Annotated in this window: 48 protein-coding genes, 1 pseudogene and 1 riboswitch (2 of these 50 cut by a window edge); of the genes and pseudogenes, 23 read left to right on the forward strand and 26 right to left on the reverse strand. The window is 38.8% G+C overall.

All coding sequences use genetic code 11. The annotated features are described in order from the left end of the window. The 11 genes from dnaN to FKZ43_RS02015 all read left to right on the forward strand — a co-directional run. A protein-coding gene (gene dnaN, locus FKZ43_RS01965; protein ID WP_140944198.1) for a DNA polymerase III subunit beta crosses the window boundary here: on the forward strand, positions 1-496 show its end. Its footprint begins 644 nt before the window's first position; only the last 496 of its 1,140 coding nucleotides appear in the window; its start codon lies off the left edge, out of view; its stop codon occupies positions 494-496. A 5-nt stretch (positions 497-501) separates the two neighbouring features. After that, on the forward strand, positions 502-1,632 hold the full coding sequence (recF, locus tag FKZ43_RS01970; RefSeq protein WP_140944199.1) for a DNA replication/repair protein RecF: 1,131 nt from the start codon (positions 502-504) through the stop codon (positions 1,630-1,632). Then, positions 1,625-1,945, forward strand: coding sequence for a DciA family protein (locus FKZ43_RS01975; RefSeq protein WP_140944200.1), 321 nt, complete (start codon positions 1,625-1,627; stop codon positions 1,943-1,945). Before recF ends, FKZ43_RS01975 begins: the two co-directional genes overlap by 8 nt. A gap of 68 nt (positions 1,946-2,013) precedes the next feature. Next, on the forward strand, positions 2,014-3,960 hold the full coding sequence (gyrB, locus tag FKZ43_RS01980; RefSeq protein WP_140944247.1) for a DNA topoisomerase (ATP-hydrolyzing) subunit B: 1,947 nt from the start codon (positions 2,014-2,016) through the stop codon (positions 3,958-3,960). A gap of 20 nt (positions 3,961-3,980) precedes the next feature. Continuing rightward, positions 3,981-6,416 carry a DNA gyrase subunit A gene (gyrA, locus tag FKZ43_RS01985; RefSeq protein WP_140944201.1) on the forward strand — a complete coding sequence of 812 codons (2,436 nt, stop codon included), beginning with the start codon at positions 3,981-3,983 and terminating at the stop codon, positions 6,414-6,416. A 66-nt stretch (positions 6,417-6,482) separates the two neighbouring features. After that, entirely contained in the window at positions 6,483-8,351 is a 1,869-nt protein-coding gene (gene secD, locus FKZ43_RS01990; protein WP_140944202.1) for a protein translocase subunit SecD, read from the forward strand. A gap of 30 nt (positions 8,352-8,381) precedes the next feature. Then, positions 8,382-9,335: a protein translocase subunit SecF gene (gene secF / locus FKZ43_RS01995; protein WP_140944203.1), complete on the forward strand. Its 954-nt coding sequence runs from the start codon at positions 8,382-8,384 to the stop codon at positions 9,333-9,335. A 13-nt stretch (positions 9,336-9,348) separates the two neighbouring features. Then, positions 9,349-9,705, forward strand: coding sequence for an STAS domain-containing protein (locus FKZ43_RS02000; RefSeq protein WP_140944204.1), 357 nt, complete (start codon positions 9,349-9,351; stop codon positions 9,703-9,705). Between the two features lie 10 nt (positions 9,706-9,715). Next, complete coding sequence (locus tag FKZ43_RS02005) at positions 9,716-11,005, forward strand: adenylosuccinate synthase (RefSeq protein WP_140944205.1); 1,290 nt, start codon at positions 9,716-9,718, stop codon at positions 11,003-11,005. Continuing rightward, positions 11,002-12,180 (forward strand): sensor histidine kinase, encoded by a 1,179-nt coding sequence (locus FKZ43_RS02010; RefSeq protein ID WP_140944206.1) that lies wholly within the window; start codon positions 11,002-11,004, stop codon positions 12,178-12,180. The genes FKZ43_RS02005 and FKZ43_RS02010 overlap by 4 nt, the downstream gene beginning before the upstream one ends. Then, positions 12,177-12,983 carry a class I SAM-dependent methyltransferase gene (locus FKZ43_RS02015; RefSeq protein WP_140944207.1) on the forward strand — a complete coding sequence of 269 codons (807 nt, stop codon included), beginning with the start codon at positions 12,177-12,179 and terminating at the stop codon, positions 12,981-12,983. Before FKZ43_RS02010 ends, FKZ43_RS02015 begins: the two co-directional genes overlap by 4 nt. A gap of 1 nt (position 12,984) precedes the next feature. Here FKZ43_RS02015 and mutL read toward each other — a convergent pair whose 3' ends face one another. The 17 genes from mutL to FKZ43_RS02100 all read right to left on the reverse strand — a co-directional run bounded on the left by mutL (position 12,985) and on the right by FKZ43_RS02100 (position 33,881). Beyond that, on the reverse strand, positions 12,985-14,814 hold the full coding sequence (gene mutL, locus FKZ43_RS02020) for a DNA mismatch repair endonuclease MutL (protein WP_140944208.1): 1,830 nt from the start codon (positions 14,812-14,814) through the stop codon (positions 12,985-12,987). Positions 14,815-14,830: 16 nt separating this feature from the next. Further along, positions 14,831-15,049 carry a hypothetical protein gene (locus tag FKZ43_RS02025; RefSeq protein WP_140944209.1) on the reverse strand — a complete coding sequence of 73 codons (219 nt, stop codon included), beginning with the start codon at positions 15,047-15,049 and terminating at the stop codon, positions 14,831-14,833. A gap of 8 nt (positions 15,050-15,057) precedes the next feature. Beyond that, positions 15,058-16,074 (reverse strand): dipeptide epimerase, encoded by a 1,017-nt coding sequence (locus tag FKZ43_RS02030; RefSeq protein WP_140944210.1) that lies wholly within the window; start codon positions 16,072-16,074, stop codon positions 15,058-15,060. Positions 16,075-16,089: 15 nt separating this feature from the next. Further along, complete coding sequence (locus FKZ43_RS11580; protein ID WP_140944211.1) at positions 16,090-16,917, reverse strand: sulfite exporter TauE/SafE family protein; 828 nt, start codon at positions 16,915-16,917, stop codon at positions 16,090-16,092. Next, the gene (locus FKZ43_RS02040) at positions 16,914-18,560 is read right to left on the reverse strand and encodes a S41 family peptidase (RefSeq protein WP_140944212.1); all 1,647 of its coding nucleotides are present in this window, start codon (positions 18,558-18,560) and stop codon (positions 16,914-16,916) included. The genes FKZ43_RS11580 and FKZ43_RS02040 overlap by 4 nt, the downstream gene beginning before the upstream one ends. Then, the gene (tmk, locus tag FKZ43_RS02045) at positions 18,557-19,180 is read right to left on the reverse strand and encodes a dTMP kinase (RefSeq protein ID WP_140944213.1); all 624 of its coding nucleotides are present in this window, start codon (positions 19,178-19,180) and stop codon (positions 18,557-18,559) included. Before tmk ends, FKZ43_RS02040 begins: the two co-directional genes overlap by 4 nt. After that, on the reverse strand, positions 19,180-20,184 hold the full coding sequence (locus tag FKZ43_RS02050; RefSeq protein ID WP_140944214.1) for a Gfo/Idh/MocA family protein: 1,005 nt from the start codon (positions 20,182-20,184) through the stop codon (positions 19,180-19,182). Before FKZ43_RS02050 ends, tmk begins: the two co-directional genes overlap by 1 nt. Continuing rightward, positions 20,171-22,108 (reverse strand): 1-deoxy-D-xylulose-5-phosphate synthase, encoded by a 1,938-nt coding sequence (dxs, locus tag FKZ43_RS02055; protein WP_140944215.1) that lies wholly within the window; start codon positions 22,106-22,108, stop codon positions 20,171-20,173. Before dxs ends, FKZ43_RS02050 begins: the two co-directional genes overlap by 14 nt. A gap of 7 nt (positions 22,109-22,115) precedes the next feature. After that, the gene (xseB, locus tag FKZ43_RS02060) at positions 22,116-22,379 is read right to left on the reverse strand and encodes an exodeoxyribonuclease VII small subunit (protein WP_140944216.1); all 264 of its coding nucleotides are present in this window, start codon (positions 22,377-22,379) and stop codon (positions 22,116-22,118) included. Continuing rightward, entirely contained in the window at positions 22,363-23,598 is a 1,236-nt protein-coding gene (gene xseA / locus FKZ43_RS02065; RefSeq protein WP_140944217.1) for an exodeoxyribonuclease VII large subunit, read from the reverse strand. The genes xseB and xseA overlap by 17 nt, the downstream gene beginning before the upstream one ends. Positions 23,599-23,709: 111 nt before the next feature. Beyond that, on the reverse strand, positions 23,710-24,630 hold the full coding sequence (locus FKZ43_RS02070; RefSeq protein WP_140944218.1) for a thiamine pyrophosphate-dependent enzyme: 921 nt from the start codon (positions 24,628-24,630) through the stop codon (positions 23,710-23,712). A gap of 13 nt (positions 24,631-24,643) precedes the next feature. After that, positions 24,644-25,879, reverse strand: a complete 1,236-nt coding sequence (gene porA, locus FKZ43_RS02075) for a pyruvate ferredoxin oxidoreductase (RefSeq protein WP_419951024.1) — start codon at positions 25,877-25,879, stop codon at positions 24,644-24,646. A 16-nt stretch (positions 25,880-25,895) separates the two neighbouring features. Further along, the gene (gene porD / locus FKZ43_RS02080; RefSeq protein WP_140944219.1) at positions 25,896-26,186 is read right to left on the reverse strand and encodes a pyruvate synthase subunit PorD; all 291 of its coding nucleotides are present in this window, start codon (positions 26,184-26,186) and stop codon (positions 25,896-25,898) included. Further along, positions 26,183-26,746, reverse strand: coding sequence for a 2-oxoacid:acceptor oxidoreductase subunit gamma family protein (locus FKZ43_RS02085; RefSeq protein WP_140944220.1), 564 nt, complete (start codon positions 26,744-26,746; stop codon positions 26,183-26,185). Before FKZ43_RS02085 ends, porD begins: the two co-directional genes overlap by 4 nt. 150 nt (positions 26,747-26,896) lie before the next feature. Beyond that, positions 26,897-30,274, reverse strand: a complete 3,378-nt coding sequence (locus tag FKZ43_RS02090; RefSeq protein ID WP_140944221.1) for a DUF4175 family protein — start codon at positions 30,272-30,274, stop codon at positions 26,897-26,899. A 13-nt stretch (positions 30,275-30,287) separates the two neighbouring features. Next, positions 30,288-30,989 carry a DUF4159 domain-containing protein gene (locus tag FKZ43_RS02095; protein WP_140944222.1) on the reverse strand — a complete coding sequence of 234 codons (702 nt, stop codon included), beginning with the start codon at positions 30,987-30,989 and terminating at the stop codon, positions 30,288-30,290. A 114-nt stretch (positions 30,990-31,103) separates the two neighbouring features. Further along, positions 31,104-33,881, reverse strand: coding sequence for a T9SS type A sorting domain-containing protein (locus FKZ43_RS02100; RefSeq protein ID WP_140944223.1), 2,778 nt, complete (start codon positions 33,879-33,881; stop codon positions 31,104-31,106). Positions 33,882-34,023: 142 nt separating this feature from the next. Between FKZ43_RS02100 and FKZ43_RS02105 the strand changes: the two genes are divergently transcribed. Next, a complete protein-coding gene (locus FKZ43_RS02105; protein WP_140944224.1) occupies positions 34,024-36,081 on the forward strand; it encodes a thioredoxin domain-containing protein in 2,058 nt (685 codons plus the stop codon). On the opposite strand, the gene FKZ43_RS02110 is transcribed toward FKZ43_RS02105, so the two are convergent. Genes FKZ43_RS02110 through FKZ43_RS02125 form a run of 4 tightly spaced genes read right to left on the reverse strand, consistent with a single transcriptional unit; the run spans position 36,071 to position 41,030 of the window. Next, positions 36,071-37,195, reverse strand: a complete 1,125-nt coding sequence (locus tag FKZ43_RS02110) for an acyltransferase family protein (RefSeq protein ID WP_140944225.1) — start codon at positions 37,193-37,195, stop codon at positions 36,071-36,073. The genes FKZ43_RS02105 and FKZ43_RS02110 overlap by 11 nt on opposite strands. A gap of 16 nt (positions 37,196-37,211) precedes the next feature. Next, a complete protein-coding gene (locus FKZ43_RS02115) occupies positions 37,212-38,126 on the reverse strand; it encodes a hypothetical protein (RefSeq protein ID WP_140944226.1) in 915 nt (304 codons plus the stop codon). After that, a complete protein-coding gene (locus tag FKZ43_RS02120; RefSeq protein ID WP_140944227.1) occupies positions 38,116-38,541 on the reverse strand; it encodes a hypothetical protein in 426 nt (141 codons plus the stop codon). Before FKZ43_RS02120 ends, FKZ43_RS02115 begins: the two co-directional genes overlap by 11 nt. Beyond that, entirely contained in the window at positions 38,538-41,030 is a 2,493-nt protein-coding gene (locus FKZ43_RS02125; RefSeq protein WP_140944228.1) for a phosphodiester glycosidase family protein, read from the reverse strand. The genes FKZ43_RS02120 and FKZ43_RS02125 overlap by 4 nt, the downstream gene beginning before the upstream one ends. 126 nt (positions 41,031-41,156) lie before the next feature. Here FKZ43_RS02125 and FKZ43_RS02130 point away from each other — a divergent pair, with 126 nt between their 5' ends. The 4 genes from FKZ43_RS02130 to FKZ43_RS02145 are packed head-to-tail and all read left to right on the forward strand — an operon-like array spanning position 41,157 to position 45,251. Then, positions 41,157-41,804, forward strand: coding sequence for a class I SAM-dependent methyltransferase (locus tag FKZ43_RS02130; protein ID WP_140944229.1), 648 nt, complete (start codon positions 41,157-41,159; stop codon positions 41,802-41,804). A 9-nt stretch (positions 41,805-41,813) separates the two neighbouring features. After that, positions 41,814-42,359, forward strand: coding sequence for a shikimate kinase (locus FKZ43_RS02135; protein WP_140944230.1), 546 nt, complete (start codon positions 41,814-41,816; stop codon positions 42,357-42,359). After that, the gene (gene aroB, locus FKZ43_RS02140) at positions 42,352-43,464 is read left to right on the forward strand and encodes a 3-dehydroquinate synthase (protein ID WP_181180211.1); all 1,113 of its coding nucleotides are present in this window, start codon (positions 42,352-42,354) and stop codon (positions 43,462-43,464) included. Before FKZ43_RS02135 ends, aroB begins: the two co-directional genes overlap by 8 nt. Then, positions 43,461-45,251 (forward strand): family 10 glycosylhydrolase, encoded by a 1,791-nt coding sequence (locus FKZ43_RS02145; RefSeq protein ID WP_140944232.1) that lies wholly within the window; start codon positions 43,461-43,463, stop codon positions 45,249-45,251. The genes aroB and FKZ43_RS02145 overlap by 4 nt, the downstream gene beginning before the upstream one ends. A 3-nt stretch (positions 45,252-45,254) precedes the next feature. Here FKZ43_RS02145 and FKZ43_RS02150 read toward each other — a convergent pair whose 3' ends face one another. From FKZ43_RS02150 to aspS, 3 genes and pseudogenes are all read right to left on the reverse strand, one after another. After that, positions 45,255-45,710: a TdeIII family type II restriction endonuclease gene (locus FKZ43_RS02150; protein WP_320415041.1), complete on the reverse strand. Its 456-nt coding sequence runs from the start codon at positions 45,708-45,710 to the stop codon at positions 45,255-45,257. Positions 45,711-45,789: 79 nt separating this feature from the next. Beyond that, positions 45,790-46,218: pseudogene (locus FKZ43_RS02155) on the reverse strand (DNA methyltransferase); the annotation flags it as partial. Positions 46,219-46,228: 10 nt separating this feature from the next. Continuing rightward, a complete protein-coding gene (aspS, locus tag FKZ43_RS02160; protein WP_140944234.1) occupies positions 46,229-47,995 on the reverse strand; it encodes an aspartate--tRNA ligase in 1,767 nt (588 codons plus the stop codon). Positions 47,996-48,071: 76 nt separating this feature from the next. Here aspS and FKZ43_RS02165 point away from each other — a divergent pair, with 76 nt between their 5' ends. From FKZ43_RS02165 to FKZ43_RS02175, 3 genes are read left to right on the forward strand one after another with little or no spacing between them, the layout of a single operon-like run. Then, complete coding sequence (locus tag FKZ43_RS02165; protein WP_140944235.1) at positions 48,072-48,776, forward strand: (Fe-S)-binding protein; 705 nt, start codon at positions 48,072-48,074, stop codon at positions 48,774-48,776. A gap of 19 nt (positions 48,777-48,795) precedes the next feature. Then, positions 48,796-50,184, forward strand: a complete 1,389-nt coding sequence (locus tag FKZ43_RS02170; RefSeq protein ID WP_140944236.1) for a LutB/LldF family L-lactate oxidation iron-sulfur protein — start codon at positions 48,796-48,798, stop codon at positions 50,182-50,184. Then, on the forward strand, positions 50,160-50,687 hold the full coding sequence (locus FKZ43_RS02175; RefSeq protein ID WP_140944237.1) for a LutC/YkgG family protein: 528 nt from the start codon (positions 50,160-50,162) through the stop codon (positions 50,685-50,687). The genes FKZ43_RS02170 and FKZ43_RS02175 overlap by 25 nt, the downstream gene beginning before the upstream one ends. Here FKZ43_RS02175 and FKZ43_RS02180 read toward each other — a convergent pair. Together FKZ43_RS02180 and menA are read right to left on the reverse strand one after the other, a co-directional pair. After that, the gene (locus FKZ43_RS02180) at positions 50,674-51,213 is read right to left on the reverse strand and encodes a CDP-alcohol phosphatidyltransferase family protein (RefSeq protein WP_140944238.1); all 540 of its coding nucleotides are present in this window, start codon (positions 51,211-51,213) and stop codon (positions 50,674-50,676) included. The genes FKZ43_RS02175 and FKZ43_RS02180 overlap by 14 nt on opposite strands. 7 nt (positions 51,214-51,220) lie before the next feature. Next, positions 51,221-52,576, reverse strand: coding sequence for a 1,4-dihydroxy-2-naphthoate octaprenyltransferase (gene menA / locus FKZ43_RS02185; RefSeq protein ID WP_140944239.1), 1,356 nt, complete (start codon positions 52,574-52,576; stop codon positions 51,221-51,223). Between the two features lie 74 nt (positions 52,577-52,650). On the opposite strand from menA, the gene FKZ43_RS02190 reads away from it, so the two are divergent. The 4 genes from FKZ43_RS02190 to FKZ43_RS02205 all read left to right on the forward strand — a co-directional run. Beyond that, entirely contained in the window at positions 52,651-53,718 is a 1,068-nt protein-coding gene (locus tag FKZ43_RS02190) for an MBL fold metallo-hydrolase (RefSeq protein ID WP_140944240.1), read from the forward strand. 62 nt (positions 53,719-53,780) lie between these two features. Then, a riboswitch (TPP riboswitch) is annotated at positions 53,781-53,884 on the forward strand. A 132-nt stretch (positions 53,885-54,016) separates the two neighbouring features. Further along, positions 54,017-56,479: a TonB-dependent receptor gene (locus FKZ43_RS02195; protein ID WP_140944241.1), complete on the forward strand. Its 2,463-nt coding sequence runs from the start codon at positions 54,017-54,019 to the stop codon at positions 56,477-56,479. 54 nt (positions 56,480-56,533) lie between these two features. Continuing rightward, complete coding sequence (locus FKZ43_RS02200; RefSeq protein WP_181180212.1) at positions 56,534-57,160, forward strand: thiamine diphosphokinase; 627 nt, start codon at positions 56,534-56,536, stop codon at positions 57,158-57,160. Positions 57,161-57,169: 9 nt separating this feature from the next. Then, positions 57,170-57,671 carry part of the coding region annotated (locus tag FKZ43_RS02205) for a sodium:solute symporter family protein (RefSeq protein WP_419951025.1) on the forward strand (this coding region is incomplete at its 3' end). Its footprint extends 288 nt past the window's final position, so 502 of the 790 annotated nt are shown.

Here is a 57,671-nt window from a genome sequence, read left to right on the forward strand (position 1 = left end):
AGATGAAGAAAACATAAACATCGCTATCAACGAAAAACATATCCAATTCTCAACTGAAAATATCTCAATCGTCTCACGCTTGATTGACGAAAAATATCCAAACTATGAAAGTGTAATCCCGTATGAAAACAACAAAGAATTGGTAGTTGAGCGTGATATCTTCCTTTCAACTGTGAAGAGGGTCTCAATTTTCGCAAACTCAACGACAAATCAAATAAGATTTGCCCTTGACCCTGCTGGGTATCTGGAAATTTCAGCGGAGGATATTGACTTTGGTGGTTCAGCCAAAGAGGTCTTAAACTGCACTTATAACGGCGAGCCGATGGAAATTGCTTTCAATGCGAAATTTATAATAGATATCTTAAGCCATCTTGACTCTGAAAATGTGCTTTTTAAATTTGGCAGTCCCACCAAAGCTGCAATAGTTCAACCACATGAGCAAAGCGCCGATAAAGAAATCTTGATGTTAGTTATGCCGATGAGATTAAACGCTTGAAAATTATGATTTTGAGGACAATAGAGATTAAAAACTTTAGAAATCACATTCACACAAAAATTGAGTTCTCTGAAAACCTGAACCTATTCGTTGGCGGTAATGCCCAGGGGAAAACAAGCATACTTGAGGCAATATCATACTTGTGTTTGACAAGAAGTTTCAATGCGAATTCCGATTCGTATGTTTTGAATTTTAATTCAAATTTTTTTGAAGTGACGGGTTTGTTTGAACTTCAAGGTGGGCACGAAACAATCATAAGGGTATTTTTTGAACCCGGGCGAGGCAAAAAAGTTTTCCTAAATAAAGAGAACATTGAAAAATTTTCAATCATAATAAATAAATTTCCAGTTGTAATACTTGCACCGAAAAGCAAAGAAATAGTTCTTGGCTCCCCGGATGATAGAAGAAAGTTTTTTGACCTGACCATTGCCCAGTCAAATCCCGCATATATTGACGAACTCCTTGAGCATAAAAAAATTCTGAAGCAGAGGAATAAAATTTTAAACGCTATTTCAGCAGGAGAAATTAAATTTGAACAGGGGATTGACTTGCTTGAGGTGTGGGACGAAAGCTTTATTAATCAGTGCGCAAAGATAACTTTCAGGCGATTGAAATTTTTGAAAGAGTTTATTTCTTTTTTCAAAGAGGCATATTCTAAATTTGAGACGAACGAAAATCCTGAGATTGAATACACAAGCAAAGTAGAAGCAAATTTTGATGATAATTTTGATATGATAAGAGAGTTCTTCAAAGATATGCTTCTCAAATTGAGGCAAGAAGAGATAAAGCGAGGGATGACGCTCGTTGGTCCGCAAAGGGATGAGTTTATTTTTAAAATAAACGGGCATGAGCTAAGACGTTTCGCCTCACAAGGACAAGCGAAGTCGTTTCTTGTCTCGCTTGCAGTAGCTAAATTTTTTTATTTGAAGGAAAAGAAATCCGAAACGCCGATTTTACTTCTTGATGATGTCTTTGGTGAGTTTGACATTGTAAGGGCACAAAAGTTAATTTCAATTGTTGGAAATGTCGGACAATCGTTTTTAACATCAACAGATTTAAATTTTGTGCCGATGTTTACAGAAAGGATTAAATTTAAAAAATTCATAGTAAGTTCGGGAACAGTTCAAGATGCGTAAAAAAGGACCGACATTGCTTGGTGAAGTGCTGATTGAGCTTTTAAAAGAGCTTGGAATTGAGCACAAGGTTAAGGAGGAGATGGCGTTAAGCTGTTGGGGCGAAGTTGTAGGTCCTTACATTGCGCGCGTATCATTTGCGGAAAGAGTTGAAAATGGTGTTCTATATGTTAAGGTTGAAAATCCATCCTGGAAACATCACCTTTTTATGCTCAGAAGAGAAATTATCAAAAAGATCAACGATCATCTCAAATCCAATGCGATAAAAGAAATTGTTTTCATTGATGTCGGTCAAAATTTTAAAAACAAAGTTTGAAAGTGAAAGAAATGCCAAAGACGAAGGCAAAGGACAAAAAGGAAAAAATAAAACCAAAGGATAATTCAATGAAATTGAAGTATGAGAGCAAGAAACCTTCAAATGGAGATGGCAGTGAATATACAGCTGAAGCGATCCATGTTTTAAAAGGTCTTGAAGCAGTAAGAAAAAGACCAGCGATGTATATAGGAGATGTTGGCGTGAGAGGATTGCATCACCTTGTTTATGAGGTCGTTGACAACAGCATTGACGAAGCACTTGCTGGTTTCTGTAAAAACATTGAAGTTGTTATAAATAAAGATGGCTCGGTTAGCGTAACCGACGATGGGCGCGGAATACCCGTTGATATTCACCCTGAGGAAAAGAAGTCAGCACTTGAAATTGTGATGACGGTTTTACACGCCGGTGGAAAATTTGATAAAAGAGTTTATAAGGTCTCTGGCGGATTGCACGGCGTTGGTGTGTCAGTTGTAAATGCCCTTTCGGAATGGCTTGTCGCTGAGGTATATAGAGATGGGAAAATTTATAGACAAAAATATGAGCGTGGTGTCCCAGTTACTCCCGTTGAGGTTGTCGGGACAACGGATAAAAGAGGAACAAAGGTAACTTTCTTGCCAGATAAATTGATTTTTAAGAATACGAAATTTGATTTTGAGCGTCTTTCTGAAAGGATGAGAGAGCTTGCATTTCTAAATCCTGATGTTACGATAACCCTTGAAGATAAAAGAACCGGGCAAAAGGAAGTTTTCCATTATACAGGTGGAATTGTTGAATTTGTCAAGTATGTTAATTCAACGAAGAAGCCACTTCACTCGGATGTGATTTATATAACTGGTGAAAGGGAAGGCGTTTATGTTGATGTCGGCATTCAATACACAGACGAGTATATGGACACAATTTTATCCTATGTGAATGATATAAACACAATTGAAGGCGGAACCCATGTCAGCGGTTTCAAGGCAGCATTGACAAGGACATTAAACACATACGCTCAAAAGAATAATCTTTTGAAGTCAAAGGTTGAGCTTATAGGTGATGACTTCAGAGAAGGATTGACCGCTATTATAAGCGTTAAAGTTCCCGAACCACAATTTGAGGGTCAGACGAAAACAAAACTTGGAAATAGCGAAGTAAAAAGTATAGTTGAGTCAATAGTAGCTGATGGTTTGATGGAATATCTTGAACATAATCCGACAACGGCGAGGAAAATCCTTGAAAAATGTATAAGGGCAGCTGAGGCAAGGGAAGCAGCTCGTAAGGCGAGGGAACTTGTTAGACGAAAAAACGCTCTTGACTCAAGCGGTTTGCCCGGAAAACTTGCCGATTGCTCAATAAATGACCCTGAATTGACAGAAATTTTCATCGTTGAGGGCGACTCAGCTGGTGGTAGTGCAAAGCAAGCGAGAGATAGACAATTCCAAGCGATTTTACCGATAAAAGGTAAAATTTTAAATGTTGAGAAAGCACGACTTCACAAGATACTTGAAAACCAGGAGATAAGAGCGATTGTCCAAGCTCTTGGCACCGGAATAGGCGAAGACGATTTTGACCCGAATAAAGTAAGATATGGGAAGATAATTTTAATGTGCGATGCTGATGTTGATGGAAGCCATATAAGGACGCTTCTTTTGACATTCTTTTATCGTTATATGAGGGGATTGATTGAAGCTGGCAGAGTTTACATAGCTCAGCCTCCCCTTTACAAGGTAAAGAAAGGTAAACTTGAGTTTTATGCGTATAGTGATGAGGAGAGGGAGCAAATAATTGAACGATTGAAACAGGAGAAAGAGCAAGGTGAAATAACTGTAACAAGATTCAAAGGTCTTGGTGAGATGAACCCCGAACAGCTTTGGGAGACAACGATGGACCCAGAGAAAAGGACATTGCTTCAGGTTACAATTGAAAACGCAGCCGAAGCGGATAGAATATTCTCAATCCTTATGGGAAGCGATGTTGAACCGAGGAAAAAGTTTATTGAGAAGAACGCGAAGTTTGTCAGAAACCTTGACATTTAAAACAAAAATTTTAGAAGCTGATGGCGACGATTCAAGAGAAAATCCAGCCAGTTGAGATTGAGGAGGAGATAAAGTATTCATATCTTGATTATGCTATGTCGGTTATCGTATCGCGGGCTTTACCCGATGTCCGCGATGGTTTAAAGCCCGTTCAAAGGCGAGTTCTTTACACTATGTATGAGCTCGGTCTTTTACACAATAGACCTTACAAAAAGTGCGCAAGGATAGTTGGAGAAACACTTGGTAAATATCACCCACATGGTGATGCAGCTGTATATGACACGCTTGTTCGTCTTGCACAGGATTTCACAATGCGTTATCCCCTTGTTGATGGTCAAGGAAACTTTGGCTCAGTTGATGGTGATTCACCAGCTGCTATGAGATACACCGAGGCGAGATTATCAGCCATAGCCGAAGAGATGCTTCAAGATATTGAGAAAAATACGGTTGATTTCAGACCAAATTTTGATGAAACTCTGAAAGAACCCGAAGTCCTCCCGACAATTTTACCAAATCTCCTTGTCAATGGCTCAAGTGGAATAGCTGTTGGAATGGCAACGAATATACCTCCTCATAACTTAAACGAAATAGTTGATGGGCTTATAGCACTTTTGAAAAATCCTGACCTTCCAGTTGAGAAACTGATGAGATATATCAAAGGACCGGATTTCCCAACAGGTGGTATAATAGTTGGCTTGTCAGGTATAAAAGAGGCTTACACAACCGGGAAAGGTAGGATAATTGTCCGTGCGAAGGCGAGCATTGAAAATTACAAGGGACGTTCAAGGATTGTAATAACCGAGATCCCGTATCAAGTAAATAAAGCGTCTTTGATTGAGAAGATAGCCGAGCTTGTTCAAGAAAGGAAAATAGAGGACATATCAGACATAAGGGATGAATCAGATAAAGACGGGATGAGAATTGTGATTGAACTGAGAAGGGATGCTCAACCGGAAGTCGTCCTTAACAATCTTTACAAGCATACTAATTTGCAAACGACCTTTGGAGTCATAATGCTTGCGCTTGTCAATGGTGTGCCTAAGATTTTAAACTTGAAGGAGATGATGAATGAGTTCATAAACTTCAGATTGAATGTGATTGTAAGAAGGACGAAGTTTGAGCTTGATGATGCGGAAAAAAGAGCACATATACTTGAGGGTCTTAAGATAGCCCTTGACAACATAGATGAAATAGTTGAACTTATAAAGAAGTCAAAAGACCCGGAGACGGCAAAGGTAAATCTTATGAAAAAATTTAAACTTTCGGAGATTCAAGCTAAGGCGATACTTGATATGAGATTACAGCGTTTGACGGGACTTGAAAGAAGCAAAGTTGAAAGTGAATATAAAGAGATGATCAAATTGATTGAGAAATTGAAAAGCATTTTAAGAAGCAAGGAGTTGCAGAAAGAGTTGATACACGAAGAGCTGTTGAAGTTGAAGGAGAAATATGGGGATGAAAGGAGAACTTTGATAATAGAGGGCGAGGAGGACTTTAGCGTTGAGGATTTGATAGCTGAGGAAGATGTCGTCATAACGATAACTCATAATGGTTTCATAAAGCGTTATCCAGTGAGCGGTTATAGGAGACAAAACAGAGGTGGAAAGGGAATAACAGCAGCTGTAACTAAAGATGATGACTTCATTGAGCATATGTTTGTTGCTTCAACTCATCATTACATAATTTTCTTCACTGACAAAGGAAGAGCATATTCACTTAAAGTTCACGAAATTCCAGAGGGAAGCAGAGCTTCAAGGGGTCGTTCAATTTCACACTTGATAAGGAAAGAACCCGATGAAAAGGTCACAGCTTTTGTTGCGGTTAAAGAATTCAATGAGAATCTCTTTGTCACGATGGTCACAAAGACGGGACTGGTTAAAAAAGTTCCACTTATGGAGTTTGCCACGACTAGGAAGACAGGGCTGATAGCTATAAATCTAAATCGTGGCGATCGGCTCGTTGATGCTCGTCTTACCGACGGTGGACAGGATTTGATAATAGGAACAAGGAAGGGAATAGCGATAAGGTTTAACGAAAAGGATATAAGACCGATGGGGAGACAAGCTGCGGGCGTGAGAGGAATTAAACTTGAAAAAGATGATGAAGTGATCGGAATGATAGCTGTTAAAAGAGCTGGGACGACAATTCTTGTTGTCACCGAAAAAGGTTTCGGTAAAAGAAGTGAACTTAATGATTACAGAGTCACCCATAGGGGTGGGAAAGGGATAATAACTGTAAAGGTTAATGACAAAACCGGGGACATGGTGGCTATAAAAGAGGTCCTTGACAATGATGATGTAATGATTGTGACGACAAAAGGTTACCTTATAAGGCAACACATTAAAGATATAAAGATAATGAGTAGACAAGCACAAGGTGTGAAACTTATAAAATTAAACCACGGTGACACGATCGCATCGGTTGCGAGTGTCATAAGCGAGGATGAGGAGGATTGATTTTTAAATTTCAAATTTTAAATTTAACTTCAAATCGGAAACAAAAATTAACTAGGTGATGAAAAAGTGAAGAAGAACAGATGGAAGATTATTTTGATTTTAATTTCAATTGCTGGGACGCTTTGGTATCTTTATCCAACCTATAAGGACATAAACTATCAGAAAAAATTATCCCAGTTGCGGGGAGAAGACAGCTTGAAATTTGTTCAGGAGAATCTTGACGATATTCAAAAGGTGAGACAAAAAAGGATAAAACTTGGTCTTGACCTTCAGGGTGGCATGTATGTCTCCCTTGAAGTTGATATAGTTAAAATGCTTGACAATCTCGCCAAGAACAAGGATGAAACATTTAGGCAAATACTCGCTGAGGTTAAAAAGGAAGCTTTGACCTCGCAGGAACCAGTGACATCAATTTTATTAAGAAAGTTTCAAGAAAGGGGAATAAGGTTAAGCAGATATTACGGGGACATAAGGCAAAGTGATGCGGAGATAATATCTGAACTTGAAGAACAAGCTGAGGACGCAATTGATAGAGCACTTGAAGTAATAAGAAACAGGGTTGATAAATACGGCGTAGCTGAACCGTCAATTCAAAAACAGGGTAACAACAGAATCGTTGTTGAGCTCCCGGGCGTAAAAAATCGCGAAGAGGTAAGACAGCTTTTGCAAAGCACCGCTGTTCTTGAATTCAAACTTTTAAAACCAGCTGACATCGCTATTAAGGTGATGCAATCAATTGACAATTATCTCGCTGGCAAAGGTGTTGCGGATACAGTTGACACAACTAATGTTGTAACACAAAAGCAGGACACGACTAAGACAATAGCTGAGGAGCTTGGAGCTGATACAAGCGCTGGTTTAAGCGAGTTTGAAAAATTCAAAAAGGAACATCCATTTTTCGCATATGTCAGGGTTGATGAAGGGACCGGGATTGGATTTGTGATGGCAAGGGATAAAAAGATGGTTGATTTTATTTTATCCCGTCCAGATGTTAAAAATTTAATCCCGCCTGATTTTGAATTCGTTTGGTCAGCGAAACCATTCACAGCCCAGGATGGAAATCAATACTATAATCTCCTCGCTGTAAAGAAAGATCCCGAGATAACAGGAAAAGTTATAACAGAAGCAAGAGCTACGATTGATCCCGACAACAATTCTCCAATTGTGATAATGAGGATGAACAGTGAAGGGGCTCGCGAATGGGCTAGAATTACTGGGGCGAATATAAACAAACACATAGCCATAATCCTTGATGGGACCGCATATTCATGGCCTGTGGTCAGAACCAAAATCGTAGGTGGGAGCTCACAAATTGAAGGGCTTGATTCACCTGAAGAAGCACGACTTCTTGAAGTCGTCCTTAAAGCTGGAGCTTTGCCCGCACCACTTGAAATAATTGAAGAGAGAAACGTCGGACCATCCCTTGGTGAGGATTCAATTCAAAAGGGTCTAAAGTCAGCCTACCTTGCGTTTATCATTATAGCGCTGTTTATGATCGTATATTATTTAACTGGCGGAATTGTTGCAGACCTTGCGCTTGTCTTAAACATTGCCTTCATACTTGCTGTCCTTGCTGGATTTAACGCGACTTTGACGCTTCCAGGAATTGCCGGAATAATCCTAACGATAGGAGTTGCGGTTGATGCAAATGTCTTGATCTACGAAAGAATCCGAGAGGAGCTTGCCATAGGTAGAACTCTTAGATCAGCAATTGATGAGGGATATTCAAAAGCATTTAGTGCAATTTTTGACTCAAATGTGACCACCTTCTTAACAGCGCTTATACTTTACAACTTTGGTTCAGGACCTATCCAAGGGTTTGCTTTGACATTGATGATTGGAATTATCGCAAACCTTTTCAGCGCCGTTTTTATAACGAAGGTTATTTACGATATTGTGGCAGATAAATATCCAACCGTGGTAAAATTCGGTTAAATTAAAAACAATTTTAAGAGAGATTGAAAGATGAGATTTATAGGGAAAACAAACATAAAGTTCATTGAGAAAAGAAAAATTTGGTATTTAGTTTCACTAATTGTTATACTTGTTGGCTTAATCTCTATAATTTTTCGGGGAATTCCACTTGGGATTGATTTCCTTGGCGGGACTGAGGTCATAGTTCGCTTTGAAAAACCGGTAGCAATTGGAGATGTGCGAAGCGCAATTGCACAAGTAGGACTTGCTAAAAGTGAAATAAAAATCTATGGAACGCATAACGAGATACTCATCCGAACATCTGAGCAAGCCGAAGGTACAAAAATGGGCGAGATGATTTTATCAGCCCTACAATCAAATTTCCCGGACAATAAGATAACAATTTTGAATGAGGAAAAAGTTGGACCAAGGATTGGGGCAGAACTTAGAAGAAAAGCTTTTTATACAGTCTTGTTCTCATTGATAGCAATGCTTATTTACATTGGGTTGAGGTTCAAGCCGATTTATGGACTTGGTGCTGTTGCAGCTTTGTTTCACGATGTTCTCGTAACGCTTGGCTTTTGCTCAATTTTCAGCACTGTTTCATACCTCAACATTGAGATGAATCAATCGCTCCTTGCTGCTTTTTTGACACTTGTCGGTCTATCGGTCAACGACACAGTTGTCGTCTTTGACAGGATAAGGGAAAACCTCAAGCTCCACAAGGCGCTTGATTTTATATCCATCGTGAACAAAAGCATAAATGAGACATTGAGCAGGACGATCATCACATCTGGAACTGTAATAGTTGTGCTTTTAATTTTGCTCTTTGTTGGGAGTGAGGTCACCCGCGGTTTTGCATTCGCGTTGACAATCGGTATGATAACCGGAACATATTCGTCAATTTACATCGCAAGCGCAATAGTAGTTGACTTCACTTTGGCAAGGCAAAGGAAAGCAGAAAAAGAGAAACTTCTAAAGAAACAACCCGTATCAGCTAAATAAAAAAGGAAATTTCATGCGACTTAAAACGAAAGAATTTAACGATGTAGTTGTGATTGAAGTTAAAGGCAATATGATGGGTGGACCCGACTCTCAAAAATTTAGAGACCTCCTCCATAAAATCATTGATGAGGGGAAGAATAAAGTTGTAGTTGATCTTAAGAGTGTGAAGTTCATAAACAGCGCTGGGCTTGGGACCTTGATAAGCGGTCTTACCACTATGAGAAATGCCGGCGGTGATTTGAAAATCGCAAACCCAACTGAGAAAATTGAATCGTTACTTATGATCACGAGATTGATAAAAGTTTTTGAGAGTTATAGCTCTGTCGATGAGGCAGTTGAAAGTTTCAATAAACGCTCAAAGAAAAGATAATCTCTGAAAAATGTCATTTAAAATCCCTGACGGCGCCGTTTGGGTCATCCTCGGCGCCCAGTGGGGAGATGAAGGAAAAGGGAAAATAGTTGACCTTCTGAGTGAAAACGCAGATATAGTCGTAAGATATCAAGGCGGATCAAACGCCGGGCATACCGTTTCATTTGATGGAAAAACATACATCCTACATTTGCTCCCATCGGGAATTTTCCATCAAAATGTAACCTGTGTGATCGGTAACGGGGTTGTGATTGACCCAATCGCTTTAATGGATGAAATAGAAATGGTCAAGTCAGCTGGCGTTGATATAAAAGGACGTCTTCTAATAAGTCACAACGCCCATCTGATAATGCCTTATCATAAGCTTCTTGATAAAATTTACGATCAAGGAGAAGACAAAATCGGAACAACCGGAAGAGGGATAGGTCCTGCTTATGTTGATAAATATGCAAGGGTTGGTATAAAAGTCGTTGATCTTCTTGACAGGGAAATCTTGTGCAGAAAGCTAAGGAAAAACATTGAAGCTAAGAACGAAATCCTTGAGAAAATTTACGGCACAACAAAGCTTGATGTTGAAAAAATTATTGACGAATACATTGAATTTGACAAGAAAATTGACGAGTTCGTCACCGATACAGCGTTATATTTAAACAACGCTATAAAAGGGAAAAAGAAAATTTTACTTGAAGGGGCTCAAGGTGCTCTTCTTGACATTGATCACGGGACATATCCCTTTGTCACATCTTCAAACCCAACAGCTGGCGGTGCTTCAACTGGTTCCGGAATTCCGCCGACGAAAATTAACGGAGTTATAGGAGTTATAAAAGCATATACAACACGGGTTGGCGAAGGACCATTCCCGACGGAATTGAAGGATGAAATCGGCGATCACATAAGAGAAAAAGGTTTTGAATTCGGCGCAACAACAGGAAGACCGAGAAGGTGCGGATGGCTTGATATTGTAAGTTTAAAATACTCAATCATGATAAACGGCATTGATAAACTCGCCTTGACAAAAATTGATGTCCTAAGTGAGCTTGACGAGATTAAAATCTGCGTCTCTTACGAAATCAACGGGAAGAAATTGAAAAACTTTCCTACAAACCCCGAAGCTCTCTCAAAGGTCACACCGATATATGAAACACTGAGAGGTTGGAAAAAAGACCTCTCAAATATCAGCTCCTATTCGGAATTGCCAGCCGAGGCGAAAGAGTTCGTTGAAGCGATAGAGTTTTTCACAGGAATTGAAATTTCAATAATATCCATCGGGGCAGATAGAAAACAAACGATTTTGAAATGACAAAGGCGGTAAATATAAAAAGGGCGTTGATTTTGTTCGGGGTAACGATAGCGCTTTCAATTTTATATTACACGAATATAATCGTCAAAAACCTTGAAAGAAGGGAAAGACAGATAGCAAACCTTTATGCAAAGTCAATTGAATATATAGCAACTTCCCCTGGGACATCGGAGTATACTTTTATCTTTGACCAAATAATTCTCGCTATTGATTTCCCTGTGATCGTAACGGATCGGGAAAAAAATCCTCTCTTTTACAGAAATGTTGAAATTGACACGACACTTTTAACCGCAGAGAGAGACAAGATATTACGCCAAGAGATTGAGAAAATGGCGAAGACATTTGAGCCGATAAAAATATCCTACGGGGATACTTTGGTTTTGAACTATGTTTTTTACGGGAATTCAAAACTTGTTGAACAACTAAAAATTTTGCCATACATAATCTTTATAACCGCTGGGCTCTTCATCTTGATAGGATACTTAAGCTTTAGTTACATCAAGAAAACCGAACAGAGCAATATATGGGTTGGGCTTGCTCGTGAAACCGCTCATCAGCTTGGGACACCTCTTTCAAGCATATATGGTTGGCTTGAAATTTTGAGGACAAAGATTGATAACGGAGAGGATGTAGCAGATGTGATCCACGAAATTGAAAACGACCTTGAAAAACTTAACAAGATAACGCAAAGATTCTCAAAAATCGGTTCAAAACCGGAGTTCGTTGAGGAAAAAATTGCTGATATAATAAATTCAGTCATCAGATATTTTGAAAAAAGAATCCCTCAAACTGGGAAAAAGATAATGATATCAGTCAAAGGTGATACCTCTGCAAAGGCGTTCGTAAATAGAGAGCTTTTTGAGTGGGTAATAGAAAATCTCCTAAAAAATGCGCTTGACGCCATTGAAAACAGCGAGGGGAAAATTGAATTTAAAATCCAGGAGAAAAAGAATCTCGTCTTGATTGATGTTTCGGATACCGGCAAGGGGATAAATATGAAATACAGGAAGGACATCTTTAGACCCGGCTACACAACGAAAAAACGCGGTTGGGGACTTGGACTTAGCTTATCAAAGAGAATAATTGAGGTCTACCACAACGGAAAACTTTTCCTAAAGGAAAGTAAAATCGGGAAAGGTTCAACATTTAGAATAATCTTGAGGAAGCAAGGATGAAATACGAGAAGATAAAATCAAAAATTGATCATTTGATAAAGGGTAGGAATTTTTTGAGGAAGTTATTTTACGTGGGCTTAAACCTTATTCTTTTAAGGACTTGGCATGTGAGGAAAGAGATAAAAAACTTTTTTAAATCAAGAGATGGACAAATCAATGTGCTTGACGCTGGATGTGGATTTGGACAGTATTCTTACTTCATTGCGAAAAAATTTAAAAACTCAAATGTTATCGGCGTTGACATAAACGAAGAAAGAATCAAGGAGAGCGAAAAATTTGCACGGGAAGAAAGGATTGAGAACTTAAAATTTGACATAGCCGATCTTCAAAACTTAAACTATGAAGAGAACTTTGATCTCATACTTGCGGTTGATGTCTTAGAGCATATTGAAAACGATGCTAAGGTCTTGAAAAATTTTTACAGAGCGTTAAAAAAAGATGGACTTTTGATAATAAGCACCCCATCAACTCTTGGTGGCTCGGATGTGCACTCGGACGAGGACACAAGTTTCATTGAAGAACACATAAGACACGGATATAGCCAAGATGAAATAAAATCAAAACTTGAAGAAGCTGGCTTTGAGGATATCACCTTTAAATATACCTACGGCAAATTTGGAAGTTTATCTTGGAAATTAATGATCAAGTTTCCAATCCTTCTGCTTGGGAAAAGCTTCATTTTCGTGGTTCTACTTCCACTCTATTATCTTTTCGTTTTGATGCCGGGATTCTTGCTTATGTGGCTTGATGGAAGGGTTGAAAATAAGAGCGGGACTGGACTTCTCGTGAAAGCAAAAAAATAGATCAAATTCGTCCAAACCTTTTATCAAGTTCATCAATTGAAATTTTAATTATTATCGGTCTACCGTGAGGACAAACATACGGATTTTTCGTCAGGAAAAGTTGATCTATTAAAGTTCGCATTTCCTCGGGTGTCAGCTTATCACCGGCTTTGATTGCAGATTTGCAAGCGAATGCCTTTGCAAGGTTTTCTCTCACACTTATGTTCGGCTCAATGTTAGCATTTTCTTTGTATTGTTCAATTATCTCAATGAAAACTTCTTTCTCTTTACCCTGCTTTATCTCTGGCGGGACACCGTAAAGTATAACGGTGTTTTTCCCAAAAAGCCTTAGATCAAACCCTAAGTTCTCAAAGTAATCTTTAAGTTCCTTCACGATAGACATATCCGCCGGGGTAAGCTCAATCGTTTGAGGGAAGAGCAATTGCTGTGTAAATGGTGAATTTGAATTCAAACTATCAAGCGCCCTCTCGTACAATACCCTTTCGTGTGCGACATGTTGATCAATTATCATAAGTCCCGTTTTAATTTGAGCGATTATGTATTTGTTATGAACTTGCATAAATGTAATCGTCTCATCCCCACTCCCCTCACCTGAAGTATAAAAAACCGATTGAACTCCTGTAGAAATTTTCTCAACCGTCTCGGAGTCAATTTTAACCTTCCGACTCGTTTCAGCTTCTGGGAAAGATGAGGTGATGAAATCCAAGCTGTATTGTTGTTCCTTTTGAATTCTCTCCTTTATTGGTTCAACCAGGTTTATCAATTTGCTTTTTATCTCGGACAAGTCCGCTGACGGGCGAATTTTTATATCACCGCTTGGTTCAATTGTAAGCTCCGGGATCAAACTAAACTTTGAAAGTGAATGCTTAACCACAGCGCGGACGAAATTGTAAACCCCGGTCTCATCATCAAATTTTACCTCAAGCTTTGATGGATGCACATTGACATCAACTCTTCTTGGGTCAATTGAAATCATCAAAATAAACGATGGGAAGTTCCCTTTGTCAATCAAGTGTTCATATGCGTTAAAAACAGCGTGGCTTATCGAGCGATTGATAATGTATCGCCGATTTAGGAATATAAATTGCATTGACTTTGATTTCCTTGAAAACTCCGGTTTGCTTGTGTACCCGTATATGCTTATGTAGTCGGTCTTTTCAAAGACAGGTATAAGCGTATCAAAAAATTCATCGCCGAAGATTTGTTTTATTCTCGTCTCAAAATCAGTGCTTTCAAACTTTGCAACTACTTCATCATCGCTTATAAATTCAAACGCTATCTCCGGATAGGCGATTGCGAAACGTGTAAATGTCTCGTAAGCATGTTTAAATTCGGTGTAATCGCTTTTCAAGAAATTCCTTCTAGCTGGCGTGTTGAAGAAAAGATTTCTCACAGCGACGGATGTTCCAATCGGATGCGAGGTTTTTGATACCTCCAAAATTTTACTCCCCTCTATTTTCACCAGCGTTGCAAGCTCTTCATCGGCGGTTCTCGTTTTCAATTCAACTTTTGAGACCGCAGCGATTGAGGCAAGCGCCTCGCCCCTGAAACCAAGTGTCTTTATGTTTTCAAGGTCATCATATGTTTCAATCTTGCTAGTGGCGTGTCTTTCAAAGGCGAGAACTGCATCGTCCTCGCTCATACCACATCCATCATCAATTACCTGTATCAATGACTTTCCCGCATCCTTCAAGATGACGGTTATATTCTTCGCCCCAGCATCAATTGAATTTTCAATCAATTCCTTCACTACTGACTCCGGACGCTGGATAACTTCTCCCGCTGCGATCTTTCTAGATATTTCGTCTGGTAAAATTTTTATTCGTCCCATTTTATAAAACCAACTTTCATATCAACCCTGATAAAACAAGATAAACATAGAAAATCAAACCAACAATGATAAACCACCAAATAAGCGACTTTTTCCTTCTTTCGGAAATCCCAATGCGCTGAAACTTCAACTGTCTTTTGATCCTCTCCTTACGCTTCAGCTCCTCATCTTTCTCCGGCTTGTAATATCGCGGGATATACTCAAAGCGAAGATGTTGGGGTCTCTTGAAAAACATGGTAAATTTTAAATTAATTTTTTCACTCCAAGACCCGGTTCATCTGGAAGAACCAATTTCCCATCTTTAACTTTAACTCCATCAAAAGGGTCGTTCGTTATCAAAAGATTTCCATCAAGGTCGGCAAAATCAACAAGCGGAGAAATTTGAGCGCCTGCGGTTATACCAACCGATGATTCAATCATACAGCCAAGCATCACTTTCATATTCATAGCCCTTGCTGTGTTTATCATCTTTATCGCTTCCCTTATCCCTGTGCATTTCATCAGTTTTATGTTTATTCCATCATACGCCTTTCCTAAAATAGGAACATCCCAAAGACGAACGCAGTTCTCATCAGCTATGATTGGAATTTCAACCCTGTCTCTTACCCAAGCGATTGAATCAAGGTCATCTGCCGGCATCGGTTGTTCAACAAATTCAACCCCTTCATTTTGTAACCACTTGATTTTTTCAAGCGCGATCTCCTTCGTCTTCCACCCCTCATTCGCATCAACGCGAATGGGTTTATCTGTAACTTTCCTAATCGTGCGAATTATCTCATAATCGTTTTCAAGCCCAAGTTTGACCTTAAGAACTGGATATCCTTCTGCCTCTTTAACTTTCCTTTCAATTACTTCCGGCTCATCTATCCCAATCGTGAAAGATGTTATCGGCGTCCTTTCCTTGCTCAAACCGAAAAGTTTATAAAGCGGGATATTTAAAATCTTCCCAACTAAATCATGCAATGCGATATCAATTCCAGCTTTTGCTGAATTATTTCCGGGCTCAATTGAATCAACATAATTTAGTATATCCTCAATCTGTAAGGGATCGTTAAACTTTGAAAGGTCAACTTTCTCAAGGAAATTTTTCACCGTTTCAACATTCTCCTTATATCTTGGCGAGGGTGATGCCTCTCCATAGCCAACCAATCCGTCGTGTTCAATCTCAATTAAAACGACTTGATTTGATGTTCTAACTCCGCGGGTGATTTTGAATGGGTGCTTAAGTTTCAATTCAAAGGTTTGGTATTTTAAAATCATCTTCGGGATGAGATTTTATTTTTTGAAAAATGTCAAAATCGCAACCGTTATCAAAAGAAGGCTGAAAAGTTTCTTCAAAACCTTTGACTTAATTTTATATGATGCGTATGCGCCAAAACGACTTGTTATAACAGAGCCGAGCACTATCGGAATCCCAGCAGTGTAATCAACAAAGCCGATCATCCCTGGCATTGAAATTTCCGGATTGTTAATTCCGTTCAATATATATCCAATCGTTCCAAAAGTTGAAGTCAAAACTATAACTGAGCTTGATGTCCCGATTGCTCTTTTAATTGGGATTTTCATTAGATAATTCATAACCGGCACTAAAAGTATCCCACCGCCGACCCCGGCCAAAACAGAAACTATCCCAGCGACAAGCCCCCAAAAAAACGCCGAAATTAAGTTAACATTTGCTTTGTAATTTGATAAATCATCAATATCAATCGCTTTCTCATTTGACAAGATAAACATTCTAATTCCAGCGAAAATTATGACAATGGTGATGAAGGTCTTGATGAAGCTTCCTGAGACGCTCGTCGCCAATTTACTCCCAGCAAGCGCCGATATTATTGAGGCTAAGCCCATCGTTAAGGTAAGTTCCCACTCAACATTTTTGTTCTCAACTTGTTTTACAGTGCTTGAAATTGAAGTGAAAACAATGGTAAATAAACTTGTTGCGACCGCTATTTTGGGGATTAAATCCGTTGGTAACCCAACACTGCTGTAATAATACATTAAAATCAGGACGAGAATTATCCCCCCACCTATTCCAAAAAAGCCAGCCAAAAATCCAGCGAAAAGTCCCGATGCGAAAAGTGTTAAAATTTTTAAAACTGTCATTTTAAACCTAAAAGTAAATTGTATGCTTTTTTGTTCTTTAAAATCGCAACCGCCACCTTCACCTGATTGTCGTTTTTTAATCCCCAAGCGATCAATTCGTCCTCATATTTGTATCTTGAGATTATCTCACGGGCAAGTTCATCTGCAATCTGTTCACGATAAAGTTTGAAATAATCTATCCGCTGTGTCCTCACTTTGTTCAACATCGCTTCAACCTCGGTTATATAACCATCGTTCAACTTCTGCTTCTTTGCATATTCAATTGCTTTTTCAAGGTTTATCTCAAAACTATCTTTATATGAGAAATTGTTTTTCTTAACAAAATCCTCAAAGCGCGAAAAAACTGAGTCATTTATCACAAAATCATTCGGGATGCTCTCGTTTTCAGATCTGAACTTATTTGCGAACTTGAAAAACATTCTTCTTTGCGAAAGTGCCTCAACGAAATCACTTCTTTTCTTCTCCTCAACAATTGTGTCGGGTAATATACCACCTTCTGCGTAAACAATGCGACCATTTTTAGTTTTAAAAACTTTTTGTTCAGAGTCTGGCTTCTGAATGAAGACACCATCTGGTTTGTGGAAGTAATCAATTTCTTGAATACAGCGACCGCTTGGGGTGTAATACTTAGCGGTTGTCATCTTCAAAAAAGTGTTATAGGAGAGATAAGTTATCGTTTGAACGAGCCCTTTTCCAAATGTTTTCGTTCCAAGGACGACCCCACGGTCAAGGTCTTGGATTGCACCGGCAACGATTTCACTTGCGCTCGCACTTGAACCATTTACGACAACAACAAGAGGGACATCTAAAAGAATGGGCTTCTCCGTTGAAAAATAATTTCTAACTGCATCCGGTTTGCGTCCCTTGGTTGAAACGATCAAACTCCCCTCAGGCACAAACTTTTCAACCACATCAACCGCTGCATCAAGCAAACCCCCTGGGTTGTCGCGTAGGTCAAGAATGAGACCCTTTATCTCACCTTTTGATTGTAGATTCTTTATCGCCTTCCTTAATTCTTCCCCGGCGTTTCTGGAAAAGCGCTCAAGTTTAATATATGCGATTCCATCATCAATGAAATCATAAAAGGTTACATTTTTAACCTCAACTTCCGCACGCGTTAACTCAAAAACAAGTGGGTCGCTTACACCTTCCCTTATAACTTTAACCTTAAGCTGTGTCCCTGGCTTACCAACCATGAGAGACCTAACCTCGTCAAGCGATTTATCTTTAACATAAATGCTATCAATTTGAACTATCACATCCCCAACCCTTATTCCCGCTTTATCGGCCGGATATCCTCTTGAGACCTTTATGACGACAATTGATGTATCAAACTTTGAAATTGAAATCCCAATGCCACCATATTTCCCCGTCGTTAAAGCATCAACTTCTTCACTGTGCTTCTCATCTATAAAAACTGTGTAAGGGTCAAGTTCGCTCAACATCCCCTTTATCCCAGCTCTTATAAACTTCTCTGGGTCAACTTCGTCAACATAATTTAAGATGACCTCCTTATAAATTTTCCCGAAGACCTCAACGCTTTTATTTATCTTCAAGAAAATATCCTCATTCTGCGGGTGGAACTTCAAAAATCCCACAGCGATGAGGAATGTAAAACCGAAAAGAAAAAATTTCCGCTTCATTTTCCTCTGACCTTTAATTTTTCAGAGACGATTGACCAAACCTCGCTGCTTATCTCGTCAATCCCCCTTAAACCATTAATCACATAAAATCGCTTTTCTTCCCTTGCAAGCTCAAGATAACCATTCCTGACACGCTCGTAAAATTCAACACCCGAATTTTCCATCCTATCAAAATCGCCGTATTTCTGTCTTCTACGATTGTAAATCTCGGAAACTGGAATATCAATGAGAAATGTCAAGTCTGGAACCAATCCAGATGAAGCAAGTTCATTTACGACCTTGATTTTCTCAATATCAATTCCACGCCCATAACCTTGATAAGCAAGCGTTGAATCATAAAATCTATCGCAGATGACCACCTTCCCGGAATTAAGTGCTGGGATTATCACCTCACCGACAAGTTGCGCACGACTTGCTGAGAAAAGAAAAAGCTCAGTTACATCGCACATCTCTACATTTTCCTTATCAAGAAGGATGTTCCTTATAAGTTCAGATATCCTTGTCCCACCAGGTTCCCTCACAAATACGACTTCAAAACCATACCCTTTGAGCTTGCTGATCAAAATTTCTGCTTGTGTTGTCTTACCACAAAGGTCAACCCCTTCAAAAGTTATAAACATCACATTAAGAAAATTTCTTTTCCTCTTTCAGCGGATTTATACACCGCATCAACGATTTTCATCCTGTAGAGAGCGTCCTCAGCGCTTGAAACAAGCGGATGAAGCCCACGAACAGCTCCGATGAAATGTTTGATTTCGTTTTCATACGACTTCAAATATAAAACCTCAGGTCTATCCATTTTTTCAGGAGCAAGGTTTATAAGCTTGCCCTGTATGTCTTTATAAATTCTAAACGGGTTCAATTCCCCGGTGCCCTCCGTTCCAAAAATGTTAAGATAAAAGATTGAATTCTCAAACTCATATGACCAACTAACATCAATGAATAAAGTTGAATCGTTTTTAAACTTCACGAAAACAATTGAACTATCTTCAACGGATTTCGTTTGATGTTTATAACATATTGCACTCACACTTTTAACCTCTGGATAACCCGCCATCCACAAAGCCAGGTCAAGTATGCTTATGCCAAGGTCAAGCATGACACCGCCACCAGCTTTTTCTTTCATCAAAATCCACTTCCTATCATTTGGTTTCTTGAACCAGCCAGCTTTAACATAAAAAACCGAACCAAGCTCACCTTGTTCAATAAACCCCTTCATCAACATACAATCAGGTCTAAATCTTAGATTCATACCAACCATAACTTTTCTCTTTCTTTCGCCGATCGCTTTAACGACCGATTCAGCTTCTCTGTAGCTTCTGGCAAGGGGTCTTTCAACGAAAACATCCTTTCCAGCTTCAACGCAAGCGATCGCCATCTCAGCGTGAAGGTTCGTCGGTGTCAAAATTTCAACTGCCTCAATCTCTTCAACCTCTTGAAGCATCTTCTCATAATCGGTATAAAAATATGGGACATTGTATTTTTCAGCTATCATACGCGCCTTCGTTCTGTCCGTATCGCAAACCGCAACTATTTGGACATTTTTAATCTTTGAAAGTATCGGAAGATGAATTGCTTGAGCTATACCGCCAAGCCCAATTACAGCGAATTTAATTTCCTCCATTTCTCAAAATCTTTGTTTTATCCTTCAAAGTTTCAAACTCAAATGCTTCAAGTATCCTTTCAACGATGCCATCAGGGTCAAGCTTAAGCATTCGCCAAAGTTCCTCTTGAGTCCCATGCTCAATAAACTCATCTGGGATGCCATGAATTAAGAATCCGACATTTTTAACACCTTTCATTGCTGCATATTCAAGGACTGCGCTACCAAATCCACCTCTGATAGTGTTTTCTTCAACGGTAACAACTTTATCAAACTTCTCAAAAACATAATCAAGCAAACCCTCATCAAGTGGTTTAACAAATCTCATATTTACAACCGTTGCCTCAATCCCGTAAGATGAAAGTTTTTCACTCGCTCTCAAACACGGATAAACCATATTTCCAATCGCAAGTATTGCAAGGTCATCACCATCCCTTAAAACCTCAGCTTTGCCGATCTCAATTAGGTCAAAATCCTTTTTCAATGGAACGCCTACACCATTTCCCCTTGGATACCTTATCGCAACAGGACCTTTGTTATACACCGTTGCAGTGTAGAGCATATCCCTGAGTTCGCTTTCATCTTTCGGCGCCATTATCACCATATTCGGTATGAGGCGCAAATAGCTAAGATCAAACGCACCGTGATGTGTCGGTCCATCAGCACCAACGAGCCCAGCTCTATCAATCGCAAAAACGACATGAAGACGCTGAAGCGCAACATCGTGAATTATCTGATCAAAAGCTCTTTGTAAAAATGTTGAATAAATCGCACATATAGGAACATAACCCTCTGTCGCCAGCCCAGCTGAAAAGGTCACAGCGTGTTGCTCCGCTATACCAACATCAAAAAATCTTTCTGGAATCTCCTTCTTTAAAATGTTAAGTCCTGTACCATCAGGCATTGCAGCGGTTATACCGACAATCTTACTGTTTTGCCTTGCAAGTTGAACCACCGCCTCACCAAAAACCTTCGTGTAACTTGGTGGTTGTGGTTTATCACTTTTATACATTTTACCGGTGATTTTATCAAAAGGGGTCACACCGTGAAGCTTCTGTTCGTCCTCCTCAGCTGGTTTATAACCTTTGCCTTTCTGTGTTATAACATGAAGGAGAATTGGACCGTTAAGATTTTTTATCTCAGATAAAATCCTTATCAACTTTTGAATGTTATGCCCGTTCACAGGTCCAAAATATCTAAAACCTAGCGCTTCAAATAACATACCCGGCGTTATTATCGCCTTGACCCCACCTTCAACCTTAGCTGCAAGCCTTCTTATCCTATCCCCGATGCCATCAAGCTGACCCGTTAAGTCCCAAACAAACGACTTCAACTTGTTGTAATGCGAACTTGCGATCAACTCGGTGAAATACTTTGAAACCGCCCAAACATTTGGTGAAATTGACATATTGTTGTCATTTAAAATCACGATCAAATTTTTCTTTAAAACCCCGGCATTGTTCATCGCTTCATAAGCAAGACCAGCCGTCATAGCGCCATCTCCAATTATAGCAACGACTTTATAATCTTGTTCATCAAAATCCCTTGCCGTGGCTATTCCAAGAGCAGCTGAAATTGAAGTTGAAGCATGACCAGCCCCAAAGACATCATAAATGCTCTCACTTCTCTTAAGAAAACCACTTATTCCTCTAAACTGTCTTATCGTATGAAAAACATCCCTACGCCCCGTTATTATCTTGTGAACATAACCTTGATGCCCGGTATCCCAGATGATTTTATCTTTCGGTGCATTAAAAACATAGTGCACCGCAAGCGTCAACTCAACCACGCCCAAGCTCGCCCCGAGATGACCCCCAACTCTTGAAATAGTATCAATGATAAATTCCCTTATCTCACTTGCGAGCTTTTCAAGCTCACGGATATCCAAACTTTTCAAATCATCAGGTGAATTTACCTTCGGCAAGATGCGATAATCTGTGCCCATTTAAACCTCAAAATTTGTTGTTAAGATCGTCAAAGTCAATCAGTGTGAAACCTCGCAATTCATCTTTGACTATTTTCTTTATTCTAAGCTCTGCTTGCAAAAGTTTATCCATACAATACTTTGAAAGTTTAACTCCCCGCTCATACATCTCTATTGCCTCATCAAGCGAAACCTCACCCGCCTCAAGCTTCTCAACTATAACTTGAAGTTCCCTTAAAGCTTGCTCAAATGTTAAATTCTCAATTTCTTCTGCTTCATTCTTCTTCGCCATAACCCTTCACCACCCCTTTTATTGTTCCATCTGAAAGTTTAATTTTAAACTCATCATTTAAATCCAACTCTTTTTTACTGTGAACTATCCTGCCATCTTTATAAACTATTGCATAACCCCTCTTCAGAGCAAGTTCAGGATTAACCGATTCAAATCTTTTAAGCCATTGCACAAAATTTTGCTTCAAAATCTCAAACTTATGTGACATAGCGATATCAAGCGCTCTACTTAAATCATCAACCCTCATCGTGTATTGCCTGAGCCAATCAATCGGTCTATTAAAGGCATAGCTCTTCACAAGATGTTCAACCTCTCTTTTGCTCATTTTAATCTTATCCATAACAAGTTGATGAATAGTATACCAAATATTTCGGACATTTTCAAGAACATCATCCCGATTTTTAACCACAAGTTCAGCAGCAGCTGATGGTGTTGGCGCCCTCAAATCCGCAACGAAATCACTTATGCTATAATCAATCTCGTGACCGACAGCGCTTATTATAGGAATCCTTGATGCAAAAATTGCCCTCGCAACGATTTCTTCATTAAAAGCCCACAAATCCTCAATTGATCCTCCACCTCTACCGACAATTATCACATCAACTCCACCATAACGGTTAAAATCGTAAATAGCTTGAGCTATCTCCTCAGCTGCCCCCTCACCTTGAACTTTTACAGGATAAAGTATAATTTCAACCGCTGGAAAACGACGCGAAATTATGTTTATCATATCCCTTATCGCAGCTCCTGTAGGACTTGTCACTATCCCAATCCTATTTGGATATTCAGGGATTGGCTTCTTATACTTTCTATCAAACAAACCCTCAGCGGCTAGCTTCTGCTTCAACATCTCAAACTTCATTTGAAGCTCTCCAATTCCCAATGGCTCAATGAAATCAACTATAATCTTATATTCACCGTTTGGCTCATAAACCTCAACCTTTCCATGGACAAGAACCTTATCACCATCTTTAAACCTGAAATTCTTCAAATAAATGTCCGCTCTACTCTTCCATAAAGCTGCCTTTATTGAAGCGTTCTCATCCTTTAAAGTGAAATAAACATGTCCCGAGGTGTGAATCTTATAATTTGATATCTCGCCCTGAAGCCAAACATCTTGAAACCTTGGCTCAAGTTCAATATGCTTCTTGATCTCATAAGTCAGTTCAGAAACAGTCAAAATTTTGTCCCTTGATAACAAGGGATAAGCATTAAACATACCCTTTGAAGCTGATTATTCTTTTTGAGAAATTTAAACAAAAATTCAAAAAATAAAAAAGGTCGCCCCATTAAAGGAGCGACCCTTAAGGTGCAATTTATGAGGTGGTCATCATGCGCCAGCAAGTTCAAGAAGACGAGCCCACCTTCTATCAACCTCAGATTGTATCTGCTCAACCAAATGCTGATTTTCTGGCTTTAAAAGATGTGAAAATCTACCTTGAACCTTGAGCCACTCAATCACTGGCTTTTTCTCCCGCGGTCTGTAATTAATTTTGTATTTCCCATTCTCAACCTCATAAAGTGGCCAAACACATGTCTCAACTGCAAGCTTCGCAACCTCAATCCCCTTCTCAGCTGGATACCTCCAACCAAGAGTGCAAGGGGCAAGAATATTTATAAATTTCGGTCCCTTTATACTCAACGCTTTCTCAACCTTCATGTTAAGGTCCTTCCAATTGTGAACCGACGCTTGCGCTACATAAGGTATCCCATGCGCAGCCATTATCTGAGTTAAGTCCTTTGGAAATTGTTTCTTCCCAAATTCAACAACCCCAACAGGAGTTGTGGCAGTTTGTGCACCAAATGGAGTAGCGCTAGACCTTTGAATTCCAGTGTTCATATATGCTTCATTATTGTAACAAATGTAAAGCACATCATGCCCTCTTTCAGCCATCCCAGAAAGCGCCTGAAATCCTATATCATAGGTTCCTCCATCTCCACCAAAAGCAATGATTTTTATTTCCTTATCTATTTTCCCCTTCTTCTTCAAAACCTTATAAGCTGATTCAACGCCACTCATAACAGCTGCCACATTCTCAAACGCAACATGAATATAAGGCACATTCCAAGCAGTGTATGGGAAAATCGTTGAAACAACTTCCATACAACCAGTCGCAAAACCAACAACACATGGATAATTGACCGATAATGTGACTTGTCTTAAAGCTACCGCTGGAAGACATCCAGCGCAAGCTCTGTGCCCTGATGTAAATTTTACCTCACGCTGTGATAACTCTTTTAAGTTCGCCATCTTTAAAAAAACTTTAATTTTTAACTTTTAACCCCTTCACCCTTTCAAAATAATCCTCTTCACCGCGAACTCCGATAAATCTCGGTAATTTTGGAACTTCCCCAGAAATTCTCACCTTATCAAGTTCAAAGAAAATCTTCTCAATATCACTTGGACTTATATCCCTACCACCAAGCCCATAGATATAATTGACCACAGGAAGATCAGAATACTTCGTCCCTTGCAAGACCGACTTAACATCAAGACAGACTGGACCATAAGGAGCGCCAAACGCTATCGCCCTGTCCATAACACCAACAACCGAAGCACCAGAGAGAAACTCAAACACCTCATCTCTCGGGAAAGGTCTATAAAGCCGAATTTTTAAAGCCCCGACCTTCATACCCTTTAACCTCAAATTATCAACCACATCTTTTATAGTTCCGGCAGTTGAACCAAGCGATATTAAAACAACATCTGCATCGTCAATCTCATACGGCTCAACATATTGATACCTCCTTCCACTTATTTTATAAAACTCATCCTCAATTTCCTTTATAAACCTATAAGCACTCTCCATCGCTTCAGCTTGAGCCCTTTTATGCTCAAAATAATAATCCTGAAGGTCAAGCGGACCAAATGTCACAGGGTTTTCAACATCAAGAAGCTTATACCTTGGATTATATTCACCGATGAAATTTTTCACAACCTCATCATCAAGGACCTCAACTCTTTCCATAGTATGGCTTATGATAAAACCATCCATTGTCACCATAACCGGGAGAAGTATCTCGGGGTGTTCTGCGACCCTTATAGCAATTATCGTGTTGTCATAAGCTTCTTGAGCGTTTTCAGAGAAAATTTGTATCCACCCGGAATCGCGTGCCCCCATCGTATCCGAATGATCGCAGTGTATGTTTATCGGAGCGCTTAAAGCCCTATTTACAACAGCCATGACTATCGGCAACCTTAAACCAGCTGCAATGTAAAGAATTTCCCACATCAGAGCAAGACCCTGCGAACTTGTAGCGGTCATAGCCCTCACGCCAGCTGCACTTGCTCCAACAGTTGCGCTCAAAGCACTATGCTCCGATTCAACTAAAACCAGCTCTGTATCAACAAGCCCGTCCGCAACAAATTCAGCAAACTTGTGCATCAACTCCGTCTGTGGAGTTATAGGATAAGCTGCAACAACATCAGGGTTTATCTGCCTCATGGCTTCAGCAACCGCTTCATTCCCAGTTAAAGCCATAACTTTCATTTTTTCCATCCCTCCAAATTTTTTATCACTGATGTTCAAGAACCATAGTTATTGCCTTTGCTTTATCCGGACATACTTCGGCACAAATACCGCATCCCTTACAATGGTCATAATCAAAACCCACCATTTTCCCGTCACTTACTAAAATTGAATTGTCAGGACAATAAATCCAGCAAATCAAGCAATCATTGCACTTTGACCTGTCAAGCACCGGTCTGAACGTCCTCCACGAACCAGTTTTATACTTAACAGCTGAACCCGGCTCAACAACAAGCCCGCCAATCGGAAGTTCAAACCATTTCTTTAACTCGCTCATTCCTCCTTTACCTCCTCAAACGCTTTTTTTATCGCTTGAATGTTCCCTTCAATAACTTTTGAACTATACCTTTTACTGAATTTCTTAGCTATGTTCTTCAAGAGCGTATCAAGGTCAAGAACGCTCGTAACCCTTATCAAAGCCCCAAGCATAACCGTATTCGGTATCGGCTTCCCTATCGTCTCAAGTGCTATTTTAGTGGCATTTACAGTGTAAATTTTCCTACTCTTTATTCCAAACTTTTCGCGCACCTGTTTCGGGGAAAGCTCAGTGTTAATTATCAAAACACCATCATCTGGCATCCCTTCCGTGACATCAATCGTCTCAAGAAGCGTTTGATCAAGCACCACAACAACCTGCGGATTTTCAATCCCACTGCGAACCCTTATTGGCTTATCATCAATCCTCGTGAATCCTTTAACCGGCGCACCCATTCTCTCAGGACCATATTCGGGAAAACCCTGTGCATATTTCCCTTCCTCAATTGATGTCTCAGCAAAAAGAAGTGAAGCGGTTTTAACACCTTGACCTCCACGACCATGCCATCTTATCTCAATCATCCCAAAGAAAAATTTAATTTTTACTGCAAAATGTTCTTTAACCAATCATTAAAAATCGTGCCAAACAAAAAAATTAAAAATCAATGGGTTTAAAAACGGAATTTGATTAAATTTGACACAAAAATTTGAAATGGTCGCAAACTGAAACAATCATTTCTGTAGGGAACGCAAAAGCTCAATATATTTCCTTATCAACGCCTCATAATCCCTGTGATAGTTTTCGCGAACTGATTTTAAAAGCTCTTGGAAAATTTTATCCCTCTCCTCTTGAAGGTTAAGCTCGGAAGGGCTTTCTCTGACTATGTTTTGACCCGGACGGGATTCTCTTCGCTTTTCAAAATCTCTCTCGTGAATTGAACGCTGAGCATCAAGAAGGCGGGAAAGAATTCTATCCTGTTTCCTTATCGTCTCTTCAGTTAAATTGTTTGATTCAAGATCACTTACGACTTCTTTCATCTCCTCAGCGATTTTATTCAAATCGCCAAGTATCCGTCCCCTATTTCCAGAGATTTCAGCCTCTTTCATAAGTTCCTGAAGAGATTTCCTTATCAATTCCTGTTGAGCAGCTAACCTTGCCATCTCCGCCTGTTGCTGAAGTGAAAGCTGTTGCATAAGTTCCTGTGTCGCTTGATTCAAACCAAGCTGTTGCATTGCAAGTTGGTTCAATTGTTGAAGTAAGAACTGCAAACCTCCACCTGCCCCACCTTGCATAAGCGCTTGCATAGCGTTTCCAAGTTGTATCACAGCCCTGTTAAGCGAGCTCATCGCCTCTGTCTGAAATCTTAAAGCGCTTGAATTATCCCGAGCCGAAAGCGACTCAACTGATCGGTGCATATTTATCAAAGCTGAACCGATCTCCCTGCCCATATCTGGCGTGATAGCAAATGTCTTCTGCGAAAGCTCAATCAACGAATTAGCGACAGAATTTAAACCAGAGAGTAAATCCATCTGCTGTCTGGCAAGATCACGCAACTTTGATGAACCCTGAGCTGAGGTCATCGTCTCCTGCTTAACTTCTTCCTGCCCCTTTGAAAGGTTTAAAAGGTCCTGCTGAACCTTCTGCATCTGTGAAATTATCTGGCGCTGTTGATTCTGCATAAGCTGTTGCTGAAGCGACTGAAGTTCACTTTGCATCTGCATTAAATCCTGAGAAACCTCAAACTGCATCTGCATCGCTACTCCCAAGTCACCCAAAGCCAACCTATCTCCAATTTTATCAAAACCCTCATCCATTTTCTTATCCCTTAACTCATTCAAAATTTTATTAAGCGAATCAACTGGCATCTCATCCGAAAACTCTTTCATCCTCTCCTTTATCTCCTCAAGCGACTCCTCAATTTGCCTGATATCATCTTTCAAACTCCTCTGCTCATCGCTTAACTCCTTGAGTTTACCCTTGTCCTCCGGGTTAACCTGCGCCGTTTTCTTTCTCAAATCTTCCTGCTTATCTATTGCCTGCTCCACCTGTTTCAAAACCTCACTCAACTTTTGTTCAATCTGAATCCTCCTCAAAAGATTTAAAGTCCTCTCAATGCTCCTTCTAAAACTCTCCTCCGAAAATTGAAACCTCTCAAGCGCCTGCCTTAACATATCGGGATCAATGTTCTGCAACGCTTGCTCAAACCTCTTCATCAGCTCCTTTAACTCCGGAATGTCAAGCTGATTGAGCAACTTTTGAAGCTCAAGATACTTTTCAAGCGTCTCGGGCGAGAGAAGGCGATTTTCCTCCATCTTTTGAACAAGTTCTTGAAGTTTTTGACTTGTCTCCTTTATCCTGTTCCTCAACTCATCATATTTCTTTGCTATATTCTGTATCTTCTGCTGTCTTTGCCAATCCCCTTTGATGTTCCCCCTTTTTAAATCTCTGTCAATCTCATCCATCTCTTTTCTCAACTTCTTCGCCATCTCAAAAATATCACTCATCTGCTGATAAATCTCACCCTGCATCTGCTCAACCTGAGCTAAAATCTCATACAACGATGGAAATCTAACCGTGTAAATTTCCGTCCTAGCTGATTTAGGACCGCTAACCATATCATTATCAAAAACTTCAAGGTAATAACTCACAACATCATCCGGCGACAACTCAAGCTCGGACAAATCCCAAACATAATGAATCTCTTGTTCCTTTAATCTCTTGTCAAGCGGGATCTCAACATAATTAAACTCTTCCCGTGGTTTAATATATCTTGAAAAACTCAATCTATAAGCAAGGCGCAACTTTGTAAAGCCAAAGTCATCACCAATTTTTGCATTTACGAGCAAGCTCATATCTCTGCCGATGTCAACACTTCTCTCCGGCTTTAAAATTTCAATCTTCGGATGTTCATCTGGAATGACATTAATTCTATATTCAACCGGCTGTTCACTTCTTAAACCATCCTTGCTCAAAAGCTCAATGTGATAGTTTGAATTTCTCATCAACTTAACCTTACCATTAGCCCTTTCCCCAGAAATTTCCAAAGCAACAGAAGAAGAATCATCATCAAAAACAATTTTTGCGGAGTCTAGGTCTTTGTTCGCCAAAATTTCAAAATTTGCAACAGTTCCAACTATCGCCGTTATATCGCCAGAATTATCATCAAGATATTGCGGTTCAAACCCGGTATATTCTGGATAAACAAGCTTGACCTTCAACAACTTGACAATCGGTCTGTCAATGACATCTATCTTAAACTTTTCGCTTTTTATATCCTTAAATCTAACGAAATACTCAAGCGAAGCCCTGAGATTTAAAATTTCATTCTCAAACCATCCTCCCCCACTTCTCTTAATTTTTTTAACTTCAAATTCCTTCACCCCAGGTTGAGTCGTCCAAATTTCAATTTCGCTTGGTTCAATAATCCCTTGTCTCTGTGGCTTGACATAAATCCTAATTTTGACATTTGAACCCTTCGCTACAACAGTATCCCCGGGCTCAACCCTTATAAAATAATCGGACGGCTTAATAAAATTATAGTTGTAGTTTAAAATCCTAACATAGGAACTTCTAAATCCCGGAGATAAAATTAAAGCAACCACAAACACAAACAAAAGCGAAACAGATACGCCCAAAATTTTCCTTGAAACAGATGAATCAACATTGTCCCAATCATATCTCAAAACTTCCTTCCCAAGCTGGACGAAAGCCGATTCAATCAACTCATCGGAATAATAAGCAGAACGATTAAATCGTTGCTCATAAATTTGAAGTGCATCAAGAAGTTTATCCCCGACCTGCGGATATTTTCTCCCAACTTCATCAGCAAGCTCAAAATAAGACCTTGACCTTACAATTCCCAAAAACTTTAAAAGAGAGGGCAAAACATAAATTGAAAAGCTCAAAATCAAAGCACCTACGACAACAAAAAAAATCAAAGCCCTTGTTGGAGAGGCAAAGTAAATCCTCATCTCAAATATCCCAACCACAACGAGAACAAAGAGAGCAAATAAAACCCAAATTGAAAACCTAAACTTAAAGGTCTCAAATTCAAGCCCTCTCCTCAAACGCTTAAGTTTCTCCTCTATCTGCAAATAAATTTCCCTCATTTTAAACCAGATGTTAATTTGTCAAAGCCCAAACAATTATATTCGTTCCAAACCTTAACGCCTCTTGTCTTTTCTCCTCAGGGTCGTGATGAACCTCGGGATCAGCCCAACCATCGCTTGGATTTGATTCATAAGTGTAAAGCACGACCAATCTACCGTTATGAAAAATTCCAAACGCCTGGGGTGGCTTGTTATCGTGCTCGTGTGTTTTAGGAACCCCGTTCGGAAAACTAAACCAACAATGAAAAAGTCCATATGAAAAGGGCAACTCAACAAGCTCTTTATCCGGAAAAACTTTTTTAATCTCTCTCCTGAACGATTTATCCATACCATAGTCATCATCAGCGTAAAGAAAACCACCATTTTCAAGATATGTTCTTAACCTTTTTGCTTCATCTTCATTAAAATTTATATTCCCATGACCTGTCATAAAGAGAAAAGGATATGAAAAGATATTATCACTTCCGATATCAACAAACTCATAAACCGGGATGACATCAATGTTTGTATTTTCCTGAATGAACTTCAAAAGATTTACCTCTGCGGATGGATCGTTATACCAGTCCCCGCCACCGCGATATTTCAACCGCCCAATTTTAAACGAACTTCTCAATTGATATGCCTCTTGCGCCCTTGAGTAATGATTCAACTCAATGAAAGCAACAAACACCGCTATCAAAAAAATTGCAAATATATGCAAAATTTTCTCTTTCATCGCATGACAAAGCTTTTTTATAGTCAATCATAATTTAGGAAACTCCCACTCAATAATCAAACAAAAAAGCCCCAGCAATAGGCTGGGGCTAAAACACCAAACACTTAAAATTGCTTACTTCACCAAAAGCATCTTCTTAACGGAAACAAAATCGCTCCCACCCATAACGGGTTTTGCTACCATTCGGTAAAAATATACACCACTTGCATACTCGTTCATATCAATAAGAACTTTATACCTCCCAGCGTCCCTAACTTCGTTTACAACCGTCTTCAGCTTACGACCCAAAACATCATAAATAGAGATTTCAACACTTGACTTAACTGGAAGATCAAAGTTTATCGTCGTCACAGGATTAAATGGATTCGGATAATTCTGCGAAAGCGTAAACTCACCAGGCAAAACATCTCTATTATCTTCAACCTGAGTGACAACATATGGAATCCAACCAACGATTAGCGGACCAAAAGTGCCTCTTCCGATTAAGAAATATATCCTTTTATCTGAAGTATTGGCGATTGCGCTGATAGAGGTTATACTATACAACAGATCGTCATACTTTAACAATCCCGAATAATCATATTCAATCATTCCTGTAAAGTTATCTGATGCCTTCCAATGATAAAACTTCCCAGCCCATGTGCCAAGCAAGTGAATCTGCCCATCTTCATCTCTTATGAAAGAAAATGAAGGATAGGTAATCGGCGGGATGGGTTGGAAATTAAACAACACTTTGCGTGGAAAGCGATAGATTAAAGCAGAATCCCGATAAAACTTATACAAATAAACCTCGTAACCCGACGAACTCCACCATGGATCGCTCACAATATATAAATTACCATTCGCATCAACACCAGCTACACCAAAGTCACTAAGTTGTCTTGAAGAACGCTTGAAACCAGACCCGTAGTCACCATAATAGTATACAGAATAACCCAACGAACCTGCAAGTCCATATGCATCACCCCAAATATAACAAAGTCCATCCCTTGACACTTCAATCCTAACATTTTTCAAGTTTATTGTTGTGTCAATAACTATTGGGGGCTTAAAACTTCCACCCTCATTATTTGTATAAAATACCCTTGGCTTATCCTTAAAGGTTGAATAAACCACATGAACAACATTATTCTCATCAACAATAAAGCTAGTATAAGAATCAAATAGAGCTTGATTTGTTGTATCAGGTGTTACAAGCACTGTATCCCATTGCCCAGATGATGTCTCCTTAAGGAGAAAAATTCGCCCCAAGTTATAACCTGCTGGACGAATTGAATCAACACCAAAAACCAAAAAATACATTTTATTGTCTTTACCAAATGTATAGTGAAAGCTTTTAAAAACCCAATGTAACTTCTCTCCCACTGGAACTGGCGAAATTGTTACTTCTTTAATGTCTTCGGTCAAAGAATAGTTCATAATGTAATCATTACCAATGCTTCTTAGCTTGTAAAGGTAGATATAAGCAGTTCTTACACTATCATAAACAATATTTTCCCAGCTGTTCCAAAGATAAACTTGACCCGTCTGATCAATATACCAGTTTGTTCCATACCCAAATCTTTTTCTTTCTACTCCGTCTATACTACTTCCAGCCAGTAGTTCATACCTATAATTCCCAGATTCCTGATGCATCAAAACAATCCCTGGGATTCCACTAAATAAATTTTCATTTAAAAACAAATGTCTACCCCAATTAGCAAAATGAGCAATTGCTTTATTCAAATTATAGGCGCTTACATAGACTAAGGGTAAGGGAACATGATTCCAATCTATTAATTCACTCCTAAACTGCCAATGCCTCGTTGAATCGTAAGAAATCGTATAATTATAAGTCGGCGTCACACCCTCAGCATTTATCGGTAAGTTTGAAGGAGTATAAGCTAAGTATATAACCTGGCGTGACTCAATTTTTATCAAATGTAGATTATCATCTTTGTCTATATACGAGCTAACATAATTCGGCCATGAATATCCACCCCATGTCGTCTCCACCCGATACCAATTTTTATATCCATCGTTTAAATCAGCTTGATAAAACGGGAAAAAAGTATGATTAAGGTTCACAAAATTATAACTCCTAAGCTCAACAGGATCAGAAGCATAAATTACCTGGCTATTGCCACCTGGTGCAATTTTATAAAGAGTGTAAGCTCTGTAGTTAGAAAGAGTATCACTAAGTACCACACCATCTTTGGAATAAACTTCATAAAGAGTTAAATACAAATACTTGTTTGCGGAAACGTGATAAGTATAGCCATGATGAGGATTTTGTCCGAATCTAAAATAACTGGAAAATGATATAGTGTCAACCGTTATATTTAAATTGTTAGCTGATGGATTAGCCAAATGAATCCAAATTAAAGAATCAGGACGGGGACCATACGGCCCGTAATTAGGGAACAAAACAGCAATATTTACAACAATTTTATCATCCTTCGTTCTTAACACTCTTATATAATCAAAAGCTGGGGAAGCAGGATTAAGAGTACCTAAACTCACTGAGTTAAAAACAAGCGCACTGTCCATTGAAGAGTTTAGGTAGAAAGGCGTTGGATTTATATAATAAGCTGAACCATGATCATAAATAACTCCCGCAATATGAACAACGCCATTGGTATCAACATCAAAATCCCAACTTGTATAAGGGGAAGTGTATACACTTGGAGATTTACCAATAAGCACAGGGCTTTTGAATTGCCCATTTTCACTTTTAAATAAATAAAAGTATCCCTGGCTACTAAGTCCAACAACGCATGGATTGCCATAGCGGTCATATTTAATTTTAATTCCATCAAGCGGGAAAACCTCAAACAAATTAAATTGCTGTGCAAAAACAGCCCCAAAAGATAAAATGAAAACCAGTGCCAAAGGAATTACTTTTACCTTCATAGATCTTTCCTTTTTAAATTTTTAAAAACATATCAAAATTTTAAAAAATTCGGTAAAAAATCATTTGATTTATATCACACCCCGGAACAACTCGGATAAAATGCCTGTTTTGAATATAAAACAAAAAATCGTTTAAAACGAAATGCGAAAGCCAAACCGTCTTATAAATGAAAACAGTCCCTATCTTTTACAACATGCGTATAACCCTATTGATTGGTATCCGTGGTGTGAAGAAGCGTTTGAAAAAGCAAAGAATGAGAATAAACCGATATTTCTTTCAATTGGATACTCAACCTGCCATTGGTGCCATGTGATGGAAAAAGAATCTTTTGAAGATGAAGAGGTTGCACAAATTTTAAATGAAAATTTCATCTCCATAAAAGTTGACCGCGAGGAACGCCCCGATATTGACTTGGCTTATATGACGATTTGCCAAGCGATGACAGGTCACGGTGGCTGGCCACTTACAATAATAATGACCCCGGATAAAAAACCATTTTTCGCCGGGACTTACATACCAAAGCACTCAAGATACGGTCGGATTGGATTGATTGAGCTACTCCAGAGGGTTGTTGAAATTTGGAAGGAAAATAGAGACAAAATTGAATCGCTTGCAGAACAAATAACAGGCGAAATTAAAGAAGCAGTTGAAAGAGTTGAAATCGGCAACGGTATAATAGACGAAACAACTTTAACGCTTGCCTTTAAAGAACTTGAAGAGAATTTTGACCCCGAATATGGCGGTTTCGGGGATGCACCTAAATTTCCAACTCCACATAATTTGATGTTTCTTTTAAGATACTGGAAAAGAACGGGCAACAAAAAAGCGCTTGAGATGGTTGAGAAAACACTTATCGGAATGTCACTTGGCGGAATTTATGACCACATCGGTTTTGGTTTTCATAGATATTCAACGGATAGAAAATGGCTTGTCCCACACTTTGAAAAAATGCTCTACGATCAAGCGCTCATCTCACTAACTTGTGCTGAGACCTACCAGGCAACACAAAAAGAAAAATACGCAACTTTATGTTCAGAGGTCTTTTCTTATGTGATCAATAATCTAACAAATCCAGAAGGTGGATTCTTCTCCGCTGAAGATGCCGACAGCGAAGGGGAAGAAGGGAAATTTTATCTGTGGGAACTTGACGAACTTGAAAAAATTTTAAATCAAGACGAATTAAAATTTTTGATTGAAAACTTCAACATCAAGAAAGATGGAAATTACATTGATGAGTTAAAACATTCAAGAACAGGTAAGAACATATTTCATTTGACTTCGGAACTTGACGATGAAAAAAGAAAAATATGGGAAAAGATAAGAGCAAAACTTCTCCAACACAGAGACAAAAGAATCCATCCATTAAAGGATGATAAAATTCTAACTGACTGGAACGGCTTGATGATATCTTCGCTTGCAAGGGGTTATTCAATCTTCGGAAAAGATGATTACATTCGCATCGCTGAGAAAAGCATAAACTTCATATTCAAAAATATGGTCACAAGCGATGGGAAACTGCTTCATAGATTTAGAAGCGGAGAAGCTAGAATAAACGGTCACTTGGATGATTATGCTTTTTTAACATGGGGATTAATTGAACTTTATGAGGCAACTTTTAAAACCGAATATCTCAAAAATGCAATAGAACTCACTTATAAAATGATTGAACTTTTCTGGGATGAAAACAACGGCGGTTTCTTTTTAAGTGAAAATGATGATGTTATTTTCAAACAAAAAGAAATTTACGATGGCGCCTTGCCCTCTGGAAATTCAGTTGCTTTACTTGCACTCGTCAAACTCTCAAAGATTACGGGAAGAAACGATCTAAACGAAATAGCTTATAAACTCGTTGAAACATTTTCAGGAACTATAATCAAACATCCATCCGCTTACACTTTTTTCCTCTCAGCATTTGACTTTTTGCTCGGTCCATCTTTTGAAATAATCATCGTTGGAAAATCAACGGATAACCTTTCAAAAATTCTACAACCCATAAATTCAAAGTTTATCCCGAACAAAATTTTGCTTTTCAAACCAACAGATCGTGAAGATGAAATAAATTCAATAGCCCCGTTTTTATCACATTATAAAGCGATTGATGGGAAAACGACATTTTACATCTGCACAAATTATGAATGCAAACAACCAGCCACAAGCGTTGAAGAGATGATGCAACTTATAGATGAGGTCATATCTTGATGAAGATTTTTTTCTTGTAAAGTATCCACATCAAAAAATACATCAATAAGACATGGGCAATCGCATAGCCAAGCGAACCATTCATCTGTCCAAGCCAAGAGGCAAAAAGATTTTCATAGATGTAATTTTTCACCGTCGTTTTGCTCCCATCGGGCAGAGAAACTTTAAAGTATATGCTTAACCTTCCAATTATCCCGGACAGAACGAACACAGTTATAGCATTCATCCCGTAGACAATAAAAGGATAAGCCCACTTTTTATAACCTTTCACATCAACGAAATAGTAACAAAATCCCAAAACTACTAAAGCAAATCCAGCTGTGAAAACCGAATATGAGCTTGTCCATAAATTTTTATTTATCGGAAGCCAAGCGTTCCAAACAGCGCCGATGAAAAGCCCGAGATTCCCCATAATGAAAAGCCAAAGCGTTTTCTCAACATCGCTTTTTTTGCTCCTCAACCAATGCCCTGTCAAAACACCGAAAAGCGTCGTTGATATTGCTGGAATAGTGCTTATAATTCCTTCCGGGTCCCAGGTCTTGGTTACGCTCCACATATGTCCTTTCAAAATGAGGGAATCAACATACGCAGCAAAATTCCTCCCTTTCTCATATAAACCAGCACCTATCCCTGGAACTGGGACAAATTCCATAAGCCCCCAATAAATAAAAAGAAGGGCGAACGACCAAATCGCTTGCCCTCTTACATTTGATGTCAAATAAATAATTGAAGCAAAGAAATAACATATTGCTATCCTCTGCAGGACACCCATTATCCTTATCGTTGAAAGGTTAAACTCGGGAAAACCATTAAGAAAAAGACCAAGCGCAAAAAGAATTATCGTCCGCCTTACAACTTTTCCAAACAGTTTAACCTTTGAATATCCAAGTTCAATTCGCCTTGAAAATGAAAACACAATCGCAACACCGACAATAAAAAGAAAAAAAGGAAATATCAAATCGGTAAATGTCCAACCGTGCCAGTCCGCATGCCTTAACTGCGGATATACATAAGCCCAGCTACCCGGATTATTAACGAGTATCATCCCTGCTATCGTCGCACCTCTGAAAACATCAAGCGATGTCAATCTTGCTACTTTTAATTCCTCACCCATAAAATTTATTCCGCTTTTATTTTACAATTTTAACCCTGACCTCAAAATCCTTCCTTATCTCCCCAAACGAATTCAAAACTTTACACGCCGAGAGATGTGAATCAACTACATCAACAACTTCAATATCAGCAATTTTTTTATCAATGTCATACACATAAGCTATTACGCCCGGCACAAGACCATCCCCACTGCCAAGATTTATATAAACGAGATTTTGCTTCCCAATGTGAAGAATTTTTCCCTTAATTTCAACTACCTTTAACTCTGTTACTCCTTCAATTTCTCTCAAACTCTCATCGCTTCCGCTAAAAGCTTCCGGAATATAACCCTTTAATCGCATCGCGAATTCAAGCCCAGCTTTATTCATCGCCTTACCAATTATTGTTTGATTGAACTCCTTGCTACCAAACCTCAACAAGTCAAGAGAGTAAAACTGCGTATATTTTTCAGTCGGTTTCCCGAGCAAAGTTAAACCAAGCCCTTGTTCTTTAACCTCCCCAGAAATACCAAAAATCAAAACCCTCTCACCTGAAAATGTATTATAAACTTCAATTTCAATTTCAACATCTGCACTATACGACTCATATCCAGCCATCTCGGGAAAACCTGTCGCAAAACGACTAACATTAAAAACCAAAATCTTCCCACCTATCACATACCTAACCCCAAACCATTTGTTCAATTCGGAGAAAAAGAAGATGTCCACCCAGTTAGGTTTGGCTTCACCAGAAAATCTTATAACTGAATCAACAGGCAAAATCTCAACGCCATAAAATTTCATCAGAAAATCACCAAGATAACGGGGAATCTCCAACTTCAAATTCCATCTTCCTTTAAATTTTGACATATCTTCAAACGGGATGAAGGCAAATTTGGATTGCGATTGTGCGATATTGAAAGCGAAAACAAAAAGTAAAACCTTAACCCTCATTATCAATTTTCCAATTTTTTAACCAATAAAAATCGTAAACGAGATTGAGGAAATTTTCAAAACTTTGCGGTTCAACTTTTAAAAATTTGCTCACAAAATTTTCCCTCTCCGATGCGTCGCACCTCTCAATCAACTTAAAAATTAAACCCTGAATCTTTCCAACTGCCTCGTTCATCTGGTTAATTAAATTCTCTTTATGTTTTTGTTCATCAACATCTTTAAACCCCCGTCCACTCTTTAAAAATGAAATGATTCGCCATAAAAATTTGGAATGAAATGCTATCTCATCAATCAAAGACATCATATCATTTTCAATTGCAAGTCCAATCAAAAACTCAAGCGACTTTTTCTCTTTAAGCTTTCCGCCAGAGAACCTATCAACCTCTTCAACTATTTTCACAGCATCAATTTTCACTTCAAAGCGATAATTTTAATTGAATCAAAAAATTTCCCAGCTTTCAAAACACAAAAATAGACACCGCTTGAAAGTTCCACCGCTTCAATTTCAACCTCATAAACCCCGGCGTTCAATTTCCCCATTGAAATCTCTTTAACCTTCCTCCCAAGCAAATCATAAATAACAAGTTCAACATCATAAGCAGAAGCGAACTGAGAAATTGAAAATTTTATCTTTGTCCTTGGATTAAATGGATTGGGGAAATTTTGATATAGTTTAAAAGACAAACTTTCGGTTGATTTATTTTCCTCAACCTTAGTGACTTTGATGGGATAAGTCACAGCCAAATCATCAAACAAAACCTTTCCTGTATATTCAATCCCATCAACATATGAGCCAGCAAGATAAAGAGCTATCTTCACAATTTTTATCGGATAGCAAAAATAACTTCCCGAAACGGTTTGAATCGGATATTTGGTTGATACGCCCAACCTTCTCCATTCACCTGACCAATTCACAGAGCCAGCACTGAAGACGAAAATCTCTCCGTTATCATCGCTGACAAAATAATAAACCCGATAAACTCCGCCATCACCATAAACATAAATGTAAATTGAATCAGGGACACCGAAAACGTCTATGTTTGAATTTATGTAAATCCAATGTTGTTTCCCGCTCGTATAGACAAAGTTGTATTCAATCCCGAGAGATTTATATGGCGAGATAAAGTTTGTATCACTTAAAAAAATTTTGCTCTTGATTGTGTCAATGTTTTCACCAGTCAAATAAAAATTTAATTCATCAAACCTTTCAACGATTTTCTTACCCTTGCCTACAACCACTTGAACATCCGCCGTGTCAGACAACTCGTCAAACTTTCCAACGACTTTGCAATTCCCTTCGGTGAATGCACGAAATAACCCAAGCATATTGATATTCCCAATCCCTCCTATCTCTTCCCATTCAATCTCACTTGCCGAAAGCTTTCTGAAATTCCCCTCGGTATCAAAGCCAGTTGCGGAAAATTGAATTGCCCTGCTCGTGTCAGTTACAGCTCTTTTAGGCGTAATTGAAATCTCTCTCAAAGTATGAACCACTACAAAACAAGAATCCTTTAAACCACTTGAATGTCGCACATAAACATAACCACTATCATGCCTTTTCCCAGCTGTGAACAAACCAGACAAATCAATTCTTCCTATCGTTGAATCACACGACCAGGAAATCTGATTCAATGGGATGTTCACCGGGTTGAAGTATTTGTCATATCCTTCAAATTTAAATTGAAATTGTTCCCCTCGGAAAATTTTCAACCTTTTTGGGTAAATCTCAATCTTGCTCAGTGTATCCTGTGGTGCTGAGCTTACAACGAGTAAAGCATTTGATACAGACCTTTCGCCAGTTGCATCTGAGGGGGAATTGACAACTTTACCTCTTACGACCATCGTCGTTGAACCACCACCATCAAGGTTAATCCCCTGCCATACACCAAGGGTGAGCATAAAATTGGCAAGCTCATCAAGTGTCATACCGACGCTTGAGCTTTGTCTTCCATCAACTGTTAAGAAATATATCTTCGTGCTGTCCCTTGAAATTCCAACAGCTGTTCTTGGATGCCTTGTGTATGTAAAGCTTGAACTTGCCTCTTCCTGTTGATATGTCTGTGAAACGACATTTGCTCCATCTCTTATTATCCTTGGCAACCCCCCGATTGCCTGAAAAATTAGTCCGACATTCGGATTTAGACGAAGGAGAATTTTAATAGTGTCTTTAACCTTGACATTGTTTCTCAAAAATTCGCCCGCCCTGCCATGTCCAGATAGAACAGACCTCCCAAGCGGTATGCTCATATTCCCGACCCAACTTATAACGCTGTCAACCACACAATAAAGCGTGTCATTTAAAACCCAACTACCAATTGGTCTTATTAAAACCTCTGTCCCCCATTGATTTGTCCCCGTTGAAAAACCAAAATAACTATTGTAAAGGATCAACATATCGGTTCCTCTCGTCTCGTTAATTCCATCTATTTGCCTTGACGAATCACCTGCGAAAATTTCGCCGTAATAGTTAAAAATTTCAATGAATGGCTTTTTATCAATTGTTACGCCGAAAACAGACCTTGATCTCGGTCTTCTCAAAATTTCGCCGTTTTCAACCTGAACATTCACAGGGATACCTGTATTTGTGTCATAAAAATCACCGTTGATCGCCCCAATCACGGTGTGATTTGACCAGTTCTTCCTCCCCGCCATTGAGCTTGTCTTTTCAAGTGCGTAAAGCTGTTCTCTACCGTTCTTTGATGCCTTGACCGTTTCCAGAGTAATAAATGGGTTTGTTATGTCAATTTCAAGTATGTTTATCTTCCAAGGAACGCTCGGAAAAGTAACTGAGATATGTTTTACACCAGGACCAACATATTTTGATGTGATTGTGTCTGTTTGAGGAAAAATGAAGTTTGAAACAAGAGCTAATAGAAGGAAGGGCAAAAACCTTTTAAATCGCATTTTAGAAAAATTTTTTATTTCCAATAAATTCACACCTAAAATTAAACTCGCAAACCCAAAAACGCAAGAGAAATCTGTGGAAAATGAATTGAGTTTGCGTAAATTTAATTAAGACGAAACTCAAAAATGGTTTATTTGCTTGAATTTGAAATTTCAAATAAGAAAATCTTGATTGAATCGCCCTTAAGCCCTGACGATTATCAGGGTTCGCTTGACGATGTGATACAGAGATATTCTTCGGATGATAAGATACCGTTTTGGATTGATGTTTGGCCATCGGCTATAGCACTTGCGGAGTTTATACTTGAAAGTGATGAATTCTCAAATAAAAAAGTTCTTGAACTTGGCTGTGGTCTCGGGCTGACAACAGTTGCCCTTGGCTTTAAAAAAGCGATAATAACAGCGACGGATTACGAAACGATGGCCCTTCATTTTGCAAGACGAAATTACATTAAAAACATCGGGAACGAAGAAAATGTAAAGTTTGTGATTCTTGATTGGCGATCTCCATGGATTCTCAAAAAATTTGACTTCATAATAGGTGCGGATATAATCTATGAACGAAACCTGTTTAAAAACATCGTTGACATTCTCAAAGACACTATGACGATTCACTCAACCTGCTACATTGCCGACCCCGGAAGACCTATGTCCTCCGAGTTCTTTGAAATTTTAAAAAGAGAAAATTTTGATTTTCAAATCGTTTCAAAAAGAGAAGTTTCATATAGAAACTTACAAACGGGCGTTTTTATTTATAGGATAAAGAAAAGTTGAATCAAGTATATGAAGAAGTCGCTTATCTTCCTGACAGGGTTTATGGGTAGTGGAAAAAGCACAATTGGTCCTATCCTCGCGGAAAAAATCGGATATGATTTTATTGACCTTGATGAGCTTATTGAAAATATTGAAGGGCAAAGCATAGTTGATATATTCAAGGAAAAGGGAGAGATTTACTTTAGAAATATAGAGCGGAAAATTTTGAGGGAAATGATTTTCAAACTTTCAAAATTTGTCGTCGCTCTTGGCGGTGGAACCGTAACATTTGAAAATAACCTCTACTTGATAAAAGAGATCGGGATTTTAATTTACCTTAAAGCATCACCAGAAACGCTCGTTCAAAGGATAAAATTTAAAATGGACCGACCTTTATTACTCGGACCTGATGGCAAAATTTTGCCTGAAGACATCTTACTTGAGAGGATTTCAACACTGCTGAAAATTCGCGAGCCATTTTATTTGCAGTCCGACTTTTACATTTCAACCGATGAAAAAGATATCAAGGACACAGTTGAAGAAATTTTAAAGAAAATTGAGGATAAAATTGCGTAAGGTTATTGTAAGGGTTAAAGGGCGAAATTATCCGATTTACATCGGCTGGGGGATTTTTGACGAGTTCCCGAAAGTATGCCTATCGCACAAGATTAAACCCCACATCGCAATAATAACAGACACAAATGTTGCAAATTTATATCTTGATAAACTTTTAAAAATTCTAACTAAAAGCGGATATAAGCCAGAGCCGATAATTGTGAAGTCAGGTGAGTCAAGCAAGAGTTTATCCATTGCGATGAAAATTTACACGAGGTTAATTGAAATCAACTTACGCAGGGATGAAACGATAATTGCATTTGGTGGCGGTGTCATAGGTGACCTTGCCGGTTTTGTAGCAGCTACCTTTCTTCGCGGTGTTAACTTAATTCAATTCCCAACGACATTACTCGCACAGGTTGACAGCTCAATTGGTGGAAAAGTTGGTATAAACCACCCACTTGGCAAAAACTTAATCGGCGCTTTTCATCATCCCGCTTTTGTTTTTTCAGATGTCGCTTTGCTTAAATCCCTACCACAGCGCGAGATTACCTGCGGTCTTGGCGAGGTCGTAAAGTATGGCATCATAAAGAATAAAAAAATTTTTGAGTCAATTGAAAATGACGCTGAAAAAATTCTAAAATTAGACCCCAAAATTATTACAGAAATCGTCCATAAATCGGTTGTTGTAAAATCAACAATAGTTGAAATGGATGAAAGGGAAAAAAAGTTAAGAATGATTTTGAACTTCGGACATACAATCGGTCATGGAATTGAAGCCAGCTTGAACTATAAAAAATTAAAGCACGGTGAAGCAGTGATGCTCGGCATCGTTGGAGAAAGTTTCATATCTTTAAAACGGGGTTTAATGAACGAAAAAACATTTGAAAGGATAAAAAACCTGATCTGTTCTCTCGGTGTAAAATTTCCCAAAAAATTACTTGACAAAGAAAAAATTTTAACTCATATTGGATACGATAAAAAAATTTTCAGCGAGCGTTTAAATATGTATCTTCCACTTGGCATTGGAAAAATGAAATTCGTTGACGATGTGAAATTTGCAGAATTTGAGGAAGCAGTTGAATTTCTCTTTAACTTTGAAAAATTAAGGCAAAATAGCAAATGAAAAAATTTTTCACCTTTTTTCTCCTCACCTCAACACTTCTTGGGCAAATCCATCCAAAAAGAGAGGTCAGAGCTGTTTGGTTGACAACGGTTTATGGGCTTGACTGGCCAAGCGCAAAAGCAACAAGCACATCTGGAATTCAACAGCAAAAAAATGAATTAATTCAAATACTTGACAGGTTAAAAAGTGCAAACTTCAACACTGTCATAATGCAAGTAAGAGCGCGTGGGGATTTGATTTATCCAAGTCAATATGAACCCTGGGCGACATCTTTGACAGGGACACTTGGTCGTAACCCGGGATATGACCCGTTAAAATTTGCAATTGAGGAAACTCATAAAAGAGGAATGGAATTTCACGCATGGTGGAACGTGGTTAAAGTCAAAGATGACTCAACACTTCCACCACAAACAAATCCACCACACATAGTTCTTCGGCATCCAGAGCTTGTCAAATACTACAGACCGGATAACGAGTGGTGGATTGATATGGGAAGACCAGAGTCCAGAAATTACCTCATTAACGTAGTTATGGAGCTTGTGCAAAATTATGACATTGACGGCATCCATTTTGATTACATAAGATATCCAAATCCAGATTTCCCCGATGACGATACATACTCACTTTATGCGAGCGAGTACCCGGACAAGAATGATTGGAGAAGAGAAAATATAAACAAATTCGTCAGAGCGGTCTACGATAGCATAAAAAAGGTTAAGCCGTGGGTTAAAGTTGGGTCAGCCCCAATTGGAATTTATAAAAACATTTACGCCGACGATGGCACCCCTCTTGCAACCGGCTGGCAAGCATATTACTCAATATATCAGGACTCAAGACGCTGGCTTATGGAAGGAAAACACGATTATCACTCACCACAAATTTACTGGGATATTGCAAACAATCCGAAATTTGATGTCTTGGTTCGCGATTGGAAAAATAATAGCTATGGGAAACATATCTATGCTGGTTCAGCAGCTTATAGAATGAGTAGTGGCTCCGGTGATTGGCCTTCTTCCGAAATTTTGGCACAAATTGACACAACAAGAGCAATCGGGGCTGAGGGGAATACCTTTTTCAGATATAAATCACTCCTTTTAAAAGGACTGATTGACAGCTTGATAAATTCAAAATATAAATATCCCGCCTTCATCCATCCGATGCCTTGGATTGATAGCGTTAAGCCAAACCCTCCAATAAATGTCGCAATAAGAAAAATATCTGATAAAACATTTGAAATTTTCTGGGCTCAACCTCAAACACCACCAGATGGTGATAGTGTAAAGTATTACGCGATTTATAGATCAGAAAATTCACCCGTTGACATAAACGACATCAGAAATCTTATAGCAGTGGTCGCTTCAAATAGAATAAGTTATTCTGACATTGTCCCCGATGCGGGGAAGAATTATTTCTATGTTGTAACAGCTTTTGACAAGTTACACAATGAAAGCAATCCCTCAAATGAGGTCTCAACCATCCCTGTCCTCGTTGCAGAAGCGGGAACACCGCCAAAGTTTGAATTGTATCAAAACTATCCAAATCCATTTAACATTGAAACGACAATTGAATTTGAAGTTCCGTTTGATTCATGGGTAAGCATAAAAATTTATGATATACTTGGAAGGGAAGTTAAAACGCTTGTTTCGGGCTCCAGATCAACTGGCAGGCATAAAGTGCAATGGGATGGAAAAGACGAGCAAGGCAATTATCTTTCATCTGGAATTTACTTCTGCAGAATGATAGCGGGAAGTTTTTCAAAGACAGTAAAACTTGCCCTGACGAAGTGAGGTTTAACGATTTCTAAATTCGGCAAATTTTTCATCAATCTCATCTCTCAATTCTTCACCAACTTTTTGAAAAATATCTAATAATTCCTCATATATATTGTCACTTCCAACAAAATTCCAGAATTCTTCACCAACTAATATTTCTCCATTTTCTAAATCGTATAAGCCTTTTAATGTCCATCTCTCATAAGGTTCTGGATGATATGGGTTATATGGTATTGCCAATCTTGTAAAAACCTTAACATTTTTATCTTGACTTAACCTTAAAGCCGTCCACCTGAGAAGTTTAAGTTTTAAAGCCACAAATTCTTTCATATTAGGTTTCGCACTCGTAATATCAAAATAGTTTTCTTCATCCTTAATCTTCACAAATAAGTCTACAACAGAATCTGGGTCTTCTTTGGGCTGTCCTTTTTTTATAATTCTTCTAAAATAAAATTTCCTGTAATGCCCTTTCAGAAAACCACTCCTTTAAATATTCACTATCAGTAGTGAATGTTTCAATCTTATCACCAAAAAGAGATTTGCTTTTATTTTGTAAACTATGACTAAAGGATTTTACCCTTTTTAATGCATCTTTAATCTCTTTCTCTACCTCTGGTATGTTATATTTCTTTGTTTTCACTTCCTGAATCAACACATTGAAAGGAGATAATTCTATACCAATAGAATTTATGCCCAAGATATTCGCCTCTACAAGTGTCGTTCCTGAACCAGAAAAGGGATCAAGTATTGTATCACCCTTCTTGAAAAATCTTTTTAGAAAAACCTCAACGAGTTGGGGTATAAACTTACCAAGATAAGGATGAAGTCGGTGGACATGTTTTGTTCTTTCAGATTCCCTGACACTCAAAAAAGTTAAATCATCGCCCAAAATTTCAATGTTTTTCTGAGCGTTTATCCTTGCTTCAATAATCTTTGCGTCTATTCCGAATTTTTTGGCTGCTTTTCTATTCGCCTCCAGCATTTTTTTATCTTTATCTTTTCACCTGTATATGAAGCTCATCAAGTTGTTTTGGGTCAACTTCCGAAGGTGCCTCATCCATAAGGGATAAGGCACTGCTTGTTTTAGGGAAAGCGATAACATCTCGGATTGACTTCATCCCGGTGAAAAGCATAACAAGTCGGTCAAACCCAAAAGCAATGCCACCGTGCGGTGGGGCACCGTATTTGAACGCTTCAAGCAAGAAACCAAATTTTTTTCTCGCCTCATCCTCAGATATTCCAAGAAGTTTAAAAATTTTCTGTTGAAGCTCCGCATCGTGAATTCTTATGCTACCACCAGCGATTTCATTCCCATTTAAAACAAGGTCATACGCTCTGGCGCGAACCTTACCTGGGTCTGTGTCAAGCAAATGTAAATCCTCAAGCTTTGGTGAAGTGAAAGGATGATGAACCGAAACCCAACGCTTTTCTTCCTCATCCCATTCAAGCAACGGGAAATCAACAATCCAAGCGAATTTAAATTGTTCCTCATCAATCAAATTTAACCTTCTCCCCATCTCAAGGCGCAAATTTCCCAATATTGAATAAACCTTTTGAGGTTGATCTGAAATTAAAACTATCAAGTCGCCATCCTTAGAATTCATCTTCTCTTTCAACTTTTGAAGTGAAATTTTTGTAAAGTATTTAGCCACAGGTGATTCAACCTCCCCATTCCCAACCTTAAAATGAACAAGTCCACTAGCACCGAGGTCTTTCGCAAAGTTAGTTAACTCATCAATTTGTTTCCTTGAGAAATTCGCACAGCCAGGCAAATTTAAGCCACATATAACCCCACCGTTCTCTATCGCTTCTCTGAAAATCTTAAACTCGGTCGTTTTAAAAATATCAGTGGCATTTACTATCTCCAAATCAAATCTTAAATCTGGCTTATCAGTGCCATACTTTTCAATTGCTTCAACATATGGAATCCTTGGAAATGGCAACTGAATCTCAATTCCTTTTATCTCCTTCATCAACCTGAAAATTAAACCCTCAACAATGTTAAAAACATCTTCCTCCGTGACGAAAGACATTTCAACATCAATTTGCGTGAACTCCGGCTGTCGGTCAGCCCTTAAATCTTCATCCCTGAAACATCTCACAATTTGGAAATATTTGTCAAATCCTGCAACCATTAGAATTTGTTTGTAAAGTTGAGGCGACTGTGGAAGAGCGTAAAACTTTCCGGGGTGAAGTCGGCTCGGGACAAGGAAATCCCTCGCCCCTTCAGGTGTGCTTTTAACAAGAAAAGATGTCTCTATCTCAATGAAACCGTTTTCATCAAAATATCTTCTCACAACTTGAGCCATCCTATGTCTCGTGATCAAATTTGACTGCATAACAGGTCTTCTGAGGTCAAGATATCTGTATTTAAGGCGAAGTTCCTCTGAAACATTTAAATCATCTTCAATCAAAAAAGGAGGTGTTTCCGATTTGCTTAAAATTTGAACCTCATCGGCAAGGATATCAATTTCACCTGTGGGAAGGGATGGGTTTTCAGCTCCCTTAGGTCTTCTTTCAACCCTTCCAGTAACTGAAATCACAAACTCAGATTTCAACTCCTTCGCAACTTGATAAGCTTGACTATTATGTTGAGGTGAAAATACAACTTGTGTTTTCCCATACCTATCCCTCAAATCAATAAAAATCAAACCGCCGAGGTCTCTTCTCCTATCAACCCAACCGTTCAAAGTGACAACTTTACCAACATCGCTTGCTCTCAATTCACCGCATGTGTGCGTTCTCTTCTTGAAAATCATCCCTATTTGGTTTTGATTTTTGTTTTTTCAAAAATATATTAAATCTAGCGCTTATTATCAAACCGAACTGAATCTTATGAAAGTCGCTCTTTTCATACCCTGTTATATTGACCAACTCTTTCCAGAGGTTGGAGTTGCAACCGTTAAAATACTGAGAAGGTTTGATGTGAAAATTGACTATCCGCTTGAACAAACATGCTGTGGGCAACCCGCCTTCAACACGGGATATTGGTTGGAAGCGAAAACACTTGCTGAAAAATTTTTAAAGATTTTCTCAAACTATGACTATATCGTCTCGCCCTCTGGCTCTTGCACCAGTATGGTTAGAATATTCTACCCCGAAATTTTAAAAAATAAAAACATAGAAGAAATCACGGCTAAATTTTTTGAACTGACAGAATTTTTAACGAAAGTCCTACAAGTTGATTCAACAGGTGCGGAATTTAATCACAGCGTGGCTTATCACGACTCGTGTCACGCCTTAAGAGAGCTTGGTATAAAAGAGTCACCAAGAACTCTATTGAAAAATGTCAAAAAAATTAAATTGCTTGAGATTGAAGAAAGCGACAGATGTTGTGGCTTCGGTGGAACATTTGCTGTGAAGTTTCCTGAAATCTCAACGGAAATGGCAAAAAGCAAGGTTGACAACATAATAAAAACTGGCGCCGAGTTTGTCACCTCAACTGACTCAAGCTGTCTTATGCACATCGGCGGTTATATGTCTAAAAATGGAGTTAAAGTCAAAACAATTCACATAGCTCAAATTTTAGCCAACTTTTAAATCAAAACTGGAAAAATCCATGAAAGAGACATATACGCCATTGAAATTCAAAGAGAACGCTTTGAGGTTCATTCAGGACGAAAAAAGACGGGCGAATTTAAACAAGGCTATACATCATACACTTTCAAAAAGAACTGAGGTTGTTTCGGAACTTCCGGATTGGGAAATCCTCAGACAAAGAGCTCATGATATTAGAAAAGAGGCGATAGAGAACATCTGGCATTACATTGAAATTTTTGAGAAGAAAGCGAGTGAAAACGGGATAAAGGTTATCTATGCAAGTGATGCTATTGAGGCGAGGAATCAAGTCCTTGAAATAGCAAAGCGAATAAATGCAAAGCTTTGTGTGAAATCAAAGTCAATGGTCAGCGAAGAGATAGGATTGCGCGAGTTTCTTGAAGAGAATGGGATTGAAACTGTTGAAACGGATCTTGGTGAGTTTATAGTTCAACTTGCTGGGGAGATGCCATCGCACATAACAGCACCAGCAATGCACAAGTCAAGGGATGAAATTGGCAAATTATTCAATGAAAAACTCGGTGTTGAATTTACATCTGTTCCAGAAGAATTGACAAAGATAGCTCGGGGATTTCTTCGGGATAAGTTTTTAAATGCGGACATCGGGATATCAGGCGCAAATTTTCTTGTTGCCGAGACTGGGTCAATCGTAATAGTTGAAAATGAGGGAAATGCTGGTTTAAGCACAACCCTTCCAAAAATTCACATAGCAATAGCTGGGATAGAGAAGATTATCCCACGGCTTTCTGATTTAACGGTTTTCTTCAAAGTTCTTGGCAGAAGCGCTACGGCTCAAAGGTTTACAAGTTATGTTTCAATAATAAATTCACCACGAAGGAAAAAACCAGATTCACCAGAGGAGATTTATCTGATTTTGCTTGACAACGGGAGATCGCAAATGCTAAAATCTGAAAAACTAAAGGAAGCGCTTTACTGCATAAAGTGTGGCGCTTGTATGCTTGCCTGCCCGGTTTATCAAACTGTTGGTGGTCATTCCTACGGCTGGGTTTATCCCGGACCAATCGGTTCAATTCTGGCATCAGCACAACTTGGGCTTGAAAAAGCAACACCTTTGCCATTTGCCTCATCACTGTGCGGTAAATGTCATGAAATTTGTCCCGTTAAAATTGAAATACATCATATACTCGTTTGGCTGAGACATCAAGCCGTTGAGCTTAAGAAAACATCAAGGATGGAAAAATTGCTTTTTAAACTATGGCTTTCGGCGATGAAAGATGCAAAAATTTATAAAGCGGGAGCAAAACTTTTGAGGTTTCTTAAAAAAATCGGAATTAAGCCATCGCTTAAAGCGTGGTCAAGGACGCGGGAATTCCCACAAATTGCGGAAAAATCATTTAGGGAAATATGGGAGAAAGAACTGAAAAATTGATTGAAAGATTCAAACTTGAATTTGAAAGGGTTGGCGGTGTTTTTATAAGGGCTAAAAAGGATCAAATTCTGCCTATACTAAATCAAACGCTCAAAGTTGAAAACGCTGAGAAAATTTTCGTTGAAAAATTTGATGATGAACTTTCTAACATCTTGAAACAACTTAACGTCAAGCAAATCATCACCCAAGCTCATTCAGAAAAGCAACTTGCTAAGGTTGACGCATCAGTAACTGGATGTGATTACTTAATCGCTGAAACTGGGACTATCGTTTTCATCCATGATGAGAAAAGGTTTAAAAGTTCAATTCTACTCCCACGAGTTCACATCGTTATAGCGCGGTCGGAACAAGTTTACGAGTCCCTGGAACATGTTTTTGAAAAGATTGACAAAAAATTTGACTCAATTTTTTTAGTAACAGGTCCAAGCCGAACCGCCGACATAGAAAAGGTCATCGTCAAAGGTGTTCACGGACCGCAGATGGTTTATCTCATCTTGATTTAAATAGGGCTTTCATGCCGTTTAAAAATTCCGGGAGTGTATACTTTGGGAATCTCGGCCAAGTTACCAAAACGACAAAGATAATCCACGCAACAAGGAGAAATCCATGGGTTGGGGATTTAGTTAAAGCGATCCAAATCATTCCAGCGTAAGGCGGGGCTTGCAATCCCCAAGCGAGATGTTCGGATTTAAAGTACCAGAGAAGAAAAACACTTAACAGAAGATAGCCAACTCCAACAAAGGTAGATACAAACCCAGAAAAGGTCATAAAAAGCCAGCAACCAAAGGCGACAGTGACATCGGCTGTTAAATCATGCTTTCCAATCCAAGATTGTGTTTTTCTTGGGTCAAGTCGTGAAATCGGTCCGTCAATTAAATCAGTAACCCAAGCAAGCCAAAGCAAAAGCGATGCCGAAGCCACAGATTCAGGGACATCAAGCGTCGCAAATCTGATAATGTAAAGCCCTGTGAAAAACCTTATTGTAGTTAAAATGTCTGCGACGAGTTTTAAGCTTATAGCTACTTTCATGGGGGTTTTAAATTAAAAATTTTTCAAGGATTAGCCCAAATATCAAAAGAGTTGAAAAATAAAGTTGAAGCTTCGCCGTCAAAAGGTCAAGGAAAGTAAAATTAACGAGCGCCTGATTGAACGAAACTTTTACATTTTTCACCGCTATCGGAAAGGTTAAAAGAGTGATGATGCCAGCCATCGGCAAAAATCCCCTAATGATAAAGTAAATCGTCAGAAGATAAGCAAACAGGACAAGGAAAGCATAGTAATAGCTTGATCCTTTAGGTCCAAGAATTCCAGCAAGGGTTTTATAACCAGCGCCAATATCTTCACTTATATCTCTGAAATTATTTCCGTGCAAGATTGCTGTTGTTAGAAGACCAATTGGAATTGAAAGCAAAATCGGCGTCAATGAAATTTCCCTTGTTTGAATGTAATAAACCCCAAGCGTCATTACTGGTCCAAATGCTAGGAAAACAGCAAGGTCACCGAGAGCCCTGTATTTAAAACCAAGTGGTGGTGCAGTATAAAAAACGCCAAGTATCAGCCCGGGGATTATGAAATACAAAATTTTATAATCCACCGCTAAGACGAAATAAAGCCCGAACGCAAGTGCAAGTAAAAGCAAAGTTATCCCAAGCGCAAGATGTTGACTTGGTTTCATCAAACCATCAACAAGGACACGGCTTGAACCGAGAACTTTCCAAGTATCAGCACCCCTGATATAGTCAAAATAATCACTCAAAACATTTACAGCCGAATGCGCAAATAAAAGCCCGACGAAAACAAGTAAAAATAACTTCAAAGAAACATCGGAAGCTATGAAAGTTCCAAGCAAAACCGGAGCAATTGTTGCGGGAAAAGCAAAAGGTCTTATTGCTTTAAATACAAGCTTAAAAAAATTATGTCTTGTTCTTAATTCCGTTTGGAAAAATTTCAAAACTTCTTCTGTGACTTCAATTTCCGCTCTTGGCTTCCATTCCTCAGTGAAATCGGAAACATAAAGTTTTGTAGGTCTTATCCTGAAAAGCGTAACCCCAGGGATTTTTTTCGCATAAACCACAAGCTCAATCGCTTTCCTGAAAATTATGCTTCTCTCGGGTCTTTCAGATATATCACCGAGTTTTTCAGCTATTCCCTCACCCTGGATAAATCTATCCGGGACACCATGTTCTATCACAAAGAAAACGCGCGGATTTTCAATTACATTTTGATAATTTCTCCCTTTTTCAAGTGCAACATAAATATATCCATCCTCTTCACCGAAATAAACTTTCCCTGCCCAAACACCACTCTTTCCGTGGCTCACAAGCGTAAGGGTTTTATTCTCTTCAAAGACCTTCTTTGCGGTTCTAAGATAGGATTTGTACTCCTCAATCATTACATTATCTCGCTTTTGTTTTGGAACTAATAAAAATTTAGTGATGTCTTAAAAATAAAGCAAAGAAAAGAAGGATGAATATAGTGTTCTTGCCACTTATATTTTTGGCTTCGGTTGCGGTTATACAAGGCGAATATGAAAGTTTAAAAAAGCGACTGAAAGTTGAATATGGGAGCATAAAGGTAAATGGGAAATTTTATAATCTTGATCCAAACTTCAAAAGAGGTAAATTTTCAGTTGCCTTTCCTTTTATCGCAAGGAGAATTTTTGAGATGATTTTCGGTGGTGGTTCTGATAGAAGAAATTGCAAATTTGAAATTTTAAAACCTGAAACTTCGCTTTATGAAAGACGAAATCCAAAAAATAAGATAACCTGGCTTGGGCATGCGACATTTCTTGTTCAAATGGATGGGATCAACTTTTTAACTGATCCTATTTTCAGCGAAAAAGCAGGTCCGTTCGGAAATAGAATTGGCTCAAAAAGATATGTGCCAACCCCGATTGATATAACTGAATTACCAAAAATTGATTTCGTCGTGATATCACATAATCATTATGATCACCTTGATATAGCGACGCTTAAAAGAATAATCGCTCTAAATCAAAATGTAAAAATTTTCGTCCCGCTTGGCGTTGCTAAAACTCTTGAAGAAGAAGGAATAAATCAGAATGTGATTGAACTTGATTGGTGGGATGAATTTGAATTCAACGGTTTAAAAATAATTTTCACACCAACGCAACACTTTTCCGGCAGATGGATAAACGATTCAAATGAGTCGCTTTGGGGTGGATATGTAATTATTGGCAAGAAAAAATTTTATTTCGCTGGCGATACGGGATACTTTTTTGGCTTTAAATTGCTCGGCGATATTTTCGGACCATTTGACATAACGTGTCTTCCGATAGGTGCCTATGAGCCAGCTGAAATGATGAGACCAGTTCATATGAACCCAGACGAAGCAATACAAGCGCATCTTGACTTAAAAGGAAAAATTTTTTGCGCTATGCATTGGGGAACATTTGACTTATCAGATGAAAGATGCGATGAACCACCAAAACGACTTATTAAAAAAGTCAAAGAATTAAACCTTGATGAAAAAATGTTCAAGGTTTTTAAACATGGTGAGACGATAGAATGGTAATTTGCTTTTTAACATCGGCAAAGTTAAATTTTAAATAAGATTTTCGTCGTTCTTTAAATCTTAATGACCCGTGGGGGTGCTTCCCGAAATTTTCGGGAGGCTGAGAGTATACCCCTTGAACCTGATCTGGGTAATGCCAGCGTAGGGAATCGGGTCATCGCTGATCTTTAAAACTCCCCAAAGCCGTTTTTCCCTATGCTGACAATTCATCTGTGGAAAAACGGCTTTTTTATTCCTCTCAGCTCTCCCCACCTCCCACGGGTTAAACCCAAAATTAAAAACAAACAAATAAAAAGCCATGAAGAGAATAAACTTAATATCCATTGCCTTGCTCATTTTTATATCAACCCTTGTCTCACAGGTTAAAATAACTGGTTATGTTTTTGACGCCGAAACAAATAAACCACTTCCAGGGGCGAATGTTTATATTGAAAATACAACCTTCGGCTCAGCAACAAATGAAAACGGTTACTTTGAGATAAAAAATCTACCTGCTGGGAGATATACGATAGTTTCAAGCTTTGTCGGGTATGAAAGACAAAGGAAAATGATCAAGGTCGCTGAAGGTGAAGTCATAAACTTAACCTTCTATCTAAAACCGACTGTTCTCCCATCTCAAACCGTTGTGATAACAGCACTAATAGCAACGGAGAGGGAATCGCCAGTTGTCTTTTCAAACCTTGAGAAACAAAAAATAAAAGATTTCTACACAACTCAAGATGTCCCGATACTTTTAAACGAACTCCCATCGGTTCTGTCTTATTCTTGGTCTGGGAATGGAATTGGGTATAATTATCTTAACATTCGTGGATTTGATCAGAGAAGAATCTCGGTTTTAGTAAATGGCATTCCTCAAAATGACCCAGAAGACCACGGAGTTTATTGGCTTGATATGCCTGACCTTTTAGCAAGCACAGGAAACATCCAAGTTCAAAGAGGTGCTGGAAGCGCATTTTATGGACCACCAGCAATAGGTGGCTCAGTAAACATAATAACTTCAAATTTCTCAATTGACCCGAAAATCTCACTCTTTGCTGGATATGGAAGCTATAACACAAAGAAATATTCAATAGCGATAAATTCAGGGCTAATTCAAAATAAATATCTCTTGTATAGTCGTCTTTCTTACATAGCAACCGATGGCTACAGAGAGAAATCCTGGGCGAAATTTCCAGCTTACTTTTTCAGCGCGATAAGATATGATGAAAATATGACGACACAAATAAACTTATACGGTGGACCATTTGAAGACCATCTTGTCTACCGCGGGATACCTAAGGACTGGGTCAAAGATAAATCAAAGAGAAAAGCGAACTTAAATTATATGGATGTGACAACGAGGGACGACGAAGTTGAAAATTTCAGCCAGCCACATTATGAAATTTTACACGAATGGAGATTAAATGAAAATTTAATTCTTAACAACACTTTGTTTTATATCCGCGGTATTGGATACTGGGACATGGACGCATCTTGGGCGGATACGGTTTATTTCCGTCTATCAAAACCATATGCTGAAAGGTATGGATTTAAAATACCAACATCAAATCCCGGAAACGCTCTTGCAAGATATTTCATTGATTTAAACCAATATGGATGGCTTCCAAGATTAACTTTGAAGCATGGGAAGGGCGAGCTAACCTTAGGTGGTGAATTTAGAATTCACAGGGGCTTCCATTGGGCTAAAATCGTTTGGGCTCAAAATCTCCCAGAAGGATTGCCAAGCGATTATAGATTCTACGAATATAAAGGGGCAAAAGATATCGCCACCGTCTACCTACACGAATTCATCAGGGTAAAAGATAATTTAAGATTGATGGGAAGTTTACAGTTCGCTTACAATAGATATAGGGTTTATGGTGAGAAGGAATTTTTTGACTATAACTTGGGCAAATGGGTAAGCAATACATTTTCAGTGCCTTATTACTTTTTAAACCCTAAAATCGGAATAAGCTATGATTTGACTGAAAAGTTGAACATATTTGCAAGCATCTCACTTACGAACAGGGAACCAAGTAGAAGAGACCTTTATGACGCAAGCGATGGATATTGGTATCCTTGGGGTAAAAAACCAAACTTTGAAATTAGAGATGGAAATTTTGACTTCACGAAACCACTTGTTAAACCAGAACGGCTAGTTGACCTTGAAGTTGGAACTGGCTATTTTGCCGAAAATTACAAGCTGACGGCAAACTTTTATTACATGGATTTTAGAAATGAACTCATAAAAAACGGACAGTTAAATATATTTGGTGACCCAATTGTCGGAAATGCCGAAAGGACTAGACATGCTGGTGTGGAATTAACAGCGGAAATAAAAATCAATGGACTTGAAATTAGCGGAAACACAACGATAAGTAGAAATAGGATCATCAAGCACGGTGAGTATGCCTGGAAAAATCCATACACAGGGGAAGAATACACAACGCCTCAAAGGATTGATTTAGCTGGGAAGAGAATCGCTGGATTTCCTGATCATCTTGGTTCAATCAGGGTCACATATAGAAACTCGGGCTTTATGATTTCAGTGCTTGGGAAATATGTCGGCGATTTCTACACAGATAATTTCAACCTTGAATCCCGAAAGGTTGACGCTTATAAGGTCTTTGATGTGACTATGGGATACAGGTTTGGGAATTTTGAAGTTAAGGTTCAGATAAATAACATCTTTAATGAGCTTTACGCTGCTTCGGGCGTTGGAGATGAATTTTACCCAGGCGCTGAAAGAAATTACTTTGTAAGTTTTGCCTTTGAATTTTAAATTTTTCAAGGGGGTGGGTCCCCCCACCCTTATTTTAAAAAATCAGAGGTAATCTTGCGAGCGATTTTAATTTGCAACGGTGAACCACCTCCGCGAAACTTTCTGCGAAAAATTTTAAAAAATTACGATTTCATCGCTTGTGCTGACGGTGGAGCAAATATTGCTTTCAATTTCAAGATTGAACCAAATTTAATCATCGGGGACCTTGACTCAATAAAACCAAAAGTGAAAAAATTCTTCGCTAAAAAAGGCATACCAATTATATACGACCCTGATCAAAACAGCACAGACATTGAAAAAGCGCTTAAGTTTTTGATAAGCCAAGGTTTCAAACAAATTGATGTAACTTCTGCGATTGGAGACCGTCTTGACCATAACCTTGGAAATTTGAGCGCTCTTGTAAATTTTCACGGGAAGGCAAAGTTGAGAATAATTGATAAGTCCATGGAAATTTTTTTCGTAACCGATGAAATTTCATTTGAAGCAAGTCCAGGCGATAGAATTTCAATTCTACCCTTGGGAGAGAAGGCGGAAGGAGTTAGCACAAGAGGTTTAAAATTTAAGCTTGACGATGATGTTTTAAGTTTTAGTGGAAGAGGGATAAGCAACATCGCATCGGGCAGAAGGGTTTTGATAAAGGTTGAAAAAGGTGGGCTATTTGTGTTCAGAAAAACAAAGTGATTTGTGAGGATGAGGGTAAACTTGTCGATAGAGGACATGGCTTTGATACTTCTTTATTTCCTTGGGGTATTGTTCATCGGCTTCAAGGCGAAGAGAAAGGGAAACGATGCTGTTGAGGAATATCTACTCGCTGGAAGAAGCATAACTTTGCCTATGCTTGTTGCAACGCTTGTCTCAACCTGGTATGGTGGGATTTTGGGCGTAGGTGAGTTTTCATATAAATATGGCATTTCCGTTTGGCTCGTTTTCGGTTTACCGTATTATATTTTCGGAGCGTTATTTGCTTTTTTACTCGCTGGAAAAGTCCGCAATTCTAAACTCTTTACAATCCCAGACCGACTCGCACAGGTATATGATAAAAGGGTCTCAACATTCGGAACGATTCTCACCCTGATACTCGTCACGCCAGCACCGTATTTCTTGATGCTCGGAGTCCTGTTCCAGCTTATCTTCGGAACCGATTTAAAAATGAGCATCGTGATAAGCACGCTCATCTCAGTAAGCTATCTTT

It is taken from the genome of Candidatus Thermokryptus mobilis (assembly GCF_900070205.1).
In the GTDB taxonomy this organism is placed as follows: Bacteria; Bacteroidota; Ignavibacteria; order Kryptoniales; family Kryptoniaceae; genus Kryptonium; species Kryptonium mobile.

Excerpts from the sequence above, each read along its gene's own strand:
- recF (WP_140944199.1), top strand. The coding sequence starts at position 502 with ATGATTTTGAGGACAATAGAGATTAAAAACTTTAGAAATCACATTCAC.
- FKZ43_RS01975 (WP_140944200.1), top strand. The coding sequence starts at position 1,625 with ATGCGTAAAAAAGGACCGACATTGCTTGGTGAAGTGCTGATTGAGCTT.
- gyrB (WP_140944247.1), top strand. The coding sequence starts at position 2,014 with ATGAAATTGAAGTATGAGAGCAAGAAACCTTCAAATGGAGATGGCAGT.
- gyrA (WP_140944201.1), top strand. The coding sequence starts at position 3,981 with ATGGCGACGATTCAAGAGAAAATCCAGCCAGTTGAGATTGAGGAGGAG.
- secF (WP_140944203.1), top strand. The coding sequence starts at position 8,382 with ATGAGATTTATAGGGAAAACAAACATAAAGTTCATTGAGAAAAGAAAA.
- FKZ43_RS02000 (WP_140944204.1), top strand. The coding sequence starts at position 9,349 with ATGCGACTTAAAACGAAAGAATTTAACGATGTAGTTGTGATTGAAGTT.
- FKZ43_RS02005 (WP_140944205.1), top strand. The coding sequence starts at position 9,716 with ATGTCATTTAAAATCCCTGACGGCGCCGTTTGGGTCATCCTCGGCGCC.
- FKZ43_RS02010 (WP_140944206.1), top strand. The coding sequence starts at position 11,002 with ATGACAAAGGCGGTAAATATAAAAAGGGCGTTGATTTTGTTCGGGGTA.
- FKZ43_RS02015 (WP_140944207.1), top strand. The coding sequence starts at position 12,177 with ATGAAATACGAGAAGATAAAATCAAAAATTGATCATTTGATAAAGGGT.
- mutL (WP_140944208.1), bottom strand. The coding sequence starts at position 14,814 with ATGGGACGAATAAAAATTTTACCAGACGAAATATCTAGAAAGATCGCA.
- FKZ43_RS02025 (WP_140944209.1), bottom strand. The coding sequence starts at position 15,049 with ATGTTTTTCAAGAGACCCCAACATCTTCGCTTTGAGTATATCCCGCGA.
- FKZ43_RS02030 (WP_140944210.1), bottom strand. The coding sequence starts at position 16,074 with ATGATTTTAAAATACCAAACCTTTGAATTGAAACTTAAGCACCCATTC.
- FKZ43_RS11580 (WP_140944211.1), bottom strand. The coding sequence starts at position 16,917 with ATGACAGTTTTAAAAATTTTAACACTTTTCGCATCGGGACTTTTCGCT.
- FKZ43_RS02040 (WP_140944212.1), bottom strand. The coding sequence starts at position 18,560 with ATGAAGCGGAAATTTTTTCTTTTCGGTTTTACATTCCTCATCGCTGTG.
- tmk (WP_140944213.1), bottom strand. The coding sequence starts at position 19,180 with ATGTTTATAACTTTTGAAGGGGTTGACCTTTGTGGTAAGACAACACAA.
- FKZ43_RS02050 (WP_140944214.1), bottom strand. The coding sequence starts at position 20,184 with ATGGAGGAAATTAAATTCGCTGTAATTGGGCTTGGCGGTATAGCTCAA.
- dxs (WP_140944215.1), bottom strand. The coding sequence starts at position 22,108 with ATGGGCACAGATTATCGCATCTTGCCGAAGGTAAATTCACCTGATGAT.
- xseB (WP_140944216.1), bottom strand. The coding sequence starts at position 22,379 with ATGGCGAAGAAGAATGAAGCAGAAGAAATTGAGAATTTAACATTTGAG.
- xseA (WP_140944217.1), bottom strand. The coding sequence starts at position 23,598 with ATGTTTAATGCTTATCCCTTGTTATCAAGGGACAAAATTTTGACTGTT.
- FKZ43_RS02070 (WP_140944218.1), bottom strand. The coding sequence starts at position 24,630 with ATGGCGAACTTAAAAGAGTTATCACAGCGTGAGGTAAAATTTACATCA.
- porA (WP_419951024.1), bottom strand. The coding sequence starts at position 25,879 with ATGGAAAAAATGAAAGTTATGGCTTTAACTGGGAATGAAGCGGTTGCT.
- porD (WP_140944219.1), bottom strand. The coding sequence starts at position 26,186 with ATGAGCGAGTTAAAGAAATGGTTTGAACTTCCGATTGGCGGGCTTGTT.
- FKZ43_RS02085 (WP_140944220.1), bottom strand. The coding sequence starts at position 26,746 with ATGATTGAGATAAGATGGCATGGTCGTGGAGGTCAAGGTGTTAAAACC.
- FKZ43_RS02090 (WP_140944221.1), bottom strand. The coding sequence starts at position 30,274 with ATGAGGGAAATTTATTTGCAGATAGAGGAGAAACTTAAGCGTTTGAGG.
- FKZ43_RS02095 (WP_140944222.1), bottom strand. The coding sequence starts at position 30,989 with ATGAAAGAGAAAATTTTGCATATATTTGCAATTTTTTTGATAGCGGTG.
- FKZ43_RS02100 (WP_140944223.1), bottom strand. The coding sequence starts at position 33,881 with ATGAAGGTAAAAGTAATTCCTTTGGCACTGGTTTTCATTTTATCTTTT.
- FKZ43_RS02105 (WP_140944224.1), top strand. The coding sequence starts at position 34,024 with ATGCGAAAGCCAAACCGTCTTATAAATGAAAACAGTCCCTATCTTTTA.
- FKZ43_RS02110 (WP_140944225.1), bottom strand. The coding sequence starts at position 37,195 with ATGGGTGAGGAATTAAAAGTAGCAAGATTGACATCGCTTGATGTTTTC.
- FKZ43_RS02115 (WP_140944226.1), bottom strand. The coding sequence starts at position 38,126 with ATGAGGGTTAAGGTTTTACTTTTTGTTTTCGCTTTCAATATCGCACAA.
- FKZ43_RS02125 (WP_140944228.1), bottom strand. The coding sequence starts at position 41,030 with ATGCGATTTAAAAGGTTTTTGCCCTTCCTTCTATTAGCTCTTGTTTCA.
- FKZ43_RS02130 (WP_140944229.1), top strand. The coding sequence starts at position 41,157 with ATGGTTTATTTGCTTGAATTTGAAATTTCAAATAAGAAAATCTTGATT.
- FKZ43_RS02135 (WP_140944230.1), top strand. The coding sequence starts at position 41,814 with ATGAAGAAGTCGCTTATCTTCCTGACAGGGTTTATGGGTAGTGGAAAA.
- FKZ43_RS02145 (WP_140944232.1), top strand. The coding sequence starts at position 43,461 with ATGAAAAAATTTTTCACCTTTTTTCTCCTCACCTCAACACTTCTTGGG.
- aspS (WP_140944234.1), bottom strand. The coding sequence starts at position 47,995 with ATGATTTTCAAGAAGAGAACGCACACATGCGGTGAATTGAGAGCAAGC.
- FKZ43_RS02165 (WP_140944235.1), top strand. The coding sequence starts at position 48,072 with ATGAAAGTCGCTCTTTTCATACCCTGTTATATTGACCAACTCTTTCCA.
- FKZ43_RS02170 (WP_140944236.1), top strand. The coding sequence starts at position 48,796 with ATGAAAGAGACATATACGCCATTGAAATTCAAAGAGAACGCTTTGAGG.
- FKZ43_RS02175 (WP_140944237.1), top strand. The coding sequence starts at position 50,160 with ATGGGAGAAAGAACTGAAAAATTGATTGAAAGATTCAAACTTGAATTT.
- FKZ43_RS02180 (WP_140944238.1), bottom strand. The coding sequence starts at position 51,213 with ATGAAAGTAGCTATAAGCTTAAAACTCGTCGCAGACATTTTAACTACA.
- menA (WP_140944239.1), bottom strand. The coding sequence starts at position 52,576 with ATGATTGAGGAGTACAAATCCTATCTTAGAACCGCAAAGAAGGTCTTT.
- FKZ43_RS02190 (WP_140944240.1), top strand. The coding sequence starts at position 52,651 with ATGAATATAGTGTTCTTGCCACTTATATTTTTGGCTTCGGTTGCGGTT.
- FKZ43_RS02195 (WP_140944241.1), top strand. The coding sequence starts at position 54,017 with ATGAAGAGAATAAACTTAATATCCATTGCCTTGCTCATTTTTATATCA.